The sequence below is a fragment of the uncultured Escherichia sp. genome, from assembly GCF_948475835.1.
Taxonomy (GTDB): domain Bacteria; phylum Pseudomonadota; class Gammaproteobacteria; order Enterobacterales; family Enterobacteriaceae; genus ECMA0423.
Window position 1 is genome coordinate 1 of sequence record NZ_CAOLGM010000008.1, and the last position, 54,014, is coordinate 54,014.

A 54,014-nucleotide genomic window follows, 5' to 3' on the forward strand; every position below is an offset into this window, starting at 1 on the left:
ATATGATGTTGGTGGAAACAATATCTATGTATAGGTTATTTTACTTTCTATAAAATTCTGTATGTAAAATTGAGGCCAGTGCTGATGGATTTTCCCATGACATGGAGTGTCCAGCGTTTGGCACTATTGCAACAGATATTCCAGATTCTTTTATTTGCTGGAAATCATTGTCTGGCAATGATTGTTCGCCAAAAATTAGTGTACGTGAACAGGGCAGATTAAGGAATATATCTCTCCATGATGGAGTGGTTCCATCAACCAGACTTTTGGCTCCTCGCCATATTGCCCATGGGGCTGCATTCTGGAGTTCACCTTTCCATGGGGATGTTTCACACTCCAGTAATTCATTATATATATGCGAAATAAACTCTGCTTCTGGTTTCTCTATTATCTTACGGCTATAGGTACCTCCACCAGAGTGAAAATTAGGCTCAGAAACCACAAGCTTTCTTGTTCTCTCATGTAGTTGTCTGGCCACTTCAATCGCAATACTTCCCCCCATACTGTGACCATAAATATGGAACTGTGAGAGATTTAAGGTTTCTACTACTTCAATAACAACTTTAGCTTGATGGGATATGCTGTAATCGAATCCTTTAGGCTTATCACTGAATCCATATCCAGGGAGATCTATCAATATCGCTCGTTGTCCACCAAATGCAGGATCTGCAACAACCCGTGGATATTCATAAGAAGAGGAACAGCCAAGCCCATGAATAAAAACAACAGGAATACCTTTACCAGGTAAATCATGCCAGCGCACATTTGCTCCGGCAGTTAACGAAAATAAACTGAACATAATATATGCCTTTGTTTTTGCTTACAGGTATAACCTGTAACTCTGACAGTAAAGGATCTTTTACCCTTGTTCTTGCCTTACCGTGTCCAGAAGGCTATTGTATATTAAGTAAAACGTCGAGGTTGTTCACTCTGTTTCTGCTATCCATTCCGGGATTTTTGCTTCAAGCTCAAGCTGTGTGGTAAAACCACTGTTATCAATGGTGTGCTCGGCTTTTGCAATAATCCAGTCCTGATTATCAATCTCGCTTTTAAATCCTGTTACCGTGCCATGCATTTCGGGGTAGAGTTCTGCTCGTCCACGTGCCAGCGTGATGGAGAATGATGCGGCTCCGCGTTGTAGCTGCTGCCACTTCGCCGCCGCTGCGCGTCTTGCTGCCTGCTCGTTCTGATAAGTCTTGCGTAACACAAACACATTGCCTTCCGCGCCTTCCATATAATCACCTTCACGGCTGCTGCTTTTCTCCTTTTTGGGTTTTGGCGGTTTGCGGCGTTTCACGCTGACTTTTTTCTTTTTCCCGTAATTAAGATCAAGCCAGTAAGCGCGTACCCCCGTATACGCTTCGCGGTCAGCAATGCGGAACTGATGGCGATCGCCACTGCTGCGTGTGATGGCGAATGAGGGCAACGGCTGGCCCTGTGCGTTCACGCCACCGCCAGGCATGATGAATAACAGATTACCGCTTTTTACCGTGGTGATTGCGCCCAGCATTTCCGCCATGCGCGTAAGGAAGGACATGTCGCTTTCTTCGGTCTGGTCGGCGTGGTCGATTTCAATATCCATCAGTATTTCGCTGATTTGTGGTTTCAGACCGTACCGATGAGCGATGGCGGATACCACACGCTCAACGGTCACATCATGCCAGGACACCTCACGTTTAACGTTAAATTCATCCCGAAAATCTGCGCTTCTGGCTGAAACAGTCAGCCTGTCCGGCGGTCCTTCGTGAGCGATTTCATCAACAATGTAAGTGCCTTTTTCTGTCAGCGGTTCTCCTTTCCAGCCAATGAGAACCGTCAGGCGCGCGCCCCGTGGCGGTAGCTGCAACTGACCATCCGCATCATCCAGCGTGATGGTGAGCTGGTCCGCCTCAAATCCACGGTTGTCGGTCAGTGACAGGCTCATCAGGCGCTCTGCCACGCCTGACAGCGTTTTACCCTCCGCGAGAATATCAAAATCCGGCATTTTTACAGGGTCTGTGCCCTGACTGAGCAATTGCATGGTGGTGTCGGTCATCTGTTCCCTCCCTGTGCGGCATGGTCGCATGTGCGTGCGGAGGGGGTTACTGCTTTTTGTTGTCGCCGTGGCGGGAGAATGGCGCAGGGGTGAGATTACGCGCGTGGTGGGTGATGATTGTTGCCTAATCATTTAACGGATACAAGGGGCTGAAGCTATGAGTGAAACTCGTTTTCATGGTGCCCGTGTTACGGAAAATACCGACCTGGTAACAGCGATTAACGATGTTGATTCCAGTGTTATCGGTATCGTGGCAACGGCGGATGATGCGGACGCGAAGCTGTTCCCGCTGAACAAGCCCACACTGCTGACCCGCGTCAATGACGTGCTGGGAAAATGCGGAACAACGGGGACGCTTTATCGTGCGCTTAAGGCTATCGCAGACCAGGTGAGCACAAAGGTGATCGTCGTTCGCGTGGCTGAACACAAAGAAGAGGGCGGTAAGACGCAGGATCAACTGGTTATCGGTGGTTCTGAATCTGACGGCAGCTATACGGGGATGTATGCGCTGCTTGTTGCAGAGCAGGAGGAAAGCATCGGATACCGTCCGCGTATTCTGGCCGCGCCGGAGCTGGACACGGAGGCGGTAACAAAATCCCTGTGCGTGATTGCGGGTAAACTGCGCGCGTTTGTGTATGCCTCATGTCACGGCTGTAACACGATGGCTGAGGCAATTACCTACCGCCAGAAATTCAACGAACGTGAGGTGATGCTCTTATGGCCGGACTTCATCGCCTGGAACCCGAAAAGTGGCAAAAACGAAGTGTTCCCCGCGCCTGCCTATGCGTGCGGCCTTCGTGCGTACATTGACCATGAGCAGGGCTGGCACAAATCGCTGTCCAACGTTCCGGTTAAAAATGTGCTGGGAATGTCCAGACATGTGTTCTGGTCGTTGCAGGCCGAAGGCAGTGATGCCAACAGCCTCAACAACCAGGAAATCACGACCATTATTCGTCGCAACGGGTTCCGCTTCTGGGGCAACCGCACACCGGAAACAAAAGCCTACATCTTTGAGGTGTATACCCGTACCGCACAGGTCCTGGCTGACACGATTGCGGAAGCGCAGTTTGAAACCATTGACAGCCCATTAACACCCGTGAATGTGAAGGATGTTATCAGTGCCGTCAGGGCAAAACTGGATTCACTGGTTACTGCCGGGAAACTGATTGGGGCGTCGTGCTGGTATGACGTGGTGGATAACGGCACCACGGATTTACGTCAGGGGCGGGTGCGTATTCGCTACAAATATACGCCAGCTCCTCCACTGGAAGACATGGAACTTTACCAGTCGTTTACTGATGAATTCTTTGGACCCGCATTTGCGGTTCTGGGAGGTGCCTGATGGCTGTACCAAAACATCTTCGCTTTTTTACGCTGTTTGTGGATGGTGAAAACGAAGTGGGTAAGGTGACGTCTGTCACCCTGCCTAAACTGACGCGCAAAACCGACAGCTACCGGGGTGGTGGCATGATGGGCGCGGTAAGTATTGATCTCGGTCTGGACGACTCCGCGCTTGATGCGAGCTTTGTCATGGGGGGCGCAGTTCGTGAGCTGTTCCTTAAGTATGGCGGCACGATTGACGGCACGCTGCTGCGTTTTGCGGGCGAATACTACACCGATGCAGAAAGCGACCTGTATGAAGTCGAAATGCGCGGACGTGTGACGGAAATTGATATGGGGGAAGCCAAGCAGGGCGAAGCCACGTCGCACACTTACGCCATTAAAAACACCTACTACAAGCTGAGCGTTAACGATCGTCCGTTGTGGGAGATTGACCTGCTGAACTTCATTTACCGGAAGGACGGTAAGGACATTGTGCCCGATCGCATCCGTTCCGCACTTGGGCTTGGCTGATAAGTAATATGCAGGCGGCGCAGTGCGTCGCCTCTGACTGAAAGGAGTTTCCTGATGAAAGAGACGAAAAACATCGATACCGAAAACACGGTAGTTGCTGATACTGTGAAAGAAACCAGTGAGCGTGGCGTAAAACTTACCCAACCCATTGAGCGTGGCGGCGAAAAAATCACGTTTGTGGAGATCACCGGGGCTATTGAGCAGGCTGGATCTCTGCGAGATTTGTCGCTGTCTGATGTGCTGAATCTGAAAGCGGAATCCATGTTTACGCTGCTGTCACGCGTGACATCACCGCGACTGGATGAAGTGACGATCAAAAAAATGGCATCCCGTGACTTTATTCAGTTATGCGTGGTTGCCGTAAATTTTTTGAGCGGTGCGGACTCTGGCGGGAAGAACGAACAGGCGACGGAAGCCTGATCACAGTTTTGTGCTTTGAGCACATAGAAGACTTTGTGGCAGATATTGCCGTTATTTTTAACTGGTCGCCCGCCGAAATCTTCATGATGACGCCCGGCGAAGTGGTTAGCTGGCGTGAGCGGGCGGCACTTCGCAGCGGGAATGCAGACAATGAAGACTCTTGATATCCGGGTCGCTTTCAGCGCCGTTGACAGGCTGACCCGGCCTGTCGAAAGCGCCCGCCGTCTGATGGGACAGTTTGGTGACTCCATCCAGCGAACGCAGGGGGCGATCAAAAATCTTGAGCGTCAGGCGCGTTCATTTGAGCGCGCCCGTGACGCTGTCAGTAAAGCGGATGCGGGCATCGTGAAAGCACGACGCCAGCTTAACGCCCTTCAACAGTTACAACGCTCGGGGACAGTGCTCAGCGAAAAACAACAAAAGCTGATGCAGCAGTTAAGCACCCGGCTTGAACGCCTGAACGAATCGCGCACACGGGAAATTCAGAAAATGCGGGAACTTGGCGGAGAGCTGAAACGCCACGGCATTTCCCTGACAGGTAGCGATAACACCATCCAGCAGGCCATCAGACGCACCGAACAATACAACAACCAGCTTGAACGCGAACGGCAGGCGCTTGCGCGTGTAACACGGGCGCGTGAGCGGTATTCGCGCGCGCAGGAAACAGCGGGAAAACTGAAAACGGGTGGTGCGCTGGCAATTGGCGCGGCAGCGGCTGGCGGCTATGCTGCCGGGCGTTTTTTACAGCCTGCCATCGGGTTCGGGAAAGAGATGTCCCGCGTTCAGGCACTGACGCGAATCGACAAAAACAGCCCGCAGTTTAAGGCGCTGCGTGAGCAGGCGTTAAAACTTGGCTCTGAAACACAGTTCACCGCAGGCGATGCCGCCAGTGGACAGAGCTTTCTGGCAATGGCTGGCTTCACACCAGAAGCCATTCAGGCTGCGCTTCCCGGCGTGCTGAACATGGCAACGGCTGGCGGTATGGACCTCGGCGAGACGGCGGATATTGGCTCAAATATCCTGACGCAGTTCGGCCTTTCTGCTGACCAGATGGACCGGGTCGGTGACACACTCACCGCAGCGTTTACCCGAACCAACACTGACCTTCGCGCACTGGGTGAAACCATGAAATATGCAGGTCCGGTGGCGGGCAAGCTGGGAATATCGCTGGAGCAGGCCGCAGCAATGGCGGGTGTGCTGGCGAATATGGGGATCAGGGGGAGTGATGCCGGGACGGCAATGCGTGCCAGCCTGGCTCGTCTGGTAACACAGCCAAAGGCAACCGCTGATGCTTTGAAAGAACTGGGTGTGGCCGTCTCTGACGCGAACGGCAAAATGCGCCCGATGGAGAATGTGCTGGCCGACCTTTATAAAGCCACCCGCAAATACGGGGAAGTTGACCGGGTATCGTTCTTTAAGGACATTGCCGGAGAAGAGGCTTTCACATCGTTTATGGCGCTCGTTGATGCGGCGGGTAACGGTTCCTTACCCAAACTGAGAAAAGAGCTTGAAGCTGCGCGCGGTGAGGCAGAGCGTACAGCAAAGGTTATGGCCGACAACCTTGACGGCGACCTGAAATCACTCGGCAGCGCATGGGAAGGGCTGCGTATTCGCATCAGTGATCTGATTGATGGGCCGCTGCGTTCTGTCACACAGTGGCTCACGCGTGTGGTCACAAAGGTGACGGCGCTGGCACAGGCCCATCCGGTACTGACGCGCCAGTTGCTGATTGCAGGCGGTGCGCTGCTGGCATTGACAGCAACCGTAGGCTCGTTATCGCTGGTTGTTGGGGTGCTTTACGGGAAGCTGGCCACGTTGCGTCTTGGTTTTTCTCTTCTGACCAGTTCCATGAATGTTGTCAGGGTGTTGCCTGCACTATGGGGAATGGTGACGGGTTCCGTCTCTTTGCTGGGCGGTGCTCTCGGGACGCTGTTCAGTCCGGTTGGTCTGGTTGCTGCTGCACTTGTGGCTGCGGCGGTTCTCATCTGGAAATACTGGGACCCGATTAAGGCATTTTTTGCCGGGGTGTTCAGCGGAATTATGGAAAAGCTGGCTCCGCTGCGTGAAACCTTTGAACGGTTTGGCCCTGTTTTTGACATAATCGGAAGCGGGATCAGCCAGGTGTTTAACTGGTTTAAATCGCTGCTGTCACCGATGGAGTCCAGCAAGGAAACACTGGATAAGTGCACCAGTGCTGGCGAGGTATTTGGTAACGTTCTTGGTGGTGCGCTACAGCTTGTTCTGACGCCTGCAAAAATGCTGCTGGATACGCTGGCGTGGATACTTGAAAAGCTCGGTGTGCTTCCGGATGAAGCGGAAAGGGCGAGAAAGAAAATCGAAGACGCACAGCGTGCGGCCATTCTTCAGGATAAGGTTGCCTTGCTTCAGGGGGATCTGGCGAAAATCAATCCGCCGAAGCCAGCGGAAAATGGCACCGGAGGCGATAAACCCAAAGACAACAAACCGCTCACAGACAGCAATACCGGTACGCAACGCAGACTCAGCAAAATTGCTGATAACACAGGTAAGCTGGTTGATGAGACGAAAAAACGCATTGGCCCCGGCGATATTGTCTTTAAGAACCTGCCACGCGCACTTGCCGTTCGTGGGGAGTGGCAGGAGCGGAAGATTGCGCAGGTCAGTAAGCCTGCCCCCGCAATCAATATCACACCCGTGGTCCCGGCTCCGCTGCCTCCGGCGCTGGTCCCTGTTGTTGCTGCCAGCTCCCGCCCGGTGGCGGAGGCCATACGATCGCCAGTGGCATCTGTTCCTGCTCCTCCCCGTAACCGGGAGCCTGTTGCCTCCGGATTTGGTGGTGAAATTCATGTTCATCTGCATAACGTTGTTACGCAGAATCCCCGCGAACTGGCGAAACTGGTCGGTGAAATGGTCAGGACAGAAATGGAACGACGTGACCGTGCCGGACGTGGCCGTTTTTACGATAAAGATTAAGGATTCATGGTCATGATGATGATTTACGGTATGTTTGTTTTTGAGTTGCGCACATTGCCGCATCAGCAGTTGCAGCAAAACAAAAGCTGGCGGCATGTGAAAAATGAACGCGTTAACCGTTCTGCAAGCTGGCAGTATATCGGTGCAGGTGATGATCGCATCGTTCTTTCCGGCGTGCTTTATCCTGAAATTACAGGTGGCGAAGTGTCACTGTCGCTGCTGACCACACAGGCGTATACAGGGCGACCCTGGCCTCTGATTGATGGTGTCGGACATATTTATGGCATGTATGTTCTGACCGAAACGAATACGACCCGTTCTGAGTTAGATCGCTACGGGAAAGCGAAGAAAATAGAATTTTCCCTGACGCTGGAGCGATGCGACGAAGATCTGCGGGAACGCCTTCAGTCCTCCTCATTCAGCGATATGGTGTCAGAGCTAAAGGGAAAAGTGACCGCATCCCTGAATAATACGACAAGTTCAGTTAAAGCACTGTTCTGATATGAAGTGAACCGCTGATAACCAGTCTGGTCACAGCGGTAAGTTTTTATAAAAAGAAACTGTCGGAATTGCCGGGGCTGGTTTTATCCGGTTATCCGATAGATTGCCGGAAACATTAATTATTCTGGCTTCTCCGGCAGTTTAATATCCGTTGTTATTTCAGGATTGATATCATCGAGTTTTATTGTGTAGATTTCCCATGCTTTCAGCAGTTCTTTTTCTTCATCTGATGCAAGTTCCAGACGAACTTTTCGCTCAAGCTGAGCGATGCGTGTTTCCGCTTCTTCTGATAACGCTGCTTTGTGTTTTCTGACAGCATCAATCCTGGCTTTTCTGGCTGCTTCTTTGTCCTCCACCCAGCGATGGCCATCCCATCTGTCAAATTCGCTTGTGGGTTTGTGCATTGTTAATATTTCGGGCAACGGACCAATAAAATTAATGGTTACGGACTCTCTGGTTTGTGTATTAAAGGCTTCCATCCCACGATAATCGTCGACAATTTCCCAGGCTGTTCCATCTTCCGTGCGTCGAACCGCCTGACTGGCTTTTACTGGTAACTGAGGTTCATCCAGATATGCACCTTCTGACAGGGACACATCGAACATGACATATTCCATGGTGGACCCCATGTATTCGCGTGTTACAGGATTAGCAAGGTAGCATTTAACCCATCCGGCCACGCTGGCCAGACCGTTATCACCAATTTTTCCTTCCTGAATATTGACGTTATATTTTTGCATTATTTAGCCCTCACGATATATAAAAAAGCGATATTTCGCGGACGCGTTTCATTTGCACCTTCATCATTTCCTACAGTGCGAATCGTTACCGAAAAACCACTGCCTACTGGATATTCATAATCCATAACTGGGGTATTGCCGAATTGCTGACTGAGGATGCGTCTTCCTGTATCCACACCACGACCATTATCCCAGCCACGAATAAATTCACCGCGCAAATCCGGCAGGACACCACCTGGATAGGCAGAAGCCAGCCCGGGGTAGGTGGACGGGTTAAATCGCTGTCCGTTACAGATTAAGTAACCCGATGGCGGTGTGGCTAATGGCCAGGGAAGTGGTGCTCCCACAGGATATATGTCCAGACCGTCCAGAAGCGAAGTTAAATCAGATTTTAATGCCAGTTCCCCATCCTTATCCGGGAAGCTGTAATAAGTCCATTTTCCCCTGCGTTTCAGTCCAATGTTATTTTTTAGTCCCGGTTCGAGCCTGAGACCGTTTACATCATTTAATGTGTAGATACTGAAAATATCCCTGACTTCAATACTTCCCTGAAAACGCTGAATTGTACTTTTCGTCAGGTATGCAACACTTCCTGAATCCGGATACCTGGTATCTGATTCGGCTTTTGTATAGCAGTCAACGGGCTGGTTATTATCTAATTTTGACTGCAGATCAGCGATTGCCCCTTTTACAAATTTTGTCGTGGCCAGCTTATTGCTGTTATCCGCTTTATCCGCAGTTGGTGCAGTCGGGGTGCCGCTAAACGCCGGAGATTCTTTGTGGGCATACTGGGTATGTGGATCAGATGCTTTTTGATGGTCCTCCAGTCCCTTATCCTGACGTTCAGCTTTCTTTTTTAAATATGCTGTTCTGTTTGCCAGTTGTTCAGCCTGTCGGTTTGCAATCCCCCCTGGACCACCCAAAACTGGATCAGAAACTTCAAGCTGGTAAATGCCGTCTTCCCAGACAGCAGATTCATTTAGTTTCGCCATTACTGATGACTCCCATAATTATAATTACTGTCATAACAGGCTTCTGCGTTATAACGAACGGGTACAGACTGATAATCAAGGCTAATAAGATGGCATCGCGCGGGGGCAAAAAATGAAAGTACACGGCGTAATAATGTTGCCTGGTCATTAGTTATTGGCCTCTGTAATATTACTCTGTATATAGCCCAGGAACTTTCGTCACCATAAAGGCAATACCCATTGAACTGTCTTTGGCCGTTATAATGTAATCCCCCCAGGCCTTCGATTATGTCTACCTCCCCAAAACCGAAACGCCGAATAATCTCTCTGACTGACCACGGCGTTCCTTTGTAGCGGTGCAGCTCGATAGCAGATTTGATAAGCATGCGACGAACATCGTCCGATTCAGCAAGCTCCCAGCCATCACCGAACAGTGAGAACTGCTCGCCCAACCATGGCAGCGCGGAACTGTCGACGATATCGACGAGACAGACCATCAGTACGCTCAGGTCAATGTTATCCAGCCGCCCGGCCAGTCTTCCCAGTGTTCTGAGACTGATATCACCCTCAAGCGGTGGCGGGAGTTGTAACGGCTCAGTCATCGGACACTCCGGTCATGTTAAGAGTGATCGCCGTACAGTTTGCCCATTCGTTTTCTGCCAGCACCCGTAGTGTCGGTGTCACCAGTTCAACCTGGTACACCCCGGAAACGGACAGCACACTGATAATCTGGCTGGGAACAATATCGCGCCCCAGCGTGGCAGTACGAGAAGCCACCCAGTTCTGTATGGCACTGTTAGCGTTATCCTTTACCGAGTTGGCATCCTGATCACGATAGATCGTAATCCTGGCTTCAATAGTGTAATCCACTTGAACAGGTGTTTTCGCCCGCACGGTATCAGTGAGCGGCCTGACTTTTTCGTCAGAACAGAAACTCTCTACCAGAGTGAGGATACTGCTGTCTGGCAGACCAGTACTGAGCAGCGGATACAGCTCGACAGTGCCAGGAACCGGGGATAGCACGGCGACGTCGACAATGCTGGGATGCGCGCCCATAGCATGAAAACGGTATGCACCACGGCTTCCGGCATTGGTGAAGGACTCCGGGGCCAGCCTGATACGCTCCCGGAGTCGGTCATTGTCTTCCTGCTCTGAACCACCAGAACTGGCCGTCAGATTGGTCACCAGCAGGTCAACATTATCAATCTCATCAAGCAACTGACTGACCTGCGCAGGTTGCCAGCCGTTGCCAGAGGTACCCGGCTCGGTACAGGTGGCCGGGGCATTGACCAGTTGCAATCCGGCCTTCAGCACCACATCTGTATTGGTGGCAAAAATAACACTGTCGGAAGCGCTGACACGGGTGCCTGCCGGGATCAGCACATCAATGGCCAGTGCCTCATCCAAGGAAAACTGAAGTGTGGTGGTGGCAGGCTGCGCGGCAAGGCGGTACACACCAACCAGTTCACCGAGGTAGTCAATCATCGGCTCGCGGGAAAAGGCGACCAGATTCAGCTTCGCCGCTTCCTGTACCGCCACCCTGACCAGGGTTTCACGATAGGCCCACAGGTCGATCAACAGACGTTCTGCCTGCGCCGGATACAGCTTTTTTCCGGTATCTGCCTCATATTTCGCAATCATTTCTGCCGTGATTTTATCGGCATCGCGTTCAATAAAATCGGGTTCTGTCAGCGCCATAGCAGTTCCTGAGTACGGGGTTGTCCGTCTGAGCCTTTCCAGCTCACCCGGAGCGTAAGATGTTCGCCGTCGACGGCGGGTTTAACCGACATAAGCTGGCAGCGGGGTTCCCAGCGCCTGATGGCATCGACGGATTCGCGAACCACATGCGGAATGGCCCGGTCGACAGGCCAGTCGATATAAAGGTGCAGATTGCTGCCGAACTCCGGGCGATGCGGGTCGCTGCCGCGGGGAGTCCGCAGGATGATCTGGATGGACTGCCGGATATCATCCAGCCCCCGGACGATTTCGCCGGGAGCCTGCAGAGCTGGTTGCCAGAATACTGAGGTCGTTTTCATAGGAGCAGTATTGCCCCCGGAAGGGAACGCCGATATTAAAGGCGTTTAAGAAACTTCAGTGCGAGTGATGATTAGAGTTCTGGCCATCTGACAACATACTGCCTGTCGAGTGGGCATTGCCGTTAATTTCAAGGTTGCCATTTACAGTGGTGGTGTCAGCGGTCAGAACAATAGTTTTCCCTTTCAGGCTGATATCCACTGCAACCTCGATCACCACATGCTCAATACCGCCTTTGACTGTCAGCGTATGGGTCGCGCGGTTATAACTGAACTCCGCGCCATCAGCGTATTTCGTGCCCCGGACGTTTTTATCACTGAACGGTGGTTTATCGACGTCTGAGTACACCGCGCCCAGTATAACACCATCCTCGCCGTTAGCATCGAGCAACACCTCAACTTGTTCCCCCACGTCAGGGAGCCAGTAATCCTTATTATCCTGGGTATTGTGCTGCAGCACGTTAAGCCAGTTTGTGCGCAGGTTATCGCATTCAGGCAGACGCACGCGGGCCTGAACCCTGTCTGCATCAACGGCACTGACCGTACCGACCTGACGGGTGACACCAGTCATTTTTTCTTCTCCTTAATCACCGTCGATGTACTGCCATCCGGGTGATAAACCGTGAGTTTCTGAGTTTTTTGTTTTTTCCCTCTTGTGACTGGCCCCCGTGCCACTTCCAGCTCTGTGGTGTAGCCGCTGTTACGCTCAAACGCATGGCGGGCAGTAATTATCAGCCATGGACCGGATAACTGTCCAAAGCCCACCAGTTCAATTTTGTTGCCTGCTGTCAGTTGAGGCGTTCCCGTCAGCGTCAGGGAGCCGTTCTGCTGGTATTCGTTATATCTGGCCAGTGCTGAATCCGCTTTAATCCGGGCACTGTCCGGGTCGCTGACACGGCTGTTAACTTTAAGTGAGTCAGCGCTGGTAACCTTACCACCTTTGAGCTTTTTGTCGCTTTCACGGGTACCACCATCAGCTTCGTAGACGATCAGTTTTTTACTGCTGCTTTTCTGGTGTTTTACCTTTGCAGATTTATAGACCCGGTTGATGGTGTCACGCAGGGAAAAGCGGGCCACATCCTGCGGTTTTAACTGCCTGACCGGCTCCTGACTGCGCAGTGTGGCCAGATGAGAAAAAATCAGCTGGTCACTGACAACTTTCACTGCATAACCATACTCGCTGGCCAGCCGGCGCAGAAAACCCACGTCGGTTTCAGCATACTGGGTCACCCGGTCGATTTTGATGGACTCAATGCTGCCCACCAGTTTCAGCCGGTGCTTTCTGGCAATCCGCCCCGCAACAGCCGCCAGCGTGGTGTTCTCAAAACCACGGCTGGATTTAGTCCGCAGAGCACTGTTAACCGAGGTGGCCACCCCACGGATAGCGACAACGGACGCGGGCGAACTCACTTCGATCTCGTCTATTGAAAATGTACCGCAGGACAGCAGTTTCTCGCCCTGATAGCCCATTTTCAGCGTCAGAGTATCACCCTTACCCGGATACCACTTATCCAGCCAGCGACCATCGGTATCGTCCAGCTCCACCTCGATGGTATCGGACTCATTTTTGATGTTATCGCTCCAGGTCACACGGGTAACATAAGGCGCGATATCTGAGGTGATGTTTTTCTGCAGATACCACAGAGTGAATACCGGTGTCAGCACATCACTGACGCCGGTTAACGCTGATGCGCCTTGCGAAGTGCTCTTTATCTCAGCCATGGGGCAATATCCTCTTCTGTACGGGCATCTTCAGCCTCAATAACCGGGATCAGTAACAACAACCCGGAGGGCAGCACTGGCGTAATGGCCACGTGCGGATTGGCGGCAATAATCCGGGGATAGCCCAACGGGTCACCGTAGTACTGCCATGCCAGCGAATCCCAGCGCTCTCCGTCACAGGTAATATGTTCAAGAAACATCACACACTCCTCGTCAGTATTCTGGCGGCCATTGCACTTAATCCCGGAGACATGCGGTTGAATGCGGTGCCGGCAGCGTTAAGCTGCCCGGAAACGGTATCCAGAGCACCTGCAATATTTCTTTTGTCCACACCACTCAGCGCCGACTGCGCCTGCTGTACACACATGACTGCTTCGCTGGCTGTTCTGGCCAGACTGATGGCATCGGGCATGGATTCAGAGAGAGCATTAAATGCCGGAATACTTTTCCCCAGAGATCCGGATATATTACCCAGTCCGCTCATCAGTCCCGGCACACGGGTCAGCGCGACAACGGGGTTACCTTTCATTTTCTGCGCCACCCGAACGGCACTGATGGTAGTCTGGAGTACAGACTGCGCCTGTTTCGCATAGTTGACACCGTTACGGACGAACTGAGCCACCCCGGAAGGCGATGGAACAGCACCAGATACGGCCCCGGCTCCGGGAACCTGCCTGCGTATTGCCGGCGGTTGCAGAGGATTTTTGGGGTCACCGGTGTATTCCCGGAGAGACACGGTGGCACTGACAGCCAGCACGTTACCGGTGCTGTCTGTCTGCTCGCTGGTTGCGGTCACATCGGTAATCACGAACCAGCCGCGATAGTCACCGTTGCCGAAAACCAGCGCCAGTGCCTGATGGGCCTTCATGGCTGTTCGCAGTCTCGCCAGCTCCACGTCGGGCACACAATAATGCTGATGGAAGATCAGACTTATCTGGATTTCGTCCAGCCTGTCGCCGACGAACTGCAGGCCGGGTTTACCCTCGATGCGGGCATGCTCCGCATAATCGACGCCGAACGTGGCCTCGAAGCCGTCCCAGTAGGTAATCAGTTCAAACTCAATATCACCCAGTACGGCAAACATCAGCTGTACTCCTTACGTTGTTTCTGAATCAGCAGACGCTCCAGCATTTTTTCCAGCTCATGCAGGCTCATATTCAGGGCACCAGTCAGCCCGGCAGGCGCTGCGGTTTCCTTACCATTGAGGAAAAACTGAGGATTAAAGCTGATCTGGATACTGCCAGACGTTCCACCGCCAGTGGCAGTTGCTCCACGGCCTGAATATCCGGCAGTCATAATTTCCGGCGACGGGATACGGGGAACATCCGGTGTCATTTCAGCGGCCAGACGCTGCCCGGCCAGAGCTGCAAGCGGAGTGGTTCGTTGCAGGCCAATGGCGGCCCCCTGTGCGATATTGTCACCAAATCCCATAAATACTCGACTCGGTGAATGGATGCCCAGCTTTTCGCTGAACCAGCCACTGATGCTGTCACTCATTTCGGTTATGCTGGTTTTGAGCGACTCCCATTTGTTTCTGATGCCATTTATCAGCCCGTCGATAAGATGACCACCGAAGTCGGTGAACTTCGTCGGCAAATCAACGCCGAGATATTTCAGCGCAGCTGCAAAGGCTTTATAAAGCAGCCCCGCAGGAGACCAGTTAACCAGCAGTTTACCAATTCCCACTATACCGCCGTTAAAGGCTTCTTTAATGTCAGCCCAGCGCTGTTTAAACCAGCTACTGACTGCGCCCCAGTTACGGTAGATAAGGTAAGCTGCTGCCGCAACGGCGGTGATAGCGAGACCGATGGGATTCATCAGCAGCGCCCGGCCAATCCAGAGAACGGCACGCCCGGCGATCATAATGCCGCGAACCAGCCCCCCTGAGAGCACACTACCCAGTGTTCTGGCTCCTCTGGCGACGGCACCAAAACCTGTCACCAGCCAGCGGAGCTTACCGCCTTCCCCCAGTGCAAGCGTCAGACGAAGCCAGTTGGCCCGAAGCAAAACAGCATTTTTCCAGACGCTTACAAAGGGGGAAATAAGGAGATTCAGCCCAAGCTTGAGACCGATAGTGGCCATCCTGAAAGCGAGTAATGCGCCCACAACCTTTATGGTGCTGCTGACGAGCTGCGGATTTGCCGCTATCCATTTGCCAACGCTGTCCATTAAAGGAATAAATGTTTCACCCAACTGGAGCAAAGCCGGACGCAAGGATTGCCCGATGCTGATAGCAGAATCATTAAAGCCGATCTGCATTCTGCGCCAGCGACCTTCAAGCGTATCATTCTGCTTTGCAGCATCCTTATCCAGGGTAGACATTGCAGCCGGAGCATTCATTTCCTGCTTACTGGAAAGGTATTTATCCCAGCCCTGTCGCATTGACAGTAAATGGTTGACAGTCTGAATATCGGTAAAGACCTCAGCCAGACCAAATGACTCCATGAGTTTCTGCTGACCTTCCTGATCGCCTCTTGCTCCTGCGACTTTCCATTGCTGCAAAAACGCTTTGCCTTTACTGTCGATAAAACGGTTGGCAATCATCAGTGAAGCTTCGTACTGCGAAAAACCCTGAGCGACGTAATTCTGCATTGACCCCTGGTAATCTACCCCGGCTTTAGCATATTTCTGGATGGTATCTCCGCGGCCCATCGCTGCCAGCCAGTTGGACATATTGGTGACCGCTTCCTCTGCAGAGCCACTACCTTTACCGACCTCCAGACTGGCAACAATCTGGGTAATTGCATCTTTTCCATAAATGCCACGAGCAGCGAAGGCTTTAGCCATACCGGGTAATGCTTTTGCCATATCCTTCAGCTCAAATGACCCAAGTTTGGCTCCTGTTGCCGCAATACCAAACGCCTGTTCCAGTTCTTTCGCATCGGTGATTCTGAGCGCATCGCTGAAGGCATAAGTCATTTTGGCAAGGTCGGTCATATCGGCTTTGGTTGCTGTAGCGGTCTTTCCAAGCATCTCTGCAAACGTTGCTGCCCGTTCAGGGGCCATACCATCAGCAACTAATTGTCCGACTCCCCCTAACAGAGACTCCTGCAGTTGGTTAACCTTCAGTGCGGCCTGTCTGATAGCCAAGCCAATTGCACGTTCCTGTTTTGCATCCAGGTCTCCTGTGACACTGATATCCCGCAACTGTGATTCAAACGAGGCATATTGTTTAACCGAGGCTATGACCGGTGCGCCCAGCGTTCTGCCAATAGCATAGGTTTCTGCACCCTGACCATAGAGCGCCATGCGGTTAGCCTTCAACGCATCATCGGTGGCTGATACTGCTGACAGACGGCGCTGCTGACGTTCAATTTGCTCCATGGTGCGGCTTACCCGCAGCAACTCGCTGTTGAGACGCTGCATCCGGGAAGAACCCAACTGACCATAACGTTCTGTTGCCCGGGTTAAGGCATTCTGACGTTCCTGCAGACGGCGGGAGGTATCACCAAGGGAATCAAGGGCGCGTCGGGTGCCACTGACGGCTGAGCGGAAGCTGCTCCCGACAATGCCGCCAATAATGACGCCGACTGAAAATTCACTGGCCACGGTGGCTATCCTCTGAAAGCAAAAAAAACGGAAGGGAAGTATCTGAAACCCATGTAGAACAGCCGCGACTGACGGCTGTTAAGTGATACGTTGTTACTGATTGTCGCCGAACTCGCTTTTGATTTGCTCTTCAGCCTGCTCCAGCCACATCTCCAGATCGTCAGTATCGAGGGCATCAATCTCCCCCGGCTGAAACCTGAACCACCTTGCCAGCAGCCCCTGCGCCTGCGTCAGCGTTTTTGTCGCTCTTGTCCAGCCCAGTGATTTTCTGAAATCGTTTCTGCAGCTCCATATAGTCGGCAAGATCCATGTTATCGAGGTCCTCCGGGAGGATACCAGTGCTACGGGCAATCAGCGGTTCGTCCCAGTCTGCCGGGTCTTTGTTGATTTTGCGCACCTGCTTCAGGTCTTTTACCGTCAGGCGTTTCAGTTCAATCTGCTCAATTCTGGTGCCGGCAGCAGTGGTGAAAGGATAAGACAGCGTAAAAGTATCTGGCTGGGTCTGTGACATGATCGTGCTCCTGTGTAAGTTCAGGGCAGTATGTCTGGCGGTGGACGTGACGGATATTAAAGGAGATTAAGAAGAAAGGGGCCGGAGCCCCTGTGATATCAGCAAGTGCGAAACCCCTTGCAGTTACGCAGGAAAGCGATGAGAAGCGCCTTTCCCTCAGATTTGTCGATGCCGGAGAACCAGTGATCGGGTGGCTCCCATGCTTCAATCAAATCCGCCAGTTTGCGGGCCTTTGAACGCGAGCAGTCAATCGGGTCATTGGTTTTACGGGTATTAAAAAGGGTTTCCACCCCCGGAATATCAAGGAGGGTAAACCACGTACCATTTGACATGCCCAGTGCCGCACATCGTCCTCCTTTATCCGTCAGTTCAACACTCACCGTCAGCCTCCGATATTGATGCGGTAGTCGGTCAGTTGATCAACGCCACCGACGCGGAAGATGTTGGCCAGGTAGTCCAGCATCAGCAGCTCTTCACCATCCAGTACCTGTCTGATATACGTGCAGGTGAAGCTGCTGGAGAACTCGGCGTTCTCGTGCTGTTTGAACGTCCCCAGCGGGTTCTTCTTGAACATAATTGTCAGGAAGGTGACCAGCGGGATTTCGTCAATCAGCCCCTGCGAGCTGTAGCGCTGGACGCTGGAGCGACACTGCAGCGCCAGCGACCTGTACGGGTTCGCGGCAGACAGCATCGCATCGCGGTAAAAGCTGTTCCATTTGATTTCGCCTTCCAGTTTGTCAAAACCAGCCGGGAGTTCCACCTTACCCACCATCCCCAGTGCCTTGTGTTCCTGCATAATCATGGAGACATCGGGGAGTTTAACCTCCTCAGCCCGTCCCAGCAGGTTAGTACCATCCAGATAGATGTTGGCATTCGTGATTCGGTTTATCTCAATCTTTGACATCAGTTGCCCCCTTTCAGGGTTAACAGGTATTCCGAGGTGATCTCAGTCTCAAACGTCAGTCGTTCCAGCGGCGGTGGTGGCGTGTATTTGTAGCTCAGCAGCAGGTGACCGGCGGCCAGTTCCGTCTCCGGATTGCGGGCCGGATCAAACCAGCAGTTGAAGCCCAGCAGGGCACCATCACTAATCATCTTTCGACCGTAGGCGTTGACCGACTCCGTCAGTGCATCAATCAGCGCCTGAGTAATCGGCATGTCGATGTACTGCTGACTGAAGTAACGAATGGACTCGTTGATCACATCACCGGTGCGACGAACGTTCTCAAAGTTGCGCATATGGGTGACCGTTGGCCATGCTGCCATCCGGTTCCCCCACAGACGAAGGCCGCTGCCGTAACTGCTGAATACCGTGGTGATCCCCTGTTCGTTAAGCAGGTTCACCTCGCTCTGCGGATCGTCAATCATTGCCGACAGCTGGCGCTCCACGCCGGTGATCCCCAGAATTTCCTGATTGGAGGATGACCACCAGTACCCTTTATCCAGGTCGACTTTGGCACGCAGGCCCGCAGCACGCTGGCTCAGTGGCTCCAGACGCTCCGTGTTCGTCACCGGGTCATATACCTTCACATGCGGGTAGCACAGGCGGACACGGTCAGAGCTGGTATTAAAGTTAATGTTGCCTTCCGGGCCACGTCCCGCCAGAGCCTGCGCAAAAGTGGTACCAACCGGCGCATCAATATAGGTTACTGCTCCCAGTTTCTCAGCCATGGCGATAAGCTCAACCGAGACGCTGTTCTGGGTGCAGAATACCGGAGCAATCAGGATTTTGGCGAAGTAGCCAAACAGGTTAAAACTGTCGTTAAGCAGCTTCATGCCGGTACGGTTGCCTGCAGCGTTAACGGTACCGATGATATCAGCCGGGGTGACTTTGGTCGGATCAGCATAGTTATAGCTGGCCTTCACCGTTGCATCTGCAGCAATGCTTTTACCCAGGTTAGTAATCACCCCGGTCTGTGCATCAAGCGAGTAGTCCTGACCTTCAACATAAGGCTGACCGTCGCTGTCCGGTTTCAGTACCAGCTGCGCGACCACCGGATTAGCCAGCCGGGCTCTGCCTGTCGCCTTGTCGAACGACACATTCTCACTGACCACAGCGGTTTTATGCACAGACGGATCGAGGACGTTAATGACCAGAACGGTGCCTGCACCATGGTCATAAATCGCATCCAGCGCCTGCGGAATGGTAAAGCCGGTGAACTGGCTGCCAAATGCCGCCGCGTCTTTCTCAGACAGGCACTGTACCAGCGTATTGACGTCCCCCATTGGTGCGGTACCAATCAGGCCAATAACGGCAGATTTCACCGTTTTAACCGGGCGGGCACCGTTTTCCACTTCAATGGTTTCGACGCCATGCAGATAGTTAGCTGCCATGGGAGTCCTCCGTTTTCACTTCGCTGTCACTGCTGCTTCTGCGCTTTGGTGACTGCACAGCCGGTGTGCCGGCGGGTTTTGTCTCTTCAGATACCGGCGTCAGATGCTTCAGCGCCACCAGTACCTTCACGTAGTCATGCTCCTCCGGCAGGGAAACAGTTTTCCCCGGCCAGAGCAGGACTTCGGTTCCGTCCGACAGCGTGACGCCGCTGGCCGGGCCGGAATAGCGGTATGCTTTCATCACTCGCTTTCCTCATAGTTCACTTCGGTTAACAGCGGGCCGGACGGTAAATCGCTGTCTTCGATAAAGACGCTTTCAGTCGCGAAGTCGAGGGCGTATTGCCACAGCCCCCTGACTTCACCGATAAACACCTCGCGGGTCAGCCAGATACGGCGGCGGCACCCGGGCGGGGTGTAGCCACCGAGAATGCGGCGGACAGCATCCAGGACATTAATCGCCCCTTTTTTACCGTTGAGCTGGCGGAAGACCACCGTGACGCAGAGCTGGATAGTCTGAGGCTGGATCACCGCACCGGTATCATCCGGCCTGTCAAAGCGCGAACCGGCATAGCTCAGCAGCAACGCGCCGACAGAATGATTGAGGCGATATTCGGACGGCTTTTCCGGGAAGTACTCAACCTGCAGCTGAGGCAGCTTCTCGCGCAACCGGGCCAGCACCGCATCAAGGACGGGCAGAACGTTCATCAGTATTTCTCCAGTAAGCCGTCACGACCGCCGAAAGTGGCCGGACGGCTGCGTACACGAAACTCGCCAGGCTCAGGCACATCTTTCTGAGTGGACGGCAGCCCCAGCGTGAGCCTGTTATCACGTAACTCCCTGAGTTGCCGCAGCGCTTCTTTGTGGTCATCCTTCACCGTATCCGGGAGGTCACCTTCCGGGCGGCGGGCGTAGAGCCGGTAACGGACCAGCGTGATGGCAATGTCCCGCAGAACAGTCGGTATCTCTGCCAGTGGCAGGATATAGCGTCCGCGCAGATGGGCATCAATCAGCTCGTCGGCATAGCGGATACAGCTGTCCACCACACGGGTATTCACTGTTGCAGGCGAGTCGAAGTCCATCTCTTCACTGGTGAGCTCGATCAGCGTTCGTTCCGGCACCTGCGCAAGCAAATCCTCCAGGGTGCAGTACATGTCACACCCCGCGCAGGATACGAATGACGTCGCCTTCACCCCCGGCTTCATCAAGTGCAATACCACAGGATTTACCGTCGCCGGACTGCGGCACGGCTCTGGCCTGAGCATCTGACTGAACAGCCACACCACGGCTGACAGCGGCCCCGGCCTCGACAGCAATAATGCCCAGAACGCTCACCGGCGTGCTGTCGCCGGTAACAGCATCCACTTCGGCAACCCCGAGCGCTGCGGCACCGGCTTTACAGGGGGTATTATCTGCCCCGACAAAACGCTGCTGTGCCAGTGCGGCCCCTGCCGTTACGGTTGTGATCAGAATGACCTGCTGAGTGGTTCCCATAACGCCTCCTTATTTACTGATACCGGTAATGAGATACCCGGCATCGCCACCAACCACGGCGACTTTGTAGATATCGGTATAACGGCAGTACTTCACCTTGCCGCCGGCTCCGTCGTACTTGTCGGCAACAGGCATCCCCTTACGGCGCAGGGTGTAGCCGAAGGACGGCTCGTTCTCGTCCGCGCTGTCCGCCCCCGGCTGCGGCTTGCCGACGTAGTGCAGCATCAGATTGTCTCCCCAGATATCCGTCGGCACGCTGTCCTTATCCATTGCCGCTTTCATGGACGGCAGGGAGACAGGAGCACCGATGACGATCTCTTCGATCTGAAAGAGGTCCTGCAGGATCTCCGTGGTGATGCGCTTGCGTTCGTTGGCTCCGATGGCTGCCTGAATTGCCGGGTGGAACTTCAGCAGCGCCATCACGCCGGCCCCCATGGTCATCAGGTTAGGACGCAGCCCCGTGGCCGTACGGACCGCTTCCATACCGGCTTCAATCACCCCGATGGGGTCCCCCTTACCACCGGCCCAGCGGTCGCCGGCTGTCAGTTTTTTAACGTGCCCGGTACGGTAGACCTTTTCATCCTGAGCCAGACGGGCGGCGATAAGTTCACGGCGCAGATTCACGCCATTCGTGGCGCGACGGATGGCCTTGCTCTCCTCGTTAAACATGGACTCCGCCTGTTCGCGATAGTCCACTGGCGCAGCCAGATCGTGCTCACCCAGCACCAGATCAAGCGTGCCGGTTTTCTCACGGACCAGAACATTGCTGTCCGCCCCGACGGCACGCTCGGTGTCATATTCCACAAAGGCGGTTTTCCCGAAGGTCGGCACACGCACGCCTTCCTTGTCCGTCAGCACGACGGGGAAAATACGTTCGCCAATGAATGCGGCATTTTTATAGCCTCGGGCGATACTGGTCAGTACCGGATCAACGACACGTTTACCTTTTAAGTAATCAGACATGCTCTCTCCTTAAATTACAGGCAGCGTGCGACAGCAGCCTCATAGCTGATGCCTTCTTTTTTGGACAGGGCCACTGCTTTCTGATGCAGGGCCAGACGCTCAGGATCGGCTTCTGCAAACTCCGCCACATCCACCTTCACCGCGTCGCCGACACGATCCTTTGTGGCCTGTTCGGCGAAGTTCATCACCGGCTCCCCGTCGGAGAGCAATGAACGGAAGGCGGTGGCCAGCGGTGTGCGGCTTTCCCCCTCAGCAAACTCCACCGGCTTGTCGCCACCGGCGACGGCATCCAGCAGGGCAACCACCACGGAGGAGGCGCGGGGAGCCAGACGACCCTCTGCGACCAGTTTTTCTGCAAAGGCCACATTGTCCTTATGCAGTTGATCCTGTCTGACCTGTGCATCACGCGCATCGCGATCAGCAGCCTGCTGCTTCAGGCGGCGGTTCTCCTCCTGAAGGGCTTCAATCTCTTCTTTTGTCATCGATGATTCCTCGTTACTTTTGGAAGACAGCACCTGGCCTGTCTCACTGAATTGCGCACCTGCTGCATCCTGCGACGGTGTGTCGCGGTACGCCTCTTCGCGCAGACTGTTGAGCTGCCATTCCGGCAGGACTTTTTCTGCCTCGTCCAGACTGAAGCGGGCGATCAGAAAATCGCGCAGCTTTCCCCACAGGGAGGCATTCGTGATGGCCTGCCAGTCGGCGAACTCCACCACACCTTCTTCCTGCTCACTGAAGGACACCTGTTTCAGCCCTTTGACGGAAGGTGGCTGTGCCCCGAGAAAGCCCACATGGCGAAGGTAGAGCACGCCGGGCTTCGGATTGGACGGTGAATCCGGGAGGTAGAAAGAGGCGGATACCTTTTTGAATCGCCCGTCGGTGACCATCTCAGCAAACTGCGGGTCCAGCTGGGCAGGCTCTGCCATCAGATCGGCGCCGCTGAGCGACAGGGCTTTCACCCAGCCCCACGCCGGGTCTTCCGTTCTGGGATGACCAATCACGAGTGGAGCTTCATGGACGGACGGGTCATAGGCTTTCACGCAGGCGGCAAGATCGTCTGGCGTGAACGGCAGTTTTTTGCCGTGCATATCGGTATGAGTACCGGCTTTAAAAATGTGAATGGCTGGCATTTTGCTGTCCCGCGTTATGTTGTCGGAGACAGTTTGTGAGAAATGCAGGCCCGGCGATTTTAATCTGCTTTAGAAAACATCAGGAGTGAAGGACAGGGAAAGCAATGCGGTGAACCGGAGGCGGTTATAAAACAGAGGCTGTAAAGCCTTTATAAAGGTAATACAGCCCCTCATTCGCTGGCAATGATAAATCACCCGCCTGAAGAGAGAAACCTCAGCGACGGGCCGCTGATTCAAGATGGCGGACAATGGTATCGAGGATGGGGATTACCACTTCAGGCTGTAGTTCTCCATCCCCCGTCACCGGCAGGAACGGGCGGGCCGGAAGTTCAACAGACTCATTACGCCCCGTTTTACCCCCGAACTGGTGAATGGCACCGTAAACAACGTTGGTCCCCACAACAGCCTGCCGGTCGTCATGGTCGGTTGATACTGACCCCATCAGACGCCCGGTATCCTGCAGTGTCTGTCCGTCACGTTCTTCTGCTGCCAGCGAGGGTATCCACCCCGGACGCCCCTCATCAAGAAAGTTAAACTGTGTTTCCGCCAGCAAGGTTCCGGCGATTTTGCGCATCGCGGGCTCCAGGTCTGTGGCAGCAAGATCCAGCGCACGGAGGCTCCGGCGCAGGGATTTATCGTTAATGGTGATACTGACCAGGTTATCGGAAGCCATTGTTATCCTCTCAGTTCCTGTTGTGCCAGTGGCTGAAGCGTACCCTGATAGCGGGCCAGGTCGGGACGGTATGCTGCCCCCGGTGCATAAGACCAGCCGACGTCGGTGGTCACCTTCGTGGTGCCGGTATTAAAGGTGGCCACGTTCCGCATTTCGCCGGTTTTCTCTGAGACCAGTTTCAGTTCCTGGCCCATGGCAGAGCCGGAGCTGATAACCTTCAGTCCACGGGCACGGACATCCGCCGCACTCAGGGCAATCACACTACAGCGGCAACGCCAGCCGTTCGGCGGGTAAAATGCCTGCCAGAACGGGTCATCCCAGCTCAGCACCAGACCATGCAGCGCCAGATGGCTCCTGCGGGTATGGCTGTCGTTGATGCCGGTATACATCCAGTACGGCCTGTCGTCGACGTTTTCCATCTGTTCCGCCCAACGACCGGCGCTGTAGAGTACGGACATATTGGTGCGAAAGATGGTGTCGAGCCGCCACGTGCTGCCCTGCTGAATGGTGACCGGCTCACCCGTTACCGGGTCAGTCGTGTCACGTGGTCCCCACCATCCCTTACGCTTCAGCACCGGCTCCAGCTCCTGCCGGAACCAGCGATCGGTTTTTCCTTCATCGACAGCCTGCTGCAGTGCCCCACGAATATCTTCCAGGATATCCAGGCGGGTCACTTTAGCGACGGTAAAGGCGCGGGCATGGGCTTCCTGCCACATTTCTTCCCAGTCCCAGGTAATCTGATACCCTTTGGACTTCAGGTAACTGACTGCCCGCTTCGGGGGAAGCGTCATGCAGTACGCCAGTTCAGCCGTTGTCATGCTCATGCAGACGCCCCCAGATATTTGCCACAAAGAGAATGCGGGCCAGCCGTTCCTGCAGATCGTCCGTGTTCATCTGAGGGTAGAGCTCCGCCAGTTCGCCCAGCAGCTCAGACGGGTTAACCCCGTTTTCGACCCGCTTGAACAGAGCTGCCAGGACGGATTCCAGCGTGCCAGTTAACACGCCTCCGTTCATCAGAATGTCCAGCGCGTCGTCAAGCTGCTGCTGAGCCTGAATATCGGCATCAATCGCCTCGGCAAATGACAGCGGAAGCATGTTCTTCTCGCGTTCTGACGGTGGTGTCTCGTCAATATCGCCGTCCTGCAGCTGGTACTCCCGTTTGAAGTATTGCGAGGTGAAGACCACACCAGCGCGGCTGAGTTTCTCGTCGCGGGTTGCCTGGATATCGTCGACCGTTCCCTGTTCCCACATCTTCCAGACGGGGCTGGCCACATCGCCAAAGTTCATCGATACCGCCATCCTGATGGCCTGATTCACCGCACTTTCCACGATATCTGCATCCGCATCGCGGATATCATCGGTGACCTCCAGTCCGGCCTGCGCGGAGGCGCGGTTACTGTTGGCCTCGGTGGTCTGGTTCTGCCCCAGCAGGGCGATGGAGATTTCACTGCGGGCAAGCGTGATCAGGTTCTGATAAATATCGCTGCTGTCGGCCTTGCCTGCGGCCTCCTTAATTTCAATGGATGAATCGTCAGGGATAGCGGCCACCGCGTCTTCCACCATTGCCTCCATGGAGTCCAGCAGCAGGTCAATCTCGCCCTGTGCGGTACCACGCGGATGCTTGCCGATAACCCACGGAGAGCCGTATTTCTCGGCAAAACGTACCCAGAACTTCATGCCGCCTTTTTTGAATGTCACGGGCCAGAAACACATCGACAGATCAGGGAAGCCATATGGGTTATCGTAGGTCGCATCCTGACGCGGTACCACGAACTTGTTCAGCGGTACCGGCTCACCTTCCAGCCCGGCGTCTTTAGCACGAAAGCGCAACAGGTTGTCGTTGTCGAACTGGAACCACTCAGGGGGTTTACCCACGATATCGGCAATGGCCCAGGATTTAACAGAGCGTCCCCACATGATCTCACAAGGTTGATACCCGTAGAGAACGGCGTCGGTCATCTCGCCGATGATGCGGGACAGATCCAGATCGTCAAGCATATCCCGGATGAAACTGAATACCCGCGCCGGGGCATGACCTCGTTCAAGGCCGCGCTCCAGTGATTTGACCGCCGCTTTACGCCTGCGGATGCAGCCGCCGACCAGCGGGTCGGTACGCAGCTCGCGATAGATACGTATATCCCGGCCCTGAGATTTCAGAATGGGGTCAGGGTTAGGCAGGTACATCCCCAGCCCGAAAAAGTCGATGGAGCGGCTGCGCGAGGCAATCTGCGCGGTCAGTGATTTCTGAGACTCAGAAAAAGCAACAAATTCATCGGGTGAAACCCAGATACCCCTCGCCATCAGAATCCCTCCAGTATACGGGCCGCCTGACGACGTCGTCGTGAGCTTGCTTTCACCGGCCCTTTGTTAATTTCACGGCTGGCGAAATACGCCAGCGCCAGTGCGATGGCTGAATCCCCGTGGCGTTTACCACCATCAGCCTTTGCTTTTGAGCGTTGCTCCGGCACGCGGGGGACACCGTTCACCACCTGAACGGCCCGCAGGTCATCCAGTGTGTCTTCATCTTTTGGTAAGTCCACCAGGTTACCGTCTTCCAGTGCAGCTTTGACCGGAGGCATATGTTCCCGGTACCAGCCTTCGGTTGGCATCACCTGCTGAACCCGGCTGGAGCCGTAGCGCTGCATGGCGTATTCAGCCAGATAGGCACCATTACCACGGGCATCAAACGCTGCACCCAGCAGACCGGGCAGTCCATCCATCAGATACCAGGTGATTTGCTCCTGCTGTCTGAACGGCACGTTACGCAGCTCCAGTACAAATGGCACGCGTCGTACCAGGTTCTTCTCCTGCAGCAGGGGATAGTCCACCGACAAATCACCGCTGCGGCCAAAGTCGCGCCCCAGGAAAGAGCGGGCATCAGTGGGGAGTGCCTCCAGCAATGGTTTCAGATGCTCATCAAGCCAGTCCTGCGTCTCGCGGAAGCGAACCTCATCAGACAGCAGTTCATAACCTTCCTGACAGGTCAGACGCAATACCGGCGTATCAGCGGACATGCGGGACTCTATCAGGGCACGGGACAGCCAGGCACCGCCACCGTTGGCCGGAATACAGTCAAGCTCTTCGGATGCGCCGGCACCGTAGAATTTGTACACCGATGCCATCCAGGCCTGCTCGGATGCCTCCGACCATTCCTTCCCGGTGCGCAGACAGACGCGCCGGAACAGCCCCTCAGATACGGCTTCCCGGAAAGTGATGCGATGTACGCTGCCTCCCTGACGTCCGGTACGGATATCCCCGATAAGCGTATTGAACGGATTGTCGTCACCGTTATGGGTGGAGATAACGCGTACCTTTCCCCCCCAGATAAGCATCGCCAGCGCCGCTTTCAGCAGTTCGTCCAGTTGCTCATGGAACGCCGCTTCGTCGATAACAATAATACCCTGACGGCCACGCAGGTTAGACGGGCGGCTGGAGAGCGCAACAATACGAAAGCCGGAGTCAGGAAATTTGATGGTGTAAGTCTTGATGTGTTTGTCGTCGTCGTCCTCTTCCCAGAATCCTTCTTCAATTTCACTGGCCGCATAGTTGAATGCCCGTGCCCACATCGCACACGCCTGAATGTATTCGACGGTCATGTCCTGGTTATAGGCGATGTAATACACATTCATCCCGCCTGCTGGCGCAGAAGAGGCGGCGGTCAGTACGTTATCGGATGCCTCAGCCCATGTAATACCGGTACGACGGCTCTTTTCCATCACCTTAAGCGGAGAGGCATCTGCCACCCAGCGTTGCTGATAAGGCAGCAGCACCGGTGGGGCTGCACACGCTGTTGTGTCCGGGATATGCGAAGGGATGTTCATCATGATGCCACTCCCAGAATTTCCCGTCGCAGTGCCTGTACAGCATCCGCAGACAGCCCGCCCTTACGGGCAATTTTCTCGGCAGCGGCGGCAGCACGTTCAACCCTCTCCCTGACTTCTGCCTGATAGCGCTTGAGGGTGACCGAGGCGCGGGTCAGTGTGGCGATATTTTTTGAAGCCGTTGCCAGCAGTTTTGCCCGGGCGAAGGGATCGTCATTTTCCCGCGACTCCTGCAGGCGCATCAGGATGTCCGTCATTTCGGTCTGGACGAGGGTTATCAGCCCGGCTGAACGGTCATCAGGATCGTCTCCGGCCTCCCGAGCAAGCAGACGTGCCGCCTCGGTTGCTGCCCGCACACGGGCCAGTTGCTGCTCCATTTTGTAGCCAAACCGCTGCAGGGAAGAGCGGGTGATGCTGTAACCCCTTTCCTTCAGCAGGCTTTCAAGCTCTGCATAGCCGGTGAAATTATTCTCCGTCAGTGCCCGCTCAATCCAGCGACGGACCTCCTTCGGCAGAGAATCAATGCTGCTGCGACGTCCCATAATCACTCACTCCAGTATTTTTCCGGGCGGGCAATACCGGGGCTGCATTCCACGGTGTATTCCACAATATCCACCCCAAGGCGGCTCAGATCGGCAAACCAGTCACCGGACGGTCTCCTCTCCAGTTCCACCATTTTGCGATCTGCCAGGTAATCAAGCTCACGGCGCAGCTCCAGTTGCGTGGTGTCCGGGTAGATGGCGCGGGACACTTCCAGCAGCAACGTCTCGCTGGCGGTGTAAGGGCGGGTTTTGTTCAGGGCAACCAGCAGACTCCAGCGCAGGGATTCGCGGCGTACCCGGGTAATATCGACCATTATTGACCTCCGGTATTGCGGTACTGCTGTACCACTTCCAGTTTGTTGTAAAGCGCGTCCAGTTTGGCCTCGATAACTGTCTGGCCACGGATATAATCCTCGCGACGGACATAATTCAGCGGTAAATCCGCCTTAAATCGCATAAATTCTTTTTCCAGCTCGCCCCAGTTGGAGGCGGACTGCTGCAGTGACTGCTCAAGAGAGGCGAATCGTGCAGTCTGGCGTTCTTCCGCTTTACTGAACAGCCATTTGGCGAGCCCTCCCACAAACCCCATGAAGGTGAGCAGAAAACTCACCACCGTCCAGAATTCAACCTGCAGTGTCATTTCTGTAATCCTTCCCGTTCATTCAGCAGCGCGTTTATCTGGTTCCGCCAGCGACGACATTGCCCTGCGTTGTCGATGATATTGGCGAGGACGTCACGCTGGGAGACACCCGAATTGCGTAACCGGGCGTCAGCGGTTTCAGGTTGCCCGGTCGCTGCGCCAGTGCCGGTGCCAGCGGCGGCAGTTGCGTCTGAATGACCGGTGTCGACGGATGCGTTGTCATATCCGAGTGCGGCGTTGTACTGGCGCACGAAACCGCGAGTAAACACGCACTCAATGGGATGGCTCTTACCTTTTTCATCAATCCAGCGCTGTGTGACATCGTTAATTTGCCCCTGTAGTTGTTTGTTCCGGCTCTCCAGTTGAGCAATCTGCTCAAGGTAACTGGCTTCAGCCTGCTGCCCGGCGGCCACCTGCTCCTGATACCGTTTTGCCCATGCTCGCAACGCAGCGTTCTCAAGCATTGCCTGCTCCGTTTTGTACGCGTCAAATGCTGACTGCAACTGACTGAGCGCGGTATCACCGTCACGCTTTGCAGAGTCATGACCACTTCTGTATCCCATGGCATACAGGCCGATCAGAAAGGCATTGATAAGAATGGCCAGAAGAATGCCGCGCCATGGCAGTTTTTTAACCAGATGCCACACAACTGCTGCCTCCCCATGTGAGATATCGCGGTGCCAGCTCACGCAGAATGCGTTGCGGATAATGACGGTTCTCCCGCCAGCTGGCCGCATTGCGTCCGGCATTCACCGTGGCGACATGACCAAACCAGCGGGTGCTGTCCAGACCTTTCTGTGATGCAAGCCGCCTGTCCCGTTGTACCCAGCCCAGACCACCGTTATAGCCCGACAGTGTCATGGCCATACGCTCGCAGTCGTTGGCGGCGCTGACGCGCTGCCACAGCCAGCGGTCATAGCTGACCAGCGCCCGGATAGCCCATGCAGGATTAAACGGCTCACGACTGCTCAGCATCGGTATCAACTGGCTTATCCAGTCGGCAGTGGCAGGCATGAACTGCGCCAGTCCTTGAGCGCCAGCCGGTGAGACCGCATCAGGTCGCCAGCCGCTTTCCTGATGCAGTTGCGCGGCAAAGTCGGCCACCGGCGCAGACAGTCCCCATTCAAGCCGGGCATTACGGATCACATCATCGCGATACTGCAGCGCAGCCTGCGGAGGTTGTGCTGCGCATGCCTGGCTGAAAAAGCCGCCACACCAGAGCAATATTGCGACAAAGAATACCCATGCCATATGAACCAGAAAGGTCCCGGCGCGGACTGACAGGCGTTCGGTTCTGATGAAGACCCGAAAGGCTTCGAAAGCCAGTTTCAGGGACATGCATACAATCCAGGTGATCTGCGGCCAGTTCATGATTAAAGCCCCATCGCAACAGCCAGGCAGACCGCTGCAACAATCAGTGCACGGCGGATTAACGCAGCAGAAAACACCAGGTGAAGGCCGGTCTGTACCGGGAAACGCCCTTCAGCCATCAGCCTGTCGTCATGTTTCAGGTACTGACCGGGACGGGCTTTGGGGAAGAGCGAACGGTCAAGCCAGTAACCCAGCACTGCTGCCAGCGTGATGAGTGCCAGCTTGTAGATCACAACAGGCAGTTGCTGTGGTGAGACCAGAGCGATGGTGCCCAGCAACAGCACTGAGGTCAGCAGCCAGCCGCTGAGGCGAGGTTTTTTAACAGGGGGAATGAATGTTTTCAGGTTTTTCATGTGTGTCTCCTTATCTGGTGGAGACAGCATCACAAATACAGGGCGCGAAGGATTTTAAAGCGCGTTAAGAGAGCCGGGGATACGGGATGTGCAGGATAAACGATGAATTATTCACAGAGGAGAATACGATATGACGCAGACACTGAATCCGGTCATCACTGTCACCGTGTCCGGTCCTGTGGGCAGCGGTAAAAGTTACATATTGGCGCGGATAGAGGAAGTGGTGAAACAGGAATTCGGAAACAGCGTCATTGTCGACGCCGCAGACGTGGACGGTGAGCGCCGTATGAGTGGGGGTGATCTGAGCACATGGCAGAAACCACGGGCAGGCACACTTATCCGACTGGAGGAATACACAGAAAAAACTCCGATGTCATACAGCGAGGGATGCATTCTCCGGACGAATGCACTGCTGGATGTTATATGCCCCACAGGCCAGTACCCATGGACACTGCCCGATGCACTGCATGCCACTATTGCGGCACTGATGGCAGTTTACGATCAGGAGCTGCTCATGAAGGAGCTACGTAAACTCACTGGTCAGCCAACAGAATGTTTTTCGGCCCCGAAGTACGGGAAGCAGGAACACATCCCGGTGAACACAATCCCCGTTAACCAGCCTCCCCGGTTCTTCGACGAATACATTCTGACACCGGAAAATAAAGCTGAGCATGAAGTGATCAAAGAGGCGTTGTTCCGGGAAATCAGGAAGATTGCTGAAATGCAACTGGAGGGCGGGCTGGACAGAGTGATGGCGAGAGGAGAATGGGAATCGCTGTTTGAAAGAACTTCCCCGGAATTACTTCCCCTCGCACTGGCTATCGGGATTATGCAGACAGCGGATAAACCTCACTTACGTTCATTAAACACGTAACTCATAATCCGGGATACGCGTTCAGCGATGACTGCATTTTCACCGGTTTTTACTGCATCCAGAAGTGACTCTTTAAATGGTGCGGGCCGGGGCTGCAGAAGGGTCGGCGTGGCATTGAGCAGACGGAGCGTTTTTTCCGTGAGGACGACATCAGCCGCTCCCACAGCCAGCAACTGAGAGTAACGAATATAGCTGTTATCCCGAAGCCATATCAGCGTATCAATAAAATACCGGCACTTTTTCTGGTCGTGATCAACCTGGTCCGGGATATCGAAAAAACCAGAATAAATCAAAACCTGAGGTGCCGGATGCGTGTTCAGTAATCGGCAGAATATTTTGCCGGTGAGTGCATAAAAATCATCATTTAAGGAGTGCATCATGAATCCCCGATTAACGTTAACAGAACATCAGCGCCGTGCTGAAGCAGTGAACAATGTTCTGGAAGATATTATCCGGTTACATCGCGGAGAACTGAGTGTCTGTCGTGCCACAGTTCATTTTCAGGAAATACAAAAGCAGTTTGATACTTCTGTTTTTGCAGAAGGTATTACTTATGCCCTGGACCAGATAAGGTCAGAAAATCGCCCCGGATAATCCCTAAACCACATTAACAGAAATCACTTCATCCCTGCCGCATCATGAAAGAACGACCAGCCCGGTGCTTCGGACCCACCGGGCTGGCCATCGTCCCACAGAAGTGGCTGTGAGCCGACCGAGGTTCAGTCAGTCTCGCGAGACCAGACTAGCCTGCCATATTTTTAATAATTGTAAAATGTTTACAGATTATGAAAACGCAGACATTACCCATCGTTCCATGGATTGGTGGCAAACGCTGCCTTGCGATATTACATAAGACCACGAGACATATATTGCAGACCTATTCCTAGAGTCTGGCTAACCAGTGATCGCAACGCTTCTTTCCCTTCAATTTTTATAGAGTCAGATATTCTGGCCCCCAACGGTTTTTCCAGACTTCCAGGCGTAGCGTTTAATACCTCAAGACCTTTAGCCGTTAGCACTGCGTTGTGGATCCCCCCAGAACTACGCGCCCCGATTAAATAGCCACTGTTTTTAAGCCAGTCTACGGTATCAAGAAAAAAAGTAAGTTCATTCTGTCTAACGATATCAACTGCCTTTATATCAATTTTGACGGGGAAAGATTCGTAGAGTCTCCCAAATATCTCACCAACTATTTCATTAAACCGCTCAATATTTTTTGGGGCCATGGTATTAGTAACTCCCTTTAATTGTCGCCCATGAAATATGCAAATAACATGAAAAGAGCGACTCACCTTGTGCAGCGAACACAAGGCGAGTCATCAACTTACAGGTATGAGCTGTGAGTCAACCGAGGCTCTTCCGTTCTCGAGAACAAGGGAAGCCTATCGCATTTTCATCTAATGAAAAAGGCTTACAGATAATGAAAGAACAATCTTTACCCATCGTCCCCTGGATTGGGGGAAAACGTCGTCTGGCCAAACACATTCTGCCCCAGTTCCCACTCCATACCTGCTATGTGGAGCCATTCTGCGGCGCAGCAGCACTTTATTTTCTCAAGACTCCCAGCAAGATCGAAGTCATTAACGATATCAACGGTGAACTGGTAAATCTGTATCGGGTAGTAAAGCATCATCTGGAAGAATTTGTCCGCCAATTCAAATGGGCGCTGGTTAGCCGGCAGATCTACAAATGGCAGCAGATCACCCCGGAAGAAACACTGACGGATATCCAGCGTGCGGCACGGTTCTACTACCTCCAGAAGCAGGCGTTTGGGGGCAAGGTGGCAGAGCACAGCTTCGGCACCTCCACCACCTCCCCGCCACGCTTCAACCTGCTCCGGATTGAAGAAGAACTGTCAGCGGCACACCTGCGGCTTTCCAGAACGGTGATAGAACACATGGACTGGCACCAGTGCATTAAGCGTTATGACCGTCCGCACACGCTGTTCTACTGTGATCCGCCCTATCTGGGGACGGAAGGCTATGGTGTGGATTTTCCTGAAGAGAACTACACACTACTCGCAGAACTGGCACGGTGCATCAGAGGAAAGATGATTATCTCGGTGAATGACATTCCGCAGATGCGTCGGGTGTTCACTGAACTGAACATACAGACGGTGAATATCAACTACAGTCTGGCGGGGAAACCCACGCCGCGCCGTGAACTGGTAATCTGCAACTTCTGAAACAAAACCGGAAAGCACAATGCTTTCCGGTAAACCAAACAACTTCCACTATGTCACTGGCGATGTTTTCTGAAAGCATCCAGATCAACCACGCGCCCTTTGTGTCCAGGTCAAAATCAGCCTGCGAGTTTGCTTGGTTTGGGTTGAATGAAGACTTTGCCGACCTCAAGAATTGCCCTCCGTTGTTCGGGGCTCATTTCGTCGAATGCATCCATTAACTCTTTCTTTTCTTGTGACACATAAGGTGCAACAACAGGCTGACTCCGCACCCCAGTAACTACATACAAAATATCTACACCGATTTCTGATAGTGCAGATAACTGCACTGCAGTAGGAGAAGTGCGATCTTTTTCCCAATCAATGAAAGTTCTCTTTGCCACACCTATAGCATCAGCCAACCCTTGCTGTGTAAGAGATAGACGCTCTCTTTCTTCTTTAATACGTAACCCGATCATGTGAGTTTTTCTGCACTCTTTAAGTTGACTGGTGAGATAATCTGCACCATAATCTATCACACATAAGGCAAACATCATTGCATCAACAAAGGAGACAACGATGACTGCAGAACAAGTCAAAGCTCTCTTCCGCCAGCGCGGGATCACCTTCACCCGCTGGGCAGAAGAAAACGGCTACAACCGCAATGAGGTATACCGCGTTCTCAATGGGCAGACCAAAGCCCGTTACGGTAAATCCCATGAAATCGCCGTGAAGTTGGGGCTGAAATCAACAGCTCAGGCAGCCTGAAGATTTTGAGTCTTTGTAAAAGGTTATCACATATCGCAAAAGAGGTATGCAGATGAGTAAGACGAATGTTTCAAGCTCCGGCAGTCGCATCCTCCGGGTACTCAAAGCGCTGCGCGGTCATGCCCTGAACGGTATTTCCAACGGTGAACTGGCGGCAGCACTGCACGAGTCACCGGCAAACATCAACCGGGCACTCAACACCCTCATTGAAGAAGGGTTGGCCCTGAAACTGGAAAACGGGCGTTTCGCGCCGGGCATCCAGTTACTGCAGATCGCTATGGCCCACAGTAACGAGATGGCACGTGCACAGGATCGCATTAACGAAATCAACCAACGTGTCATTTCAGGTAGTCGTTTGTAAGGAGTAATAAATGGGACGCACCAAATCACCGATTAACACTGAACTGAACGCCGAGGTACCGCTGTCGGATGATCTCAATGTCAGTCTGAACGCCATGACACAGCATCGCATGGAGATCATGCAGCAGTTTGGCGATGGTCAGCCCTATGAGCGTGATCGCATAGTTCATGAGGCTCGGTTTTATATGGCACAGAGCGCTGAGGCCATGCTGGAAGCAGGTAAACGACTTATTATTCTCAAAGAAAATGAACCACACGGGGACTTTGTTGGAATTGTAGAAGAACAACTTGGTCTGCATGTGCGCGCAGCACAACGAATGATGAAAGCATCTTTGAAATACCTTTCACCAAAACTAGAGCCAAAAGCGACAACGTTGTCGCTTTTAGGTAAGGCAAAATTATTTGAACTTGTTGCTGAAGATGACGACGACCTTGCTGAACTGGCCGACGGCGGCACAGTCGCAGGACTGACGCTTGACGATGTTGATCGCATGTCAGTACGTGAATTGCGTCAGGCCCTGCGCGAAGCGCGCGAAACCAACGCAGCACAACAGCGCGTACTCGCCGACAAAAATGAAAAAATAGACTCACTCTCCACCAGACTGGAGAAGAAATCCCGTATTCAGCCGCCTGAGCCTGATGAGGAGGTTAAGAAGCTGCGGGCGGAAGTAACAGCATTAGCGGTTGAGGCGGAATCTGCTATCGCCGTTCGACTGTCCAGCGCTTTTGAGACACTGTGCGCATATTGTGCTGAAAACATGATTGATACCCCCAGAGATTTCATGGCAGGCCTGGTCTGTCAACTGGAAAGCACAGCGCGTAGCCTGCGCTCCACATTTGACCTGCCGGACGAGCCAACAGGCAATGCAGCGCCTTCATGGCTGACTGAGCCGACGCCACAGATTAACGGGCTGGAGGCATAACCAATGAATGCTGCCCTGACTGAACGACTGGTTTATGTCGCCCGCGCGGCACGTGACGCGGGGCATGGTAAACGCGGTGCAATATACGACGCTGCCTGTGCTGAACTTGGCATGTCCCGCGCCACTCTGCTGCGCAGGCTGAAGGAGGTCTCTGTGACTGATAAACGCAAAAAACGCGCCGATGCCGGGCGCAGCGCCCTGACCCGCGACGAAGCCGCGCTGATATCTGCCACACTGCGTGAGGCCACCCGCAAGAACGGTAAGCGTCTTTATTCCATCGCGGATGCAGTGGAAACCCTGCGGGCTAACGGCTTTATCTCCGCAGGCAGAACAGATGAAACCACCGGTGAGTTTTTCCCGTTGTCCGAAGATGCCATCAGTCGTGCCCTGCGTAACTATGGCCTGCACCCGGAACAACTGGATGCCCCTGCACCGCATACCGAAGTGGCCAGTCTGCACCCCAATCATGTCTGGCAGATTGACGCCTCACTATGCACGCTTTACTACCTGAGCAATGGACATAAAGGGCTGCAGGTGATGGACAGCGCGAAATTCTACAAGAACAAGCCCGCTAACCTTGCCCGTATCGCCAGTGACCGCGTGTGGAGTTACGAGATTACCGACCATGCCAGCGGCTGGATTTACGTTGAGTATGTGACGGGTGCGGAATCCGGTGAGAACCTGTGTTCTGTGCTTATCAACGCCATGCAGGAGCGCGGTGGCGCAGACGTGCTGCACGGCGTGCCGAAAATACTCTATCTCGACCCCGGTTCGGCGAACACCGCGGGTATGACGAAAAACATGTGCCGCTCACTGGGCATCGACCTGATAGCGCACAGGCCGCATAACGCCCGCGCCACCGGACAGGTGGAAAAGGCGCGTGACATTATCGAACGCAAGCTGGAGCCGGGTCTGAAGTTCCGGCCGGTTCACAGTCTGGAAGAACTCAACGCGCTGGCCGCGAAATGGCGCAGCCACTTTAACGCCACGGCTGTTCACAGCCGCCACGGTAAAACCCGCACGGATATCTGGCTGAAGATTACTGCTGAGCAGCTGAAAAAAGCGCCTTCCGTTGAGGTATGTCGTGAACTGGCTGTGGCGGCACCAGAACTCCGCAAAGTCACGCCAAAACTTCGTGTCTCGTTCCGGGGCACTGAATTTGACGTATCAACGGTACCGGGCGTACTGGTCGGTGAAAAACTGATGATTACCCGTAACCCGTGGCGCAGCGATGTGGCACAGGTGGTTCTGACCGGTGAGGACGGCCACGAGACGTTCTTCCTGGTCGAAGAGGTCAGAAAGAACGAGTTTGGCTTTGCTGAAGGCGCGGCGGTATTTGGCGAAAGTTACAAAGCCCTGCCGGAAACCCCGGCGCAGATGGCGGCAAAAGAAACCGAAGCGCTGGTCACCGGTACAGACAACGCCGCAGATGCAGCTGCCGCACGCAAGGCGAAGGCACTGCCGTTCGGCGGACGACTTGACCCGTATAAACATATTGATGACGCCACACTTCCGGCCTATATGCCGAAGCGTGGTCAGGCCTCTGACGTACGCGGGCCGCGCACTGAACAACGTCCCATGACTCATGTGGAGGCCGCGAAAGCCCTGCGCGATAAGTTCAGCGCCAACGGCCTTACCTGGACGCCGGAACATTACCGCCAGTTAACGGCACAGTACCCGGACGGCGTACCGGAAGCCGCACTGGATGAAGTCATGGCCACGCTGACCACGCCGGTCCGCAGCAGTGTTATCAGCATTGTTAACGGCAACTGAGGAGGAAAACATGCTGGTACTGAAGCAGCAACTGAAAGAGGCCCGTATCCCACAGGCGGTGGTGGCGAGAGCTGTCGATGTTTCTGAGGCCACGCTGGCCCAGATTGTGAATCATAACGCGTGGCCCCGCACCCGCCCCGGAGAAGTGCGCCGGCGTCTTGCGTCCTGGCTGGAAAGTCAGGGGATTGATACAACGAAGAGTTTTGATGCTGTACAGGGCGCGGCCACGCCCCGTACAGCGGGTACCACAGATAAAACGAGCCTCAGTGAGGAAGAGAATATGTTACTCAAAAAACAGGTGTTATTTCCAGCAACCAAAAAAGCGTTTGGTCTTTTCCGTGACCCGTTCGCCGACGAAGCCATGCAGGGTTCTGATGATGTGTTCACCACCCCGGACATCCGCTATGTGCGTGAAGCGCTGTACCAGACAGCCCGTCATGGTGGGTTTATGGCCGTCATCGGTGAGTCCGGTGCGGGCAAATCCACGCTGCGCCGCGACCTGACTGAACGAATCAACCGCGAGAATGCGCCGGTAATTGTTATCGAGCCATACGTCATCGCTATGGAAGACAACGATGTGAAAGGGAAAACTCTGAAGGCAGCAGCGATTGCCGAAGCCATTATCAGTACCATTGCACCACTGGAAAGCATCAGACGCAGTCAGGACGCCCGCTTTCGCCAGTTGCATCGCGTCCTGAAAGACAGCAGCCAGGCGGGGTTCAGCCACGTTCTGGTGATTGAGGAGGCCCACAGCCTGCCCATTCCGACACTGAAACACCTCAAACGCTTTTTTGAGCTGGAGTCCGGTTTCAAAAAACTGCTGTCCATCGTGCTGAGTGGCCAGCCGGAACTGGCGACAAAACTGTCTGAACGCAATATGGAAGTCCGTGAAGTCGTTCAGCGCTGTGAGGTGGTCGAACTTCTGCCTCTGGACAATCACCTTGAAGAGTTTCTGACGTTCAAACTGCAACGGGCCGGTAAACAACTGACGGACATTATGGACGCCAGCGCAGTGGATGCCATACGTGCCCGCCTGAGCAATCCGGGAAGTCATCGTAAAAACAGGGTCAGCCTGCTGTATCCGCTGGCCGTCAGTAACCTGGTAATAGCCGCCATGAATCTGGCTGCTGAAATCGGGGTTCCACAGGTCAACGCTGACGTTGTCAAAGGGGTTTAATAATGAAATCCACCACAGGTATCAACCAGCAAATCAGCAAAGTGCTGTCAGCCATTATGGCGCTTAAGGCGACGAACACGGATGTACAAAGCATCACCATCAGGGGTAACAAACCTGTCATTCGCGTTTCCAGGAGTGCGCATTGCATGCGCATGCTTGAGCAGGGGAAAGCCAGTTATCTGTATACCGGTCATGACCACAGGGGACATTTCCGTCAGGGCGTTTTCGAACTGCACGGCTGTCGCGTCGTGTGGCCGGAATCTCTGTGGTAATCAGCACAACAGGAGGAGTCATAAAATATGGCAAAAAGTACAAAAGGGGCAAAACGTATCAAGGCCGCAGCAGCACTCTGGGTGCCGGGGACACGTGAAGAGGTCATTGAGGGAATCAGACTGCTCGGTGACGCACAACGTGAACTGGTCAGGGCTGAAACAGAAATGAATGACGCCATTGGCGATATCACCGCTCGTTATGCCCCGCTCACCGAGAGCCTGAAAAAACGCATGGCCGAACTGCAGTCCGGTATCCAGACATGGTGTGAGGCGCACCGTGACGAACTGACCGGCAACGGGAAGGTGAAGTTCGCTAACCTCACCACTGGCGAGGTGCAGTGGCGAAACCGTCCACCGTCAGTCAGCATTCGCGGGGCGGATAATGTTATTGAACTACTGAGACGTCTGGGGCTTGAGCGCTTTATTCGTGTAAAAGAGGAAATAAATAAAGACGCTATCCTGAATGAAAAAGAGGCTGTGAAAAATATTCCCGGTATTACCATAAAAAGCGATATTGAGGATTTTTCAATAATTCCTTTTGAACAGGATGTGCAGTAAACACACCACGTTAATTATTTAATAAAAACATTTTCTTTTTTATTCCGGCGTCAGCGCCGTGGGCTTCTGCACGCCGGAAACAGAGGAGAATTAAATCATGATATTTAAATGTATTCAGTGCGAGAGGGATATAACAGCCCTGCGTTTTCACAGCGCCATCGCCGTGATGTCCGGTAAGTACCACGTACCTGCAGTACGTGTCACCCTGGTCTGTCCGTACTGCAGCCAGCATTTTTCGGCGGACGTGCCCGTCATGGAATTCTCCCGCCCTGACAGGGAGGACGCGCAATGATTACCCCACAGGAAGCACGACAGCGCACCCGACTCCTTGTTGAACACTATGTCAACGAGTGTGAATGCCGCGACCTCACTGATGTGAAGCACGTCCTGACGGCGCTAATCAGCATGGCCGCTCAGGCCATTGTGGCGACCAACGGAAAGGAGGCTGCCCTGCAGGTACTGGTGAACACACTCACCCATACGGCACAGCACGAAGTGCCGTACCGGATGGAAACCACTGCAGAAGGCAACCTGAACATCACCGTCGATCGGAAGCACTGAGGGCGCGGCATGACACGTAACACCATACGCACACGCACCGCCCTCTATCGTCTGGCCCTGCAGCGTTTCGGGCCGGATGCACAGTCACTGAAACTGACAGAAGAGGCCGCTGAACTGGCAGCCTGTGCTGCCCGCAACCTGAACGGACAGGGCAGCGAAAGTGACCTCGCGGCAGAACTGGCAGACGTGGAAATCATGACAGAGCAGTTGCGCCTTCAGGGGATGGACCGACTGATTGACTTCCACAAACAGAAAAAACTGGAACGCCTTGCCGCACGGCTGGGCGTCACATACACCGGAGAAATCATATGAACTGCACTGAACAGACGCCACAACTGACGCCTGAAGATGTTGCACAGCGTATTCGGGTACTGGAAGACGAAAACGAATACCTGCGCAAGAGATTTGAAGAGGTGGACCTGTACTTCGGGCGCAATCTGGTTGTCATGAAAGCTGCAGTGATTGAGTGGCGGGCCACCGGTGATGCCAGGAACGGCATGGCGTGGATTTACAACACCCTGTGTGGGCCGGGCGAACTGCCGCCGCAAGAGGAGAAAGAGGCACAGGAATACTTCAACAGGGAAACTGAAGTTATCGACAGAAAACTGGCTGCCCTGTACCACTGGTTCAGGAAATACCACAGGACACACGCCGCACCTGACCAGACCACCACAGGAGGTACCGGTGACTGACACCATTATGGAAATTGTGGTATGGGCTTTCCTGCTTACTGGTATAGCCGTGTGCATCTGCGCCGGATTCGCCCTGGTTGCCCTGCTGACCCACGTGGTGACGCAGTGGTTGTGGGTAAAGCTTAAAGCAGCATACAGCCTGAAAGAGCTGTCCGACGCTGTTCGGGCATGGGAACAGCAAAAAAATACCGGAGATACTGAACAATGACAGACCAGGATAAGCACATTGAGAAACTGAAAAAGTTGCTGGCGCTGGCAGCATCCGGCAACCCGCATGAGGCTGCTCTGGCACTGCGCCGCGCCCGTAAACTGATGGATGTTCACGGCATCACACATTCCGACATCGCCATGAGTGATATTGATGAAACCATCAGTCACTACTGGCCGACAGGCAGCCTCCGTCCGCCGCGCTACATGCTGGGCCTGATGAACATCATCCGCGAGGCATTTGGTGTTAACTCCATCATTCACCCCGGCACATATCCGGGTGTGGGGTTCTACGGCAACCGGGAACGGGCCGCACTGGCTGCGTACACCTGGGAAGTGCTGGCCCGTCAGCTGAAAAAGGCGCGTCAGCAGTATATCAGTACACAGAACAAAAGAATAAAAACCGCCACCCGCACCAGCCGTGGAGACCAGTTTGCTGAAGGCTGGGTGCTGGCCGTTATCAGTGAAATACAGTCCTTCGCCCTGACCGATGACGAACGTGAACTGATGCAGCAGTGGCTGGAACATAAATACCCGCAGACGCAAACCACCAGGGCGCGTAAACCGGGAAGAAGTCGCAATGGCGACACCTCGCGCTATGCGGGGTTTCGAGAAGGGCAGAACGTCAGACTGCACCGACCGGTCAGTGGGCGGGAACAGCAGAAACTGGAGGCCAGATGATGACGTTATCAGGTAACAGCCGGAAATTAAAAGCCTGCCGAATATCTGCCAGATACCTTTTTGCCCGCGCCTTTTTTAAGAACGTCAGGCCGGGGATCACAATTGGTGTTATTGCCGGACGCGAACAGGTTGAAAAATATATGTCAGGTGCATGGTGGAATAACGACCCAGTCATTGCTGCCCGTAATATTCATATCAGTTGGGGGGATATTCAGAATGACGGCTGAATCTGTTGTATGTGCCCTGTTCTGGTATTGTTTTGTCGGTTGGTGTACTGCTGAACTGCAGCGCCGTTCAGGGTTTTATTCACGTTACAGTGGTGCCGGCTACTGGATTAGCTGGTCGGTGATGTTCCTGTGCTGGCCTGTGGCGCTTCCTTTATATGTCGATTATATCGGTGGCGCAGGTAAAAGGAGCAACGATGATGACTAAACAACGTCTTATCCAGCTCATTCATATTGCCCGTAATGAACTGGGTATGGATGAAGACACCTACCGCCAGATGTTAGAGGGGCTGACCGGTAAAGCCTCAACCAAAGGAATGGATACCACACAACTAAACTGCGTGCTGGAATCCATGAAAAGGAAAGGCTTTCGCGTTAAGCCTGCCGGAAAAGCCAGCTCCGGTTTACAGCTGGATAACCATCCGCAGTCCAGGAAAATCCGTGCGCTATGGCTTGAAATGGCTGCTGCCGGCATTGTTCGTGACCGTTCAGAAAATGCATTAGCGCGGTGGATCAAGCGGGAAACGGGCATCAGCGCCCTGCGCTGGCTCAGTACTGAACAGGCAAGCAGTGTTATTGAGAAACTGAAGAAGTGGCAGCGCAGAGCTGCGGGAGTAAAACATGAGCGACCTGAATCAGTTTCGAAGTAAAGGGCCGGAACTCCTGGTGGAACTGGCACAGCATACCTCTGAGACCGTTCGCGAGATTATTGATATTGAGCCCGCAATTGCCGACCAGATTGGTCAGGCCGTCGCGAACCGAATGATGCAGGTCTGGGGCGGGCAAAACGTTTATTTCCCGATGGGCATGGTATGGAAGGTCAGTCAGCGCGACCGGGAAATCTTCAGGGAGTTTAACGGACGCAACCACCACGAACTGGCCCGCAAGTTTGGTGTTTCGCTTCAGTGGGTCTACAGCGTGGTTAAGCGGGTCAGAAAAGAAGAACTGGATCGGATGCAGGGCAGGTTGTTTGATGAAGATCTGCCAGAGGAGACGAAAGACGTTAACAAATCCAGATAATTCCTGCTTGTTAAAGTCCTTTCAAAAATCTCTTTATTGTATAAAAGCACGGTAGACCCCTTACCGTGCTTTTTTTATGCTCTTTCTTTAGTATTCAGGATGCAGGGAGAAAATATGTTTGACGTTTCGTTGTTAAATCTGCCATGGGCAACACTGGTGACCCTGACCAGTGGCTATATTGGGTATTTTATTGCGAATGTGGGACTGAAGGATCACCACAAGCCCATTGAGGTGACTTTTTCTTCGCTGATTTTTGGCCTGACAGCAATGATGGCTTACCAGGCAGTTATGTGGGCAGGTCTGAATGCCTGGCTGGCAACACCACCAGCACTTCTGTGTGCCGTTACATGCGGTGCGTGGTGGCGCAGGTACGGTCGCAAATGGATGTACAGATTACTGTGGAATAATGATATTTCATGGTCTGACGATACCAGCTCAGCATGGCAGGCAATGTTTGATCAAACAGGCTTCAGCGTTACCGAGGTCAGAGTGATTCTTCGCGATGGTTCCGGTATGATGTCACGACTGCCAGGGAACTTTGAAGAGTGGCCTAACGGTCCGTTTACCCTGGGGAATAAAGGCGATATGGTTCTTTACGTCACGCACAGCAGCCCTTCAGGCAGTAACGAATGGGAAGAGTATAAAGGCGTGGTTGATAAGTACTGGGGAGCTCTGGCAACCTATATTCCAGCAGATCAGATTGCCAGAGTGGAGATCAGGCGCGTTCGTGCAACGAACGATGAATGATGTTTATTTTTTCCCTGGAGCAGGGGCTGCCGGCATAGTGGTTTTATTGGCAGAGGAAGACGATTCTCCTTTTCTACCGGAATCGCGCTCGAACGTCACGATGTGCTTGCTTTTGGGCCTTTCTGAGTAATCAAGGCTGTCATGCTTATTGTTTTGAGTAGTCATTGGAATCATCCTTTTTGTTACGGGTCATGTTTCAGCAAACTCGATTCTAAGTTGCCAGAAAGGATGATTTCAATGTCCGACTTATCTATCGTATAGCGAAAAAGAATTTCAGTTCTGTTCACCAGAACCCATGTTAACCCACTCCAATTCGTTATTTATCTCACGGATCCCCCTTCATTTATCTCATGTCTGATCATGCAGCGTAGCCTGGCACCATTCCCGCCAGCGGCGACAGAAAGATAACCAGCAGGAACAGCAGACCAACAACCACTGCCGTCAGACCGGTACGACCGCCAACCGATACGCCGGAAGAGGACTCAATATAAGCCGTAACGGAAGAAGTACCGATAAACGAACCGGTCACGGAAGAGATACTGTCGACATACAGCGCCTGCTTCATGCGCGGGAATTTACCCTTCTCATCCGCCAGGCCTGCTTTATCGGTCACGCCAATCAGCGTACCGGAGGAGTCAAACAGGTTGACCAGCATGAAAGAGAAAATCACCCCTGCCAGCCCGAGGTTAAACGACCCGGCTAAATCTACATGGCCCACGACAGTCATTACGCTCGGCGGCGCAGAAACGATGCCATTGTAGTGGACATCACCCAGCATCCAGCCCAGCAGCGTTGTCACCACGATGGAAACCAGCACCGCCGCGTGAATGTTGCGCGAGGCCAGAATAGCGATGATGAAGAAGCCGAGGATCCCCAGCAGCACGCTGTGAGAAGTCAGGTTACCGATGCTGACCAGCGTTTCCGGGTTAGCGACAATCACACCTGCATTCTTCAGTCCCATCATACCAATGAACAGACCGATACCGCTGGTGATGCCCACACGCAGACTTACCGGAATGTTAGCAATCATCCAGTAACGAACGCGGAAAATCGTCAGTAACAGCAGACCAATCGCGCCCCAGAAGATTGCGCCCATCCCGACTTGCCACGGCAAGCCCATAGCCTGTACAACGACAAAAGCGAAGAATGCATTCAGGCCCATAGCGGGTGCCAGTGCAACTGGCAGGTTAGCAAACAGTCCCATCATAATACTGCCGAATGCAGCAATCAGACAGGTAGTAACGAAGACGGCGCTGGTATCCATGCCAGCAACGCCAAGAATTTGCGGGTTAACAAAAACGATGTAAACCATCGTCAGGAAGGTGGTAAAACCGGCGATCACTTCGGTCCGTGCCGTCGTGCCATGTTCGCGCAGTTTAAACACGCGTTCCAGCATCCCCTGGCCAGAAGCCTGGGTTGTGTGTTGTTGACTCATTATCTATTTCCGAACAAGGAGGGAAAATCCGTCGCTATCGTATACCAAAATGAGACAATATGGACGGCTGAAGATAACTTTTTTTCATTGTATTTGCTTATACGGCAACGATTGCGTCATGCGAATTGGCATGACGAAAACGTTAAACTAACGATAAAGGAAAGACATGTCCCAGATAGAAGCGGTATTTTTCGACTGCGACGGTACGCTGGTCGACAGTGAAGTCATTTGCTCCCGCGCATATGTAACGATGTTTCAGGAATTTGGTATTACGCTCGATCCTGAAGAGGTATTCAAACGTTTCAAAGGTGTAAAACTGTACGAAATTATCGATATTGTTTCCCTTGAACATGGTGTTACGTTAGCGAAAACAGAAGCTGAACACGTTTACCGTGCAGAAGTCGCTCGGCTGTTCGATTCAGAACTGGAAGCCATCGAAGGGGCTGGAGCGCTCCTGTCAGCGATCACTGCGCCAATGTGTGTGGTATCTAACGGCCCAAATAACAAAATGCAGCATTCTATGGGCAAGCTGAATATGTTGCACTACTTCCCGGATAAACTGTTCAGCGGCTACGATATTCAGCGCTGGAAGCCAGACCCGGCGTTAATGTTCCATGCGGCAAAAGCGATGAATGTAAATGTAGAAAACTGCATTCTGGTTGATGACTCAGTTGCCGGTGCGCAATCTGGTATCGACGCAGGTATGGAAGTGTTCTACTTCTGCGCCGACCCGCACAATAAGCCGATCGTTCACCCGAAAGTCACCACCTTTACCCATCTTTCGCAGTTACCGGAACTGTGGAAAGCGCGTGGTTGGGATATTACGGCATAGTTCTTCACACTCCCTTCACTTACCCCGCTTAAATTGGCGCTCAAAGGTAAGTAAAGGGAGTTTGATATGTCTGTTTCACGTCGGGTAATACATCACGGACTTTATTTTGCGGTTTTAGGACCGTTAATTGGTGTTCTGTTTCTTGTCCTCTACATATTCTTCGCAAAAGAACCGCTGGTTATTTTGGTAATAATACAGGTACTTCCATTGTTTCTCTTATTGTCGATTACTACGGGAGCTATTCCTGCATTGTTAACCGGCGTGATGGTCGCCTGTCTGCCGGAAAAGATCGGGTCACAGAAAAATTATCGTTGTCTGGCTGGTGGCATAGGTGGCGTCGTTATCACCGAGATCTATTGTGCAGTTATTGTACATATTAAGGGCATGGCTTCCTCGGAGTTGTTTGAAAACATTCTTTCTGGTGACAGTCTCGTTGTCCGCATCATTCCTGCATTGCTGGCAGGTGTGGTGATGAGCAGAATCATTACCCGTCTGCCCGGATTGGATATTTCATGTCCTGAAACAGACTCTTTAAGTTAAGCGGGATACTTTATCTTTGGGCTACTCAAAAGCAGACAGGATGTTACTATGACTCAAAATATCAGGCCGTTACCCCAATTCAAATATCATCCCAAGCCACTGGAAACAGGCGCATTTGAACAGGATAAAACCGTAGAGTGCGATTGCTGTGAACAACAGACGTCAGTTTATTACTCGGGTCCCTTTTATTGCGTTGATGAAGTTGAACATCTCTGTCCGTGGTGTATTGCGGACGGTTCTGCTGCTGAAAAGTTTGCAGGTAGTTTTCAGGATGATGCCAGCATAGAAGGTGTTGAATTTGAGTATGATGAAGAGGACGAATTTGCCGGTATTAAGAACACATATCCTGATGAAATGCTGAAAGAGTTGGTTGAACGCACGCCAGGTTATCATGGATGGCAACAGGAATTCTGGCTTGCGCATTGTGGCGATTTCTGTGCTTTTATCGGCTATGTGGGCTGGAATGATATAAAAGATCGCCTCGATGAATTTGCCAACCTTGAAGAAGATTGTGAGAATTTCGGTATTAGAAATTCTGATCTAGCTAAATGCCTGCAAAAGCGTGGTGATTGTCAGGGTTATCTCTTCCGCTGTCTCCACTGCGGCAAGCTGAGACTGTGGGGTGATTTTTCGTAGTTATTTAAATAATGAGAACAGGCCGGAGCGTAATTCATACATCCGGCCTTATTTCTTCAGCTTAACCGAGCGCTAATTCTGCGGCAGCGGCTTTATCAGCGATTACCATCAGCGAAGGATGCAGCTGCAACACGGAAGCTGGAACATCTTCGGTAACCGGACCTTGCAGCACATTTTTCAGTGCCTGCGCTTTACTTGCGCCACTGACAATTATCAGCAAGTTTTTCGCCGCCATGATGCTTTTCGGCCCCATCGTCACGTAGCTGTCAGGCACTAACGAAAAGTCGCCGCCCAACTCACCATGTGCCACAATATCAACCATCTCTCCCTGGATCGAGAACTCCACGGTTTGCTCATGGAAATGGGTCGTATTCGGCAAATTGCCACAAAAATGACCATCTGCACCTAATCCCAGCACCACCAAATCCAGGCCGCCTTCACGCGCCAGTTTCTGATCATGCTCGCGGTAGTTATCAATAGTGAGCTTCTGGATATTCTCTTCTTTGATCCCCGCAGGGGTGAAAAACAGATTACGCAGATTGGTAATCGTTACGCCTTCTCCCTCTTTGCCACGAAAGGGAATTTCATCGAAATTATAGAAATAGCAGTTATCGTACCAGGGCTTACCTTTAACCAGGGTGGTGAGGTATTCATACATGCCTTTGGGCGTGCTACCGGCGGTAATTGCCAGGTTAACACGACGCGTCTTCGACATATAACCAAGCAGATGGTGTGCCGCGACACGGCTCATTTCCTGGTAATCTTCGGTAATGATTAATTTCATCTTAATGCCTTATTTTATTTAAATAATTTCTGTACGAAGGCTGCATAGGCAGGCCGCCAGACATCCATTTCATGGTTCAGGCCGGGATATTCCTGGTAATCAAACTTAATTTTTTTCTGCTCAAGCTCAGTTTTCAGCCCGGCGATATCCTTGCCGGTTACGACATCTTTATCACCAACGACCACAGTAAAATTACGTAGTTGCTGGTTAATAGCTGCCGGATCGTTCAGCCGGGCCGCGACACATTCATCCGGTACGGTTGTCGTGGTAACACCACTGAATGTGGCCAGCCAGCCAAAGCTTTCCAGATGATTCATTCCGGAAACCAGCGCCTGGTACCCGCCTTGTGAAAGCCCTGCCAGCGCGCGACCATCGGCATCTTTACGGACATTAAAACGCTTGCTAATCAGCGGGATAATATCGTTCATCAGTTCGCGATCTGCCGCTTTAGCATTCAGCGGATAAAAGACTTTACGTCTTTCCTGAGGAACGAAATCTTCGGGAATAATGCCCTTCGCATCGGTTTCGGTATCCGGGATCACCACCAGCATCGGTTTAATTTTCCCTTCAGCCAGCAGGTTATCCATGATTTGCGGGATACGCCCCTGATCGATAGCGGAACGTCCGGTATCACCAAAACCGTGATAGAAATAGAGCACTGGCAAAGGCTCGCCCATGCCGGTGTATCCTGGCGGGGTCCAGACATACATCTGACGTTCAGATTGCAATGCGTTGGAGTGGTAAGTTATGGCGATCAAATCACCATGCGCAACAGAACGCGTATCCAGATAACTGCCTGGCACCAGAATCATACTGGAGTTAACCTGGCGCTGAGGCTTAGTCATTGCGGTGCCTGTATCAATGCTGCGTACACCATCAACATTGAAAAAATACTCGTACAGGTTGCCTTTCAGGATAGGTGTGCGCCACGACCAGACTCCTGCTTCGTCTTTGGTCATCGGGTGAATATTGTCCGGAACCGGAACACCCACCACTACAGAGACATTTTTTGCCCCAGGGGCAAAGTAGCGAAAGGTCACGCTGTTATCGGCATTGACCTGAGTCACATACTGTTTCACCGGGATAGTGGGTGCCGGGCTGGCTGGCATATCCGCTGCTATGGCCCACTGAGCAGAAATACCGCTGGCAATAGCCAGCGTTAAAGCAGCAATTTTTATATTCATCGTAATATTCCTTTCATTAAGTTCCATTACCACCAGATTTCAGCCTGGGCACCGACAGCAAACTGGTCGTCTTTATTGTCTTCGAAGGTGAAGCCATCCAGTTCGTTTTCCAGGGCTTTGATATACGTGGCGTAGAAACGAATTTCCGGACGCGAGGTCAACATACTGGTATTGACTTTAAAGGTATGGAAGAGCGTGGTTTTATAACCAGACTCATTAAATTTATTACTATTCGCATCTTTGTTTTGCTGGGTGAAATAGCCCAGTTCAACACCTGTCTGGTTATATTGGTCCCAAATATAGGCCGGGCGAACAACCGCACGAATAGATTCGAAATCAGAGTGTGCGCCTGTTTCGTAGCTATAAATATCGTTACCGAAGGAGTAAACAATCGCGTTAGCCACAATAAAATGATCGCCGATATAGGCTTCGCCCTGCGAGGTCAGACGAACTGCTGTTCCGCCGGTGTGATCACCATAATAACGACCATTAAAGGTGGTAAATGGACTTGCGCCAGCATAACGGCCAAAGTTACTGGCGATAGAGTTATTCGCAACCAGGAAGGAGAATTCGTTGAAGCCACCTTTATCAAATTTCTGCGTTAAAGATGTGCCGAACATCCAGGTATCTTTCCAGTCATAATACCCGTTATTATCCTGATTATCTTTTTCCGATGCGCTTTCGTTTGCCGTGACATAACGACCACTCACCATTAAGGTCGCTTTATCCCATAACGGGATATCTTTATAGCGTAAATCAATAGTATTGGTATTAATCTGCTGTTTGTTTTGCAGGCTGCGATCGTAATCATCGACATCTTCGCGAACCAGCGCGATATCAATTTTACCCGGACCGACTTTCCAGTTTTCCAGACCTACACCCGCTGCGGCATCAGTACGCTGCGTTTTCCAGTCCAGCATCTGGATTTCAATTTTCGGCGCACCGTGTTTACCCACCCAGAAATCAGCCTCTGGCGCAAAGGGCAGGAAACCTTTGGTGGTAACGTACATATCGGAGAACTGCATAAAGTTCTCGCCACCGGCGTTATCGCCAAACCAGCCGGTTGAGTACTGCTGACCAACGTTACCATCCATCATCACAACGGCATCAACCCGTTTGCCGTTTTCGTTGTAGACACGTTGTTTTAACTGCAAATCAAACCAGCCGGAGTATTCGTTACCAAAGCGGCCCAGAGAACCAATCGCCCATGATTTAGGTGAACCATGAGAGGCGGTCCCCCAACCAGAACGGTAATAGCCGTTGTAACTAAAGCCAATTTCATCTTTCACAAACTTACTGAAATCTTTCAGAGTCATGGAAGAATAAATCGAGCCTGTCTCACTGGCATTTTTCTCTTCATTTTTGACCAGTACAGCATCAGGTTTTGCGGCACTACTGGTCGGGAACGGATTGGCGGCATACCCTTGATCATTCGTACTTACGCTACGATTCACCGTCGCTGGCGTATATTTTTTCTTCTCTTCATCTTTATACTTTTTGAGTTCGCTTTGCGTTTCTCTTAACGCTTTTTCTAATAACTCAAGGCGTTGTTCCACCGTTAATGATTCAGCCAATGATTGTGCAGAAAAGGCTAACGGTGCCATTAATAAGATGGCAGAGGTAATAAGATTTCGTCTAAACATAATATCCCTTTATGGTGCAAAGAAAGAATTAACGTATCGCATCCAGACTGTTCTGAATGCGACGATAATTAAGGTGCTTTATTGGTTATTTTTTTAATGACAGCCCCCGCGTTTTGATCACTTCTGCATACCATCCGAAGCTTTTCTTACGCGTTCTTGTGAGGCTTCCTTCGCCATTATCATCACGATCCACATAAATAAAGCCGTAGCGCTTAGACATTTGTGAATGAGATGCACTGACTAAATCAATTGGCCCCCAACTGGTGTACCCCATAATATCCACACCATCGGCAATCGCTTCATTTACCTGTACCAGGTGATCGTTTAAATAGGCAATTCGATAATCGTCCTGTATCGAACCATCCGCTTCAACGCTGTCTTTTGCGCCTAATCCGTTCTCGACAATAAATAACGGTTTTTGATAACGATCCCAAAGCGTATTTAACAGAACCCGTAATCCAACCGGATCAATTTGCCACCCCCACTCTGAACTTTTCAGATGCGGATTGGGGATCATATTCAGTATGTTGCCCTGCGCATTTTTATTAATGCTTTCGTCGTGGGAAACACAACCAGTCATGTAATAACTAAAAGAGATGAAATCTACGGTATGTTTTAAATCTTCTGCGTCACTTTCAGTCATCTCAATGGTGATATTGTGGTCGCGGAAGAAACGCTGCATATAGCCGGGATACTGACCACGCGCCTGAACATCACCAAAGAACATCCAGCGCCGGTTCTCTTCCATGGCCTGCAACATATCCTGTGGCTGGCAGGTGAGGGGGTAAACCAGCCCGCCGAGAAGCATATTGCCGATTTTCGCTTCGGGGATCAGGCTATGACAGGCTTTAACTGCCCGCGCACTGGCAACCAGTTGATGATGGATCGCCTGATAAACTTCCGCCTCGCCACTCTCTTCTGCCAGCCCCACGCCCGTGAATGGCGCGTGTAACGACATATTGATTTCATTAAACGTCAGCCATAACGCTACTTTATGTTGGTAGCGGGTAAAGACCGTGCGGGCGTAATGCTCGAAGTGATCGATGACCGCCCGATTAGCCCAACCGCCGTAGTTTTTCACCAGCCCATATGGCATTTCGTAATGGGATAACGTTACCAGCGGCTTGATCCCCGCCTGCGCCATTTCATCAAACAGCCGATCGTAAAACGCTAACCCCGCTTCATTCGGTTCGGCTTCGTCGCCCTGAGGGAAAATTCGCGCCCAGGCAATGGAAATACGCAGACAGGTGAAGCCCATCTCGGCAAATAACGCGATATCTTCCGGGTAACGGTGATAAAAATCGATGGCGACATCTTTGATATTCTCTTTCCCCAGGATGCGCGGTTCCATTTTTCCCATTACGCCATGAGGCTGTAAATCTGAGGTCGTGATCCCTTTGCCATCTTCCTGCCAGGCACCTTCCACCTGATTGGCAGCTGTTGCGCCACCCCAAAGAAATGTTTCTGGAAATGCTTTCATAATTAACTCCTTTTATCGTTAGCGAATGATGGATAACAGCGGTTCACCTGCGCTTATCTGCGCCGTGCCGTGGGGTAATACGTCCGTAAAATCATCGCTATTACTGATTAATACCGGCGTCGTCAGATCAAATCCGGCCTCGCGAATAGCAGGGATATCAAAAGAAATCAGCCGATCGCCTGTTTTGACCTTGTCACCCACGTTGACGTGAGCGGAAAAGAATTTGCCGTCCAGTTTTACGGTGTCGATACCGACATGAATCAGGATCTCCACACCATCATCTGACTCAATGCCGATGGCGTGTAATGTGGCGAACAACGAAGCAATTCGACCCGCCACCGGAGAGTGCACTTCACCAACTGAGGGCAGAATGGCAACACCTTTACCCAACAGGCCGCTGGCAAACGTGGTATCAGCGACGTGAATGAGCGGCACAATCTCTCCCGTCATCGGTGAACAGATACCGCCCTGCTCAGGTGGTGTAATAACCTCTGGTGTTTTCTCTTGCGGGGCACCCTGCGCTGGCTGACGTTTAGCGGTGATGAAATGAAGCATCACCGTACCGACAAATGCGCAACCGATGGCAATGACACCGCCAATAACGCTGGCCCAGACGGTGAAATCAATTCCCGTTGACGGGATGGTTTGCATGAAGGTGAAAATACTTGGCAAACCAAAGGAGTACACTTTCGTTTGCGCGTAGCCAATGATGGTGGCCCCCAAAGCCCCACTGATACAGGCGATAACAAAGGGGTACTTACGCGGCAGATTAACGCCATATACCGCTGGTTCGGTGATACCAAACAGGCCCGTCAACGCCGCTGATCCCGCCACCACTTTTTTCTGCGCATCGCGTTCGCAGAGGAAGACGCCGAGCGCCGCCCCGACCTGCGCCATAATGGCGGGCATTAACAGCGGGATCATGGTGTCGTAGCCCAGCACGGTGAAGTTATTGATACACAGCGGCACCAGGCCCCAGTGCAGTCCGAACATGACGAAGATTTGCCAGAAGCCGCCCATTACCGCGCCCGCAAATGCAGGAACCGCCTGATAAAGCCAGAGATAACCGGCGGCAATCAGTTCGCTTATCCAGGTTGATAGCGGCCCCACCAGCAGAAAGGTGACGGGTGTGATAACCATCAGACATAGCAATGGTGTGAAGAAATTTTTGATTGCCGACGGTAACCACGCATTAAGTCGGCGTTCCAGAATGCTGCACAACCAGGCAGAAAAAATAATGGGAATAACCGATGACGAGTAATTCAACAATGTGACCGGAATACCCAGGAAATCCAGCCCCAGCTCATCCGCTTTTTGCCCGTTCTCGAAAGCAGTCAGAATTAATGGATGCACTAACGCTCCACCAATCACCATGGCAGTAAATGGATTACCGCCGAAGCGTTTCCCCGCGGTGTATCCCAGGATTATCGGGAAGAACCAAAACAAGGCATCACTGGCGCTGAATAAAATTAAATAAGTACCACTTTGTTCGGTCGTCCACTGAAAAGTGAGCGCCAGAGCCAGCATACCTTTCAGGATCCCGGTTGCCGCCATCAAACCGATCAGAGGCGTAAAAATACCTGAAATAACATAAACAAAGCGGTTTAGCAGATTACCTTTCTCATCATTTTCCGGTGCCTGTTGCGCTTTTTCGCCAAGGCCTGCCACGCTGTTGACCGCCAGGAAGACATCGGCCACATGGTTACCTATGACCACCTGAAACTGGCCACCGCTTTCCACCACCATAATAATACCGGGGGTGTTTTTCAGTACCTCAGCTTGCGCTTTGCTTTCATCCTTTAACTTAAAACGTAATCGCGTTGCGCAATGCATCAGACTCACAATGTTATCTGCGCCCCCGACTCCTGCGACTATTTTT

General features: G+C 52.7%; 71 protein-coding genes and 2 pseudogenes (1 of these 73 running past the window's edge). 30 read left to right on the forward strand and 43 right to left on the reverse strand.

The window, feature by feature from the left end; translation table 11 throughout:
* Positions 1–40: 40 nt before the first annotated feature.
* On the reverse strand, positions 41–799 hold the full coding sequence (locus QZF50_RS02950) for an alpha/beta hydrolase (protein ID WP_061892411.1): 759 nt from the start codon (positions 797–799) through the stop codon (positions 41–43).
* 126 nt (positions 800–925) lie between these two features.
* Positions 926–2,035, reverse strand: a complete 1,110-nt coding sequence (locus QZF50_RS02955; protein ID WP_061892410.1) for a phage late control D family protein — start codon at positions 2,033–2,035, stop codon at positions 926–928.
* A gap of 157 nt (positions 2,036–2,192) precedes the next feature.
* Here QZF50_RS02955 and QZF50_RS02960 point away from each other — a divergent pair, with 157 nt between their 5' ends.
* From QZF50_RS02960 to QZF50_RS02985, 6 genes are read left to right on the forward strand one after another with little or no spacing between them, the layout of a single operon-like run.
* A complete protein-coding gene (locus tag QZF50_RS02960; RefSeq protein WP_061892409.1) occupies positions 2,193–3,377 on the forward strand; it encodes a phage tail sheath family protein in 1,185 nt (394 codons plus the stop codon).
* Positions 3,377–3,889: a phage major tail tube protein gene (locus QZF50_RS02965; RefSeq protein WP_000290450.1), complete on the forward strand. Its 513-nt coding sequence runs from the start codon at positions 3,377–3,379 to the stop codon at positions 3,887–3,889. Before QZF50_RS02960 ends, QZF50_RS02965 begins: the two co-directional genes overlap by 1 nt.
* Positions 3,890–3,943: 54 nt before the next feature.
* The gene (locus tag QZF50_RS02970; protein ID WP_061892408.1) at positions 3,944–4,309 is read left to right on the forward strand and encodes a hypothetical protein; all 366 of its coding nucleotides are present in this window, start codon (positions 3,944–3,946) and stop codon (positions 4,307–4,309) included.
* A gap of 8 nt (positions 4,310–4,317) precedes the next feature.
* On the forward strand, positions 4,318–4,473 hold the full coding sequence (locus QZF50_RS02975) for a GpE family phage tail protein (RefSeq protein WP_000333495.1): 156 nt from the start codon (positions 4,318–4,320) through the stop codon (positions 4,471–4,473).
* The gene (locus QZF50_RS02980; protein WP_061892407.1) at positions 4,460–7,261 is read left to right on the forward strand and encodes a phage tail tape measure protein; all 2,802 of its coding nucleotides are present in this window, start codon (positions 4,460–4,462) and stop codon (positions 7,259–7,261) included. The genes QZF50_RS02975 and QZF50_RS02980 overlap by 14 nt, the downstream gene beginning before the upstream one ends.
* 12 nt (positions 7,262–7,273) lie before the next feature.
* On the forward strand, positions 7,274–7,762 hold the full coding sequence (locus QZF50_RS02985; protein WP_061892406.1) for a phage tail protein: 489 nt from the start codon (positions 7,274–7,276) through the stop codon (positions 7,760–7,762).
* 119 nt (positions 7,763–7,881) lie between these two features.
* On the opposite strand, the gene QZF50_RS02990 is transcribed toward QZF50_RS02985, so the two are convergent.
* The 31 genes from QZF50_RS02990 to QZF50_RS03140 all read right to left on the reverse strand — a co-directional run bounded on the left by QZF50_RS02990 (position 7,882) and on the right by QZF50_RS03140 (position 30,603).
* Positions 7,882–8,502, reverse strand: a complete 621-nt coding sequence (locus tag QZF50_RS02990; RefSeq protein ID WP_290377784.1) for a tail fiber assembly protein — start codon at positions 8,500–8,502, stop codon at positions 7,882–7,884.
* Entirely contained in the window at positions 8,502–9,494 is a 993-nt protein-coding gene (locus tag QZF50_RS02995) for a phage tail protein (protein WP_061892572.1), read from the reverse strand. Before QZF50_RS02995 ends, QZF50_RS02990 begins: the two co-directional genes overlap by 1 nt.
* Complete coding sequence (locus tag QZF50_RS03000; protein WP_061892573.1) at positions 9,494–10,075, reverse strand: phage tail protein I; 582 nt, start codon at positions 10,073–10,075, stop codon at positions 9,494–9,496. Before QZF50_RS03000 ends, QZF50_RS02995 begins: the two co-directional genes overlap by 1 nt.
* Positions 10,068–11,171, reverse strand: a complete 1,104-nt coding sequence (locus tag QZF50_RS03005; RefSeq protein ID WP_061892574.1) for a baseplate J/gp47 family protein — start codon at positions 11,169–11,171, stop codon at positions 10,068–10,070. Before QZF50_RS03005 ends, QZF50_RS03000 begins: the two co-directional genes overlap by 8 nt.
* Positions 11,162–11,509 (reverse strand): GPW/gp25 family protein, encoded by a 348-nt coding sequence (locus QZF50_RS03010; RefSeq protein ID WP_000859112.1) that lies wholly within the window; start codon positions 11,507–11,509, stop codon positions 11,162–11,164. Before QZF50_RS03010 ends, QZF50_RS03005 begins: the two co-directional genes overlap by 10 nt.
* Positions 11,510–11,564: 55 nt before the next feature.
* The gene (locus QZF50_RS03015) at positions 11,565–12,077 is read right to left on the reverse strand and encodes a phage baseplate assembly protein V (RefSeq protein WP_061892575.1); all 513 of its coding nucleotides are present in this window, start codon (positions 12,075–12,077) and stop codon (positions 11,565–11,567) included.
* A complete protein-coding gene (locus QZF50_RS03020) occupies positions 12,074–13,228 on the reverse strand; it encodes a contractile injection system protein, VgrG/Pvc8 family (RefSeq protein WP_061892576.1) in 1,155 nt (384 codons plus the stop codon). The genes QZF50_RS03015 and QZF50_RS03020 overlap by 4 nt, the downstream gene beginning before the upstream one ends.
* The gene (locus QZF50_RS03025) at positions 13,216–13,428 is read right to left on the reverse strand and encodes a tail protein X (protein WP_171840578.1); all 213 of its coding nucleotides are present in this window, start codon (positions 13,426–13,428) and stop codon (positions 13,216–13,218) included. Before QZF50_RS03025 ends, QZF50_RS03020 begins: the two co-directional genes overlap by 13 nt.
* On the reverse strand, positions 13,428–14,312 hold the full coding sequence (locus QZF50_RS03030; RefSeq protein ID WP_061892578.1) for a phage tail protein: 885 nt from the start codon (positions 14,310–14,312) through the stop codon (positions 13,428–13,430). The genes QZF50_RS03025 and QZF50_RS03030 overlap by 1 nt, the downstream gene beginning before the upstream one ends.
* A complete protein-coding gene (locus QZF50_RS03035) occupies positions 14,312–16,777 on the reverse strand; it encodes a phage tail tape measure protein (RefSeq protein ID WP_061892579.1) in 2,466 nt (821 codons plus the stop codon). The genes QZF50_RS03030 and QZF50_RS03035 overlap by 1 nt, the downstream gene beginning before the upstream one ends.
* A gap of 93 nt (positions 16,778–16,870) precedes the next feature.
* Positions 16,871–17,011: a GpE family phage tail protein gene (locus QZF50_RS03040; protein ID WP_149015931.1), complete on the reverse strand. Its 141-nt coding sequence runs from the start codon at positions 17,009–17,011 to the stop codon at positions 16,871–16,873.
* Positions 16,953–17,288, reverse strand: coding sequence for a phage tail assembly protein (locus QZF50_RS03045; protein ID WP_061892580.1), 336 nt, complete (start codon positions 17,286–17,288; stop codon positions 16,953–16,955). Before QZF50_RS03045 ends, QZF50_RS03040 begins: the two co-directional genes overlap by 59 nt.
* A gap of 98 nt (positions 17,289–17,386) precedes the next feature.
* Entirely contained in the window at positions 17,387–17,668 is a 282-nt protein-coding gene (locus QZF50_RS03050; RefSeq protein WP_061892581.1) for a hypothetical protein, read from the reverse strand.
* Positions 17,669–17,670: 2 nt separating this feature from the next.
* The gene (locus QZF50_RS03055) at positions 17,671–18,195 is read right to left on the reverse strand and encodes a phage major tail tube protein (RefSeq protein WP_171840580.1); all 525 of its coding nucleotides are present in this window, start codon (positions 18,193–18,195) and stop codon (positions 17,671–17,673) included.
* Entirely contained in the window at positions 18,192–19,619 is a 1,428-nt protein-coding gene (locus tag QZF50_RS03060) for a phage tail sheath subtilisin-like domain-containing protein (RefSeq protein ID WP_061892583.1), read from the reverse strand. Before QZF50_RS03060 ends, QZF50_RS03055 begins: the two co-directional genes overlap by 4 nt.
* Entirely contained in the window at positions 19,609–19,860 is a 252-nt protein-coding gene (locus QZF50_RS03065) for a hypothetical protein (RefSeq protein ID WP_171840581.1), read from the reverse strand. The genes QZF50_RS03060 and QZF50_RS03065 overlap by 11 nt, the downstream gene beginning before the upstream one ends.
* On the reverse strand, positions 19,860–20,324 hold the full coding sequence (locus tag QZF50_RS03070; protein WP_001101808.1) for a Gp37 family protein: 465 nt from the start codon (positions 20,322–20,324) through the stop codon (positions 19,860–19,862). Before QZF50_RS03070 ends, QZF50_RS03065 begins: the two co-directional genes overlap by 1 nt.
* Positions 20,324–20,770, reverse strand: coding sequence for a DUF1320 domain-containing protein (locus QZF50_RS03075; RefSeq protein WP_000271668.1), 447 nt, complete (start codon positions 20,768–20,770; stop codon positions 20,324–20,326). Before QZF50_RS03075 ends, QZF50_RS03070 begins: the two co-directional genes overlap by 1 nt.
* Position 20,771: 1 nt before the next feature.
* A complete protein-coding gene (locus QZF50_RS03080) occupies positions 20,772–21,110 on the reverse strand; it encodes a DUF2190 family protein (protein ID WP_000537457.1) in 339 nt (112 codons plus the stop codon).
* Between the two features lie 9 nt (positions 21,111–21,119).
* Complete coding sequence (locus tag QZF50_RS03085; RefSeq protein ID WP_001286905.1) at positions 21,120–22,073, reverse strand: hypothetical protein; 954 nt, start codon at positions 22,071–22,073, stop codon at positions 21,120–21,122.
* Between the two features lie 14 nt (positions 22,074–22,087).
* Positions 22,088–23,203 carry a hypothetical protein gene (locus QZF50_RS03090; RefSeq protein ID WP_061892585.1) on the reverse strand — a complete coding sequence of 372 codons (1,116 nt, stop codon included), beginning with the start codon at positions 23,201–23,203 and terminating at the stop codon, positions 22,088–22,090.
* 214 nt (positions 23,204–23,417) lie between these two features.
* Positions 23,418–23,876 carry a phage virion morphogenesis protein gene (locus QZF50_RS03095; protein ID WP_000135513.1) on the reverse strand — a complete coding sequence of 153 codons (459 nt, stop codon included), beginning with the start codon at positions 23,874–23,876 and terminating at the stop codon, positions 23,418–23,420.
* A 2-nt stretch (positions 23,877–23,878) separates the two neighbouring features.
* Entirely contained in the window at positions 23,879–24,700 is an 822-nt protein-coding gene (locus QZF50_RS03100; RefSeq protein ID WP_061892586.1) for a phage minor head protein, read from the reverse strand.
* Complete coding sequence (locus QZF50_RS03105; RefSeq protein ID WP_061892587.1) at positions 24,681–26,177, reverse strand: DUF935 domain-containing protein; 1,497 nt, start codon at positions 26,175–26,177, stop codon at positions 24,681–24,683. The genes QZF50_RS03100 and QZF50_RS03105 overlap by 20 nt, the downstream gene beginning before the upstream one ends.
* Positions 26,177–27,700, reverse strand: coding sequence for a hypothetical protein (locus tag QZF50_RS03110; RefSeq protein ID WP_061892588.1), 1,524 nt, complete (start codon positions 27,698–27,700; stop codon positions 26,177–26,179). Before QZF50_RS03110 ends, QZF50_RS03105 begins: the two co-directional genes overlap by 1 nt.
* The gene (locus QZF50_RS03115; protein ID WP_061892589.1) at positions 27,697–28,239 is read right to left on the reverse strand and encodes a DUF3486 family protein; all 543 of its coding nucleotides are present in this window, start codon (positions 28,237–28,239) and stop codon (positions 27,697–27,699) included. Before QZF50_RS03115 ends, QZF50_RS03110 begins: the two co-directional genes overlap by 4 nt.
* A gap of 2 nt (positions 28,240–28,241) precedes the next feature.
* Positions 28,242–28,553 carry a hypothetical protein gene (locus QZF50_RS03120; RefSeq protein WP_061892590.1) on the reverse strand — a complete coding sequence of 104 codons (312 nt, stop codon included), beginning with the start codon at positions 28,551–28,553 and terminating at the stop codon, positions 28,242–28,244.
* Positions 28,553–28,879, reverse strand: coding sequence for a hypothetical protein (locus tag QZF50_RS03125; protein ID WP_061892591.1), 327 nt, complete (start codon positions 28,877–28,879; stop codon positions 28,553–28,555). The genes QZF50_RS03120 and QZF50_RS03125 overlap by 1 nt, the downstream gene beginning before the upstream one ends.
* On the reverse strand, positions 28,876–29,526 hold the full coding sequence (locus tag QZF50_RS03130) for a hypothetical protein (RefSeq protein ID WP_061892592.1): 651 nt from the start codon (positions 29,524–29,526) through the stop codon (positions 28,876–28,878). The genes QZF50_RS03125 and QZF50_RS03130 overlap by 4 nt, the downstream gene beginning before the upstream one ends.
* Positions 29,510–30,250 (reverse strand): transglycosylase SLT domain-containing protein, encoded by a 741-nt coding sequence (locus QZF50_RS03135; RefSeq protein WP_061892593.1) that lies wholly within the window; start codon positions 30,248–30,250, stop codon positions 29,510–29,512. Before QZF50_RS03135 ends, QZF50_RS03130 begins: the two co-directional genes overlap by 17 nt.
* Before the next feature lie 2 nt (positions 30,251–30,252).
* Positions 30,253–30,603: a putative holin gene (locus QZF50_RS03140; protein WP_061892594.1), complete on the reverse strand. Its 351-nt coding sequence runs from the start codon at positions 30,601–30,603 to the stop codon at positions 30,253–30,255.
* A 130-nt stretch (positions 30,604–30,733) separates the two neighbouring features.
* On the opposite strand from QZF50_RS03140, the gene QZF50_RS03145 reads away from it, so the two are divergent.
* On the forward strand, positions 30,734–31,477 hold the full coding sequence (locus tag QZF50_RS03145; RefSeq protein WP_061892595.1) for a hypothetical protein: 744 nt from the start codon (positions 30,734–30,736) through the stop codon (positions 31,475–31,477).
* Here QZF50_RS03145 and QZF50_RS03150 read toward each other — a convergent pair.
* Complete coding sequence (locus QZF50_RS03150) at positions 31,453–31,857, reverse strand: hypothetical protein (protein WP_000972293.1); 405 nt, start codon at positions 31,855–31,857, stop codon at positions 31,453–31,455. The genes QZF50_RS03145 and QZF50_RS03150 overlap by 25 nt on opposite strands.
* Between QZF50_RS03150 and QZF50_RS03155 the strand changes: the two genes are divergently transcribed.
* A complete protein-coding gene (locus QZF50_RS03155; protein WP_021537372.1) occupies positions 31,856–32,071 on the forward strand; it encodes a hypothetical protein in 216 nt (71 codons plus the stop codon). The two genes, QZF50_RS03150 and QZF50_RS03155, sit on opposite strands and share 2 nt — an antisense overlap.
* Positions 32,072–32,322: 251 nt before the next feature.
* Here the strand turns inward: QZF50_RS03155 and QZF50_RS03160 are convergent, their stop codons facing one another.
* Positions 32,323–32,703 carry a hypothetical protein gene (locus tag QZF50_RS03160; protein WP_000035330.1) on the reverse strand — a complete coding sequence of 127 codons (381 nt, stop codon included), beginning with the start codon at positions 32,701–32,703 and terminating at the stop codon, positions 32,323–32,325.
* Positions 32,704–32,897: 194 nt separating this feature from the next.
* Here QZF50_RS03160 and QZF50_RS03165 point away from each other — a divergent pair, with 194 nt between their 5' ends.
* The gene (locus QZF50_RS03165) at positions 32,898–33,662 is read left to right on the forward strand and encodes a DNA adenine methylase (RefSeq protein ID WP_061892596.1); all 765 of its coding nucleotides are present in this window, start codon (positions 32,898–32,900) and stop codon (positions 33,660–33,662) included.
* Positions 33,663–33,778: 116 nt separating this feature from the next.
* Here the strand turns inward: QZF50_RS03165 and QZF50_RS03170 are convergent, their stop codons facing one another.
* Positions 33,779–34,237 carry a helix-turn-helix domain-containing protein gene (locus QZF50_RS03170; RefSeq protein ID WP_224154089.1) on the reverse strand — a complete coding sequence of 153 codons (459 nt, stop codon included), beginning with the start codon at positions 34,235–34,237 and terminating at the stop codon, positions 33,779–33,781.
* On the opposite strand from QZF50_RS03170, the gene QZF50_RS03175 reads away from it, so the two are divergent.
* The 18 genes and pseudogenes from QZF50_RS03175 to QZF50_RS03255 all read left to right on the forward strand — a co-directional run bounded on the left by QZF50_RS03175 (position 34,218) and on the right by QZF50_RS03255 (position 43,601).
* Positions 34,218–34,406, forward strand: a complete 189-nt coding sequence (locus QZF50_RS03175; RefSeq protein WP_000123378.1) for a DNA-binding protein — start codon at positions 34,218–34,220, stop codon at positions 34,404–34,406. The two genes, QZF50_RS03170 and QZF50_RS03175, sit on opposite strands and share 20 nt — an antisense overlap.
* Before the next feature lie 52 nt (positions 34,407–34,458).
* Positions 34,459–34,767, forward strand: a complete 309-nt coding sequence (locus tag QZF50_RS03180) for a helix-turn-helix domain-containing protein (protein ID WP_000047758.1) — start codon at positions 34,459–34,461, stop codon at positions 34,765–34,767.
* A 10-nt stretch (positions 34,768–34,777) separates the two neighbouring features.
* Positions 34,778–35,689, forward strand: coding sequence for a hypothetical protein (locus QZF50_RS03185; RefSeq protein WP_000533819.1), 912 nt, complete (start codon positions 34,778–34,780; stop codon positions 35,687–35,689).
* A gap of 3 nt (positions 35,690–35,692) precedes the next feature.
* Positions 35,693–37,462, forward strand: coding sequence for a DDE-type integrase/transposase/recombinase (locus QZF50_RS03190; protein ID WP_061892597.1), 1,770 nt, complete (start codon positions 35,693–35,695; stop codon positions 37,460–37,462).
* A gap of 10 nt (positions 37,463–37,472) precedes the next feature.
* Positions 37,473–38,639: an AAA family ATPase gene (locus QZF50_RS03195; RefSeq protein WP_242391570.1), complete on the forward strand. Its 1,167-nt coding sequence runs from the start codon at positions 37,473–37,475 to the stop codon at positions 38,637–38,639.
* Positions 38,640–38,641: 2 nt separating this feature from the next.
* A complete protein-coding gene (locus tag QZF50_RS03200) occupies positions 38,642–38,911 on the forward strand; it encodes a hypothetical protein (RefSeq protein WP_061892599.1) in 270 nt (89 codons plus the stop codon).
* Between the two features lie 27 nt (positions 38,912–38,938).
* Positions 38,939–39,469 (forward strand): host-nuclease inhibitor Gam family protein, encoded by a 531-nt coding sequence (locus QZF50_RS03205; protein WP_061892600.1) that lies wholly within the window; start codon positions 38,939–38,941, stop codon positions 39,467–39,469.
* Positions 39,470–39,566: 97 nt separating this feature from the next.
* Complete coding sequence (locus QZF50_RS23730; protein WP_000576354.1) at positions 39,567–39,761, forward strand: hypothetical protein; 195 nt, start codon at positions 39,567–39,569, stop codon at positions 39,759–39,761.
* Positions 39,758–40,030 carry a hypothetical protein gene (locus tag QZF50_RS03210; RefSeq protein WP_061892601.1) on the forward strand — a complete coding sequence of 91 codons (273 nt, stop codon included), beginning with the start codon at positions 39,758–39,760 and terminating at the stop codon, positions 40,028–40,030. Before QZF50_RS23730 ends, QZF50_RS03210 begins: the two co-directional genes overlap by 4 nt.
* Before the next feature lie 9 nt (positions 40,031–40,039).
* Positions 40,040–40,342, forward strand: coding sequence for a hypothetical protein (locus QZF50_RS03215; RefSeq protein ID WP_061892602.1), 303 nt, complete (start codon positions 40,040–40,042; stop codon positions 40,340–40,342).
* A 59-nt stretch (positions 40,343–40,401) separates the two neighbouring features.
* A pseudogene (locus tag QZF50_RS03220) lies at positions 40,402–40,722 on the forward strand (hypothetical protein); the annotation flags it as partial.
* A complete protein-coding gene (locus tag QZF50_RS03225) occupies positions 40,715–40,930 on the forward strand; it encodes a hypothetical protein (RefSeq protein ID WP_061892604.1) in 216 nt (71 codons plus the stop codon). The pseudogene QZF50_RS03220 and the gene QZF50_RS03225, both read left to right, overlap by 8 nt.
* Positions 40,927–41,610, forward strand: a complete 684-nt coding sequence (locus QZF50_RS03230; RefSeq protein ID WP_061892605.1) for a DUF2786 domain-containing protein — start codon at positions 40,927–40,929, stop codon at positions 41,608–41,610. Before QZF50_RS03225 ends, QZF50_RS03230 begins: the two co-directional genes overlap by 4 nt.
* Positions 41,607–41,837, forward strand: a complete 231-nt coding sequence (locus QZF50_RS03235; protein ID WP_061892606.1) for a hypothetical protein — start codon at positions 41,607–41,609, stop codon at positions 41,835–41,837. Before QZF50_RS03230 ends, QZF50_RS03235 begins: the two co-directional genes overlap by 4 nt.
* Positions 41,827–42,042, forward strand: coding sequence for a hypothetical protein (locus QZF50_RS03240; protein WP_061892607.1), 216 nt, complete (start codon positions 41,827–41,829; stop codon positions 42,040–42,042). The genes QZF50_RS03235 and QZF50_RS03240 overlap by 11 nt, the downstream gene beginning before the upstream one ends.
* Positions 42,035–42,484: a regulatory protein GemA gene (locus tag QZF50_RS03245; RefSeq protein ID WP_171840582.1), complete on the forward strand. Its 450-nt coding sequence runs from the start codon at positions 42,035–42,037 to the stop codon at positions 42,482–42,484. The genes QZF50_RS03240 and QZF50_RS03245 overlap by 8 nt, the downstream gene beginning before the upstream one ends.
* Positions 42,456–42,854 (forward strand): Mor transcription activator family protein, encoded by a 399-nt coding sequence (locus QZF50_RS03250; RefSeq protein ID WP_001281696.1) that lies wholly within the window; start codon positions 42,456–42,458, stop codon positions 42,852–42,854. Before QZF50_RS03245 ends, QZF50_RS03250 begins: the two co-directional genes overlap by 29 nt.
* A gap of 114 nt (positions 42,855–42,968) precedes the next feature.
* Positions 42,969–43,601 carry a hypothetical protein gene (locus tag QZF50_RS03255; protein ID WP_000460689.1) on the forward strand — a complete coding sequence of 211 codons (633 nt, stop codon included), beginning with the start codon at positions 42,969–42,971 and terminating at the stop codon, positions 43,599–43,601.
* Positions 43,602–43,604: 3 nt separating this feature from the next.
* On the opposite strand, the gene QZF50_RS03260 is transcribed toward QZF50_RS03255, so the two are convergent.
* Together QZF50_RS03260 and adeP are read right to left on the reverse strand one after the other, a co-directional pair.
* Positions 43,605–43,766 carry a hypothetical protein gene (locus QZF50_RS03260; protein ID WP_171840579.1) on the reverse strand — a complete coding sequence of 54 codons (162 nt, stop codon included), beginning with the start codon at positions 43,764–43,766 and terminating at the stop codon, positions 43,605–43,607.
* Positions 43,767–43,962: 196 nt separating this feature from the next.
* Positions 43,963–45,036 (reverse strand): annotated as a pseudogene (gene adeP, locus QZF50_RS03265) (adenine permease AdeP); the annotation flags it as partial.
* Positions 45,037–45,202: 166 nt separating this feature from the next.
* Here adeP and yieH point away from each other — a divergent pair.
* The 3 genes from yieH to cbrC all read left to right on the forward strand — a co-directional run bounded on the left by yieH (position 45,203) and on the right by cbrC (position 47,044).
* Positions 45,203–45,868 (forward strand): 6-phosphogluconate phosphatase, encoded by a 666-nt coding sequence (yieH, locus tag QZF50_RS03270; RefSeq protein ID WP_000078043.1) that lies wholly within the window; start codon positions 45,203–45,205, stop codon positions 45,866–45,868.
* Positions 45,869–45,934: 66 nt separating this feature from the next.
* A complete protein-coding gene (locus QZF50_RS03275) occupies positions 45,935–46,408 on the forward strand; it encodes a protein CbrB (RefSeq protein ID WP_001472550.1) in 474 nt (157 codons plus the stop codon).
* A 48-nt stretch (positions 46,409–46,456) separates the two neighbouring features.
* Entirely contained in the window at positions 46,457–47,044 is a 588-nt protein-coding gene (cbrC, locus tag QZF50_RS03280) for a PF03691 family colicin E2 tolerance protein CbrC (protein ID WP_000193071.1), read from the forward strand.
* Positions 47,045–47,105: 61 nt separating this feature from the next.
* On the opposite strand, the gene QZF50_RS03285 is transcribed toward cbrC, so the two are convergent.
* The 5 genes from QZF50_RS03285 to bglF form a co-directional block, all read right to left on the reverse strand.
* Positions 47,106–47,828 carry a glucosamine-6-phosphate deaminase gene (locus QZF50_RS03285; RefSeq protein WP_061892609.1) on the reverse strand — a complete coding sequence of 241 codons (723 nt, stop codon included), beginning with the start codon at positions 47,826–47,828 and terminating at the stop codon, positions 47,106–47,108.
* Positions 47,829–47,842: 14 nt separating this feature from the next.
* Positions 47,843–49,012 (reverse strand): esterase family protein, encoded by a 1,170-nt coding sequence (locus QZF50_RS03290; RefSeq protein ID WP_001307476.1) that lies wholly within the window; start codon positions 49,010–49,012, stop codon positions 47,843–47,845.
* 26 nt (positions 49,013–49,038) lie between these two features.
* Positions 49,039–50,655 carry a carbohydrate-specific porin BglH gene (gene bglH / locus QZF50_RS03295; RefSeq protein ID WP_000489871.1) on the reverse strand — a complete coding sequence of 539 codons (1,617 nt, stop codon included), beginning with the start codon at positions 50,653–50,655 and terminating at the stop codon, positions 49,039–49,041.
* Positions 50,656–50,740: 85 nt separating this feature from the next.
* Positions 50,741–52,135, reverse strand: a complete 1,395-nt coding sequence (gene bglB / locus QZF50_RS03300) for a 6-phospho-beta-glucosidase BglB (protein ID WP_000643248.1) — start codon at positions 52,133–52,135, stop codon at positions 50,741–50,743.
* A gap of 18 nt (positions 52,136–52,153) precedes the next feature.
* On the reverse strand, positions 52,154–54,014 hold the 3' portion of the coding sequence (gene bglF / locus QZF50_RS03305) for a PTS beta-glucoside transporter subunit IIABC (RefSeq protein ID WP_001493526.1). It continues 17 nt past the right edge of the window; the window shows 1,861 of its 1,878 coding nt (coding positions 18–1,878); the start codon falls outside the window, past its right edge; it ends in the stop codon at positions 52,154–52,156.

Coding starts and splice junctions, on each gene's coding strand:
- QZF50_RS03075 (WP_000271668.1), bottom strand. CDS start 20,770: ATGTACTGCACCCTGGAGGATTTGCTTGCGCAGGTGCCGGAACGAACG.
- QZF50_RS03245 (WP_171840582.1), top strand. CDS start 42,035: ATGACTAAACAACGTCTTATCCAGCTCATTCATATTGCCCGTAATGAA.
- QZF50_RS03135 (WP_061892593.1), bottom strand. CDS start 30,250: ATGAACTGGCCGCAGATCACCTGGATTGTATGCATGTCCCTGAAACTG.
- QZF50_RS03250 (WP_001281696.1), top strand. CDS start 42,456: ATGAGCGACCTGAATCAGTTTCGAAGTAAAGGGCCGGAACTCCTGGTG.
- QZF50_RS02985 (WP_061892406.1), top strand. CDS start 7,274: ATGATGATGATTTACGGTATGTTTGTTTTTGAGTTGCGCACATTGCCG.
- QZF50_RS03010 (WP_000859112.1), bottom strand. CDS start 11,509: ATGAAAACGACCTCAGTATTCTGGCAACCAGCTCTGCAGGCTCCCGGC.
- QZF50_RS03175 (WP_000123378.1), top strand. CDS start 34,218: ATGACTGCAGAACAAGTCAAAGCTCTCTTCCGCCAGCGCGGGATCACC.
- QZF50_RS03210 (WP_061892601.1), top strand. CDS start 39,758: ATGATTACCCCACAGGAAGCACGACAGCGCACCCGACTCCTTGTTGAA.
- cbrC (WP_000193071.1), top strand. CDS start 46,457: ATGACTCAAAATATCAGGCCGTTACCCCAATTCAAATATCATCCCAAG.
- QZF50_RS03000 (WP_061892573.1), bottom strand. CDS start 10,075: ATGACTGAGCCGTTACAACTCCCGCCACCGCTTGAGGGTGATATCAGT.
- QZF50_RS03005 (WP_061892574.1), bottom strand. CDS start 11,171: ATGGCGCTGACAGAACCCGATTTTATTGAACGCGATGCCGATAAAATC.
- QZF50_RS03190 (WP_061892597.1), top strand. CDS start 35,693: ATGAATGCTGCCCTGACTGAACGACTGGTTTATGTCGCCCGCGCGGCA.
- QZF50_RS03205 (WP_061892600.1), top strand. CDS start 38,939: ATGGCAAAAAGTACAAAAGGGGCAAAACGTATCAAGGCCGCAGCAGCA.
- QZF50_RS03120 (WP_061892590.1), bottom strand. CDS start 28,553: ATGGTCGATATTACCCGGGTACGCCGCGAATCCCTGCGCTGGAGTCTG.
- bglB (WP_000643248.1), bottom strand. CDS start 52,135: ATGAAAGCATTTCCAGAAACATTTCTTTGGGGTGGCGCAACAGCTGCC.
- QZF50_RS03105 (WP_061892587.1), bottom strand. CDS start 26,177: ATGGCGAGGGGTATCTGGGTTTCACCCGATGAATTTGTTGCTTTTTCT.
- QZF50_RS03080 (WP_000537457.1), bottom strand. CDS start 21,110: ATGGGAACCACTCAGCAGGTCATTCTGATCACAACCGTAACGGCAGGG.
- yieH (WP_000078043.1), top strand. CDS start 45,203: ATGTCCCAGATAGAAGCGGTATTTTTCGACTGCGACGGTACGCTGGTC.
- QZF50_RS03200 (WP_061892599.1), top strand. CDS start 38,642: ATGAAATCCACCACAGGTATCAACCAGCAAATCAGCAAAGTGCTGTCA.
- QZF50_RS03240 (WP_061892607.1), top strand. CDS start 41,827: ATGACGGCTGAATCTGTTGTATGTGCCCTGTTCTGGTATTGTTTTGTC.
- QZF50_RS03125 (WP_061892591.1), bottom strand. CDS start 28,879: ATGACACTGCAGGTTGAATTCTGGACGGTGGTGAGTTTTCTGCTCACC.
- QZF50_RS03155 (WP_021537372.1), top strand. CDS start 31,856: ATGAATCCCCGATTAACGTTAACAGAACATCAGCGCCGTGCTGAAGCA.
- QZF50_RS02990 (WP_290377784.1), bottom strand. CDS start 8,502: ATGCAAAAATATAACGTCAATATTCAGGAAGGAAAAATTGGTGATAAC.
- QZF50_RS23730 (WP_000576354.1), top strand. CDS start 39,567: ATGATATTTAAATGTATTCAGTGCGAGAGGGATATAACAGCCCTGCGT.
- QZF50_RS02950 (WP_061892411.1), bottom strand. CDS start 799: ATGTTCAGTTTATTTTCGTTAACTGCCGGAGCAAATGTGCGCTGGCAT.
- QZF50_RS03030 (WP_061892578.1), bottom strand. CDS start 14,312: ATGTTTGCCGTACTGGGTGATATTGAGTTTGAACTGATTACCTACTGG.
- QZF50_RS02980 (WP_061892407.1), top strand. CDS start 4,460: ATGAAGACTCTTGATATCCGGGTCGCTTTCAGCGCCGTTGACAGGCTG.
- QZF50_RS03180 (WP_000047758.1), top strand. CDS start 34,459: ATGAGTAAGACGAATGTTTCAAGCTCCGGCAGTCGCATCCTCCGGGTA.
- QZF50_RS03115 (WP_061892589.1), bottom strand. CDS start 28,239: ATGGGACGTCGCAGCAGCATTGATTCTCTGCCGAAGGAGGTCCGTCGC.
- QZF50_RS03100 (WP_061892586.1), bottom strand. CDS start 24,700: ATGAGCATGACAACGGCTGAACTGGCGTACTGCATGACGCTTCCCCCG.
- QZF50_RS03255 (WP_000460689.1), top strand. CDS start 42,969: ATGTTTGACGTTTCGTTGTTAAATCTGCCATGGGCAACACTGGTGACC.
- QZF50_RS03285 (WP_061892609.1), bottom strand. CDS start 47,828: ATGAAATTAATCATTACCGAAGATTACCAGGAAATGAGCCGTGTCGCG.
- QZF50_RS03145 (WP_061892595.1), top strand. CDS start 30,734: ATGACGCAGACACTGAATCCGGTCATCACTGTCACCGTGTCCGGTCCT.
- QZF50_RS03150 (WP_000972293.1), bottom strand. CDS start 31,857: ATGATGCACTCCTTAAATGATGATTTTTATGCACTCACCGGCAAAATA.
- QZF50_RS03015 (WP_061892575.1), bottom strand. CDS start 12,077: ATGACTGGTGTCACCCGTCAGGTCGGTACGGTCAGTGCCGTTGATGCA.
- QZF50_RS03290 (WP_001307476.1), bottom strand. CDS start 49,012: ATGAATATAAAAATTGCTGCTTTAACGCTGGCTATTGCCAGCGGTATT.
- QZF50_RS03085 (WP_001286905.1), bottom strand. CDS start 22,073: ATGTCTGATTACTTAAAAGGTAAACGTGTCGTTGATCCGGTACTGACC.
- QZF50_RS03025 (WP_171840578.1), bottom strand. CDS start 13,428: ATGTTTCTTGAACATATTACCTGTGACGGAGAGCGCTGGGATTCGCTG.
- QZF50_RS03095 (WP_000135513.1), bottom strand. CDS start 23,876: ATGGCTTCCGATAACCTGGTCAGTATCACCATTAACGATAAATCCCTG.
- QZF50_RS03140 (WP_061892594.1), bottom strand. CDS start 30,603: ATGAAAAACCTGAAAACATTCATTCCCCCTGTTAAAAAACCTCGCCTC.
- QZF50_RS03045 (WP_061892580.1), bottom strand. CDS start 17,288: ATGTCACAGACCCAGCCAGATACTTTTACGCTGTCTTATCCTTTCACC.
- QZF50_RS03260 (WP_171840579.1), bottom strand. CDS start 43,766: ATGACTACTCAAAACAATAAGCATGACAGCCTTGATTACTCAGAAAGG.
- QZF50_RS02955 (WP_061892410.1), bottom strand. CDS start 2,035: ATGACCGACACCACCATGCAATTGCTCAGTCAGGGCACAGACCCTGTA.
- QZF50_RS03110 (WP_061892588.1), bottom strand. CDS start 27,700: ATGATGAACATCCCTTCGCATATCCCGGACACAACAGCGTGTGCAGCC.
- QZF50_RS03065 (WP_171840581.1), bottom strand. CDS start 19,860: ATGAAAGCATACCGCTATTCCGGCCCGGCCAGCGGCGTCACGCTGTCG.
- QZF50_RS02965 (WP_000290450.1), top strand. CDS start 3,377: ATGGCTGTACCAAAACATCTTCGCTTTTTTACGCTGTTTGTGGATGGT.
- QZF50_RS03215 (WP_061892602.1), top strand. CDS start 40,040: ATGACACGTAACACCATACGCACACGCACCGCCCTCTATCGTCTGGCC.
- QZF50_RS03230 (WP_061892605.1), top strand. CDS start 40,927: ATGACAGACCAGGATAAGCACATTGAGAAACTGAAAAAGTTGCTGGCG.
- QZF50_RS03195 (WP_242391570.1), top strand. CDS start 37,473: ATGCTGGTACTGAAGCAGCAACTGAAAGAGGCCCGTATCCCACAGGCG.
- QZF50_RS02995 (WP_061892572.1), bottom strand. CDS start 9,494: ATGGCGAAACTAAATGAATCTGCTGTCTGGGAAGACGGCATTTACCAG.
- QZF50_RS03070 (WP_001101808.1), bottom strand. CDS start 20,324: ATGAACGTTCTGCCCGTCCTTGATGCGGTGCTGGCCCGGTTGCGCGAG.
- bglH (WP_000489871.1), bottom strand. CDS start 50,655: ATGTTTAGACGAAATCTTATTACCTCTGCCATCTTATTAATGGCACCG.
- QZF50_RS03060 (WP_061892583.1), bottom strand. CDS start 19,619: ATGGCAGCTAACTATCTGCATGGCGTCGAAACCATTGAAGTGGAAAAC.
- QZF50_RS03090 (WP_061892585.1), bottom strand. CDS start 23,203: ATGCCAGCCATTCACATTTTTAAAGCCGGTACTCATACCGATATGCAC.
- QZF50_RS02970 (WP_061892408.1), top strand. CDS start 3,944: ATGAAAGAGACGAAAAACATCGATACCGAAAACACGGTAGTTGCTGAT.
- QZF50_RS03185 (WP_000533819.1), top strand. CDS start 34,778: ATGGGACGCACCAAATCACCGATTAACACTGAACTGAACGCCGAGGTA.
- QZF50_RS03020 (WP_061892576.1), bottom strand. CDS start 13,228: ATGGCTGAGATAAAGAGCACTTCGCAAGGCGCATCAGCGTTAACCGGC.
- QZF50_RS03160 (WP_000035330.1), bottom strand. CDS start 32,703: ATGGCCCCAAAAAATATTGAGCGGTTTAATGAAATAGTTGGTGAGATA.
- QZF50_RS03275 (WP_001472550.1), top strand. CDS start 45,935: ATGTCTGTTTCACGTCGGGTAATACATCACGGACTTTATTTTGCGGTT.
- QZF50_RS03165 (WP_061892596.1), top strand. CDS start 32,898: ATGAAAGAACAATCTTTACCCATCGTCCCCTGGATTGGGGGAAAACGT.
- QZF50_RS02960 (WP_061892409.1), top strand. CDS start 2,193: ATGAGTGAAACTCGTTTTCATGGTGCCCGTGTTACGGAAAATACCGAC.
- QZF50_RS03235 (WP_061892606.1), top strand. CDS start 41,607: ATGATGACGTTATCAGGTAACAGCCGGAAATTAAAAGCCTGCCGAATA.